Source organism: Gilliamella sp. B2717 (genome assembly GCF_026536675.1).
Taxonomy (GTDB): domain Bacteria; phylum Pseudomonadota; class Gammaproteobacteria; order Enterobacterales; family Orbaceae; genus Gilliamella; species Gilliamella apicola_I.
Genome location: NZ_JAFNNQ010000016.1, coordinates 37,735 through 95,405, shown reverse-complemented (window position 1 = coordinate 95,405; position 57,671 = coordinate 37,735). Strand labels below are relative to the sequence as shown.

The window sequence follows — 57,671 nt, the reverse complement described above, 5'->3', positions numbered from 1 at the left end:
CTGGATTACGAATAGCTTCAATATCTAACTTAGCTTGGTCAGTAGGGCCCGAAAAAGTGATAATACCTTTACGGATAACTAAATCTTGACCATAAGCGTGAAATCTTCCTGTTGGAATCAAAACTTGCCCATGCAGATCTAAGCCTTTGTTGGTTTGTGCCGCAAGGAGATTGCCTTTCAGTGATGCGTTTAACCCAAAAGCATCGACAGTCACATGTTCACCAATATCAATTTCAATATGGCTACTGATTTTTATGCCAAGTTTTTGTTTTTCGATTACTTGATAATTTTTATCTAACATAACTTCGTCAGGCGATACATCAACACTAGATGCCGGTAAAGATTCGACGGTAATCTTACCTTTAGGGATACTGACTTTTCCGGAAAGAATTATCTCATCTTGGGTCGCATCAATTCTAATATTCGGGATAATACTTAACACAACCATTGGCGGTACGGTAACTTCCATTGCTGCACCCGTGACAGAAAGATCCGCTTGCCATTTATCAAATGTATCCCAATTGGCGTGACCGTTAATATCAATATTACCAGACTTGGTGGTTAAAACTCCTTTTAAGGTGGAGGATTTACCATTGAAATTAAGATCTACCTTTGCTGATTTCAAATCAATTGGTAATTGACTGGATTTTATTTCACTGTGTTTTAAATCAATATTACCTGTTAAATAAGGATCCATTAACGACCCGGAAAAATTAACGTTGCCATTTATCGAGCCTTTAGCAAAATCATCTTTATCTAATAAAGGATTAATTATCGCTAAGGCAAGATGATCAATGTTTAATTTTCCATTTAATTTCTTTTGTTGAGTGGGATCGATAATAGTTAAATCACCGCTCATTTTACCTAATTGTTTTAAGCTAAATAACCAATCAAACTTTGCTTGTTGTTGATTAAATTCAGCATTAATAGTAAATATTTCAAATGGAATAGATAATGATTGGGATGTGATCATCTGTTGAATATAAACTTCATTCCCTTTGATATTGGCCTTGATATTCGGCATTTCACTATTTGCATTGAATTTTATATAAGCTTTACCATTAATCAAGCCAGCTAGTTTTGTTTCACCGTCGTTTGGAATAGGGAGTTTTGCCAGCTCAATATCTTTTAACGTGATACTTGTATTACTGTTAGCTGTTGGAGATAGTGCTTGATCTAAACAAATACTTGACCCTTGGTTTGACCAACAATGCGAGCCTATAGTGGGAACTTGATGAGTAACATCATAAGATAAAGGTAATGTTTTAACCAATTGCCAATGATTTTTATCACCTAAATTTAACACAGCGTGGGATAAATCCCCCGTCCATTTTGTTCGATCAGGATCTAATTTTCCATTGAGTGATGTTGTAAATGAGGCTGGTGTTCCTGTAAGATTGATATCTAAAACATGATGACTTTCATTACCTTTAAGCTCAATATTGGCATTTTTTATGCTTTGATTAGGAAGTTCTATATCGTGTCCTATGAGTTTTAAATGTCCACTAATTTGTTTTTTATATTCTACTTTTCCGGAAAGTTGGGCTGATGATATTGACATATTCATCAAACTTAATTGGTGAATATTGATATCGGTATCCACGTTTGGTTCATTAAAGCTGCCATTCATTTTCAAGGTGCCGACAATTGAACCTTGTAAGTCATCAGCCAATAATGATAAAGAGGATAACTCTAACTTAGCACTTAAATTTTCTTTATCTGAAGCGCCATTGATATTGATATGATTTTTGCCCCAATCCATAACAAAATTATTCGCACTGATTGATTGATGAGAATTAATTTGAATACTGCCATTAGTTGAAAAATCAGCGTGATTAATATTACCTTTTAATTGGATTTCGGAAAGATTCAATTGCCATTTATCACCTTCTAACTGACCATTGGTTTTAAGTTGACCATTTAATCGTATAGGATAGTTTGGTAAATCTTTGCTGGTATCAACATCAGTAAATTTAACTTTTGCATCCCAGTGTAAGGCTTTTTGCCAGTCGAAATTACCTGAAACATTGATTTCCCCTTGTGGTAGTTTCACTATTCCATGATCGAATATGGCTGATTGATTCGTTCCCTGGCCTATAACATCAAACGACGTATCGGGCAGATCGTCACCTTTAAATTTACCTTTAGCTGATAAGTCATACTGTTGGACGTTACCCCCTATTGAAAGATTAAAATTATTAACTTGATACTGCGCTTGTCCTTCAATTGGCCATTGAATGTGTTTACCCTTTAAGTCGGTCATCACCGGTAAATATTTTTCGATAAAATTGATTTTTGCATTAATTTTTGCTGAATTAAGTCCTTCAAGTACCGTATTAGTCGTCAATTCACCTAACAATTTACCTGAAAATTGGCTATGTAGTTGATTACTGGCTGTTTTTAATTGAATAAATGCCAAAACAGGCCAATCATTGCCTAATGTAATATCTCCTGAAACAAAAGCATGCCCATTAGCATAAGGAGTTGTCGCATCCGTATTCAACTGTTGAACGATAATATGATTATCGATGATATTAGTTTGAATAGTCACATTGTTAAATCGATAATCTTCTCCGCCAATATGTAAAAGCCAATTGTTACCCGTTAAGCGTCCGACATTGATATCGAGAGGAATAGTAACTTGGGGTAATGATTCGATTAACGGCTGATTGAATAATTGATTTATCTTTTCATTAAGAGGCAAATCATTCTGAACTGAATCTGTTGTTGATTTTACTTGTGGGTGATCAGCAAAAATAGCACTTAAATCCTGAGCCTCAGCAGGAAATACATAAATTTTTTCGTTTACCCAAGTCGCCTTACCCATAAAATCAGACAGACCAAATTGCATATCATCAATATCAACTTTCACATCTGATACATGTGCCGTTTTCAGTTCGATTGGTAATGGGGTTTTCAAAACAACCCGTTTATCAGGTATTGGCTTATTGGGGTCGGTAATAATCTGATCGGTGTTCAGTTTTACTTTAATACCCTTTGATTCAAACTGTTCGATACAGATTTTAGTTTCAAGCAAACATAACCCAGATAATTTTAACGATGCATTATCAACCTGAACATCAATACCCGGTAGTTGCAATGAAAGACCATTTACCTGTAAATCGCTTAATGTCCCTTCCACTTGTTCAATTTTCAATTCGGGTAGGGCTTTACCTAAGACATAAGTGGTCAACTTAACGCCTAAACTGGTATAAAGCAGTAAGATAATAAACACGACCAAAAACACGAAAATAGATAATACTACAATACTACGCTTTTTCCATTTTCGTATTCTTTTAATTTTTTTTAATTTTTTTTCTCTAATGGGATTTTTAGCCATATTATAATTCGGATCCTAAACCAATATATAGGTGAACTGAACCAGAGTCTCTTCGCGTTAACGGAGTTGCTAAATCGAATTTTATTGGTCCAACCGGAGAAGCCCAACGCACACCAATACCACTTCCTGTATAAAATTTAGTTTTATCGACTTTATCAATTGCTTCACCTGAATCAATAAAAACAGCACCCCACCAAGCACCTGTTAAATTAAATTGGTATTCAACTGAACCTGTGATGAGCTTTGACGCACCTTTTAATTTACCATTTTTATCTTTAGGCGAAATAGATTGGTAACTATAACCTCGTATACTACGGTCACCCCCTGCAAAGAATCGAAATGAAGGCGGAACACGATCAAAATTATTTGCCTGAATTATGCCGAAATTGCCCCGAAAAATAAATCGATGACTATCAAACAAGGATCGAATCCAAGTTTGTTGCGTTTGAAAACGAATAAGATTGAGATCGGATCCTAAAGAATTTGTAGCTGCCTCAACAGAATAGCGTTGTGAATCTCCCCACATTGGCATAAGATTGCCATCGCTACGAATTCGTGAAAGACTAATAGAAGGGTAGTACAAAAGGGTATTAAAACTTGAGTCACCTTGCGTAAAGTCATCATGTAAAAGATTTAAACCTAGCGCGCTTTGCCACCCTTCAAAATTGTCCCAATTTCGAACCACACCAAAGGTATAGGAACGTGATTTAGTATCGTTATTGTCGATTTTTTTATAGCCACCTTGAATAGTATAGTATTGTTCAAGGGGAGATTTTTTGAGTGGGATCTTATAGCTCATTGTAATGGATTGTTCGGGTGAAGAAAGTGATAAATTACTTTGTAAACTTTGTCCACGACTGTTAATCCACGGTTTATTCCAAGTTATTTTGCCATATACGCCATTGTCGGTTGAGTATCCAAGCCCTAAATCCATGCTATTTTTTTTTCGGGGAGAGGTGACAACATTGATTGGTAGTGATTTGTCTGCTGTAACATTTGGAAAATCAGGAACAACAACAATTGAACTAAACCAATTTGTAGAAGTTAATCGACGATTAAGAATGGAAAGTTTTTCGGCACTATAAGGTTCACCTTCTTTAAACGGTATAATATTTTTAAGATAATCATCTCTAATTTTGGTATTAGAAAATTTAACTTGACTGAATTTATAGCGCTGCCCGGTATTAAAATCGATATTCCAAAAAGCTTGATGATGATCCATGGACACCGCTAATTGGTGTTGCGTCATATTGGCATCAAAATAGCCTTTTTCTAACGCGAGATTTTTCAAACTTTTCTTGAAAGACTCATAAATGCCATGATTTAAAATATCACCCGTTTTAGGTAGGTTTTTTTCGAGTAAATGTTGGTAATCATTATCATGCTGGCCTTCACCTTCAATAATCACATTTAATTGTTCAATTTTAATCGGTTCACCAGCTGAAATCGTTACCGCTAATACTCTTGGATTTTGAGTGTTATATTGAAACACAGGAGCGTAATAACCCAAAGCTCGGAGCGCTTTTTTAACCTCGCTTTCAAAATACCGTTTAAAATTAGGCGTGTTATCGACTTTATCTGGAGTGATTAATGAAACACGAGCATCGACATTGTCAGCAAGTTCACCCGATAAACCTTTAATCGATAACTTCATATCAGCATAGCTTGATGTTGAAATGATTGTAAACATTAAAAGTAAACAAAACCTATAGGAAAATTGTGACACAAAGACCTCGAAGAAGTTTAAGTTAAAAAACGATCAATTGTTAATTTCTGGGCTAATCATGAACGTAAATTTAACATATTTAATATTTCATCGTCTATGATAAGCTAACTAAATCAGTTTTGATATCATCTTTTGTAAGGATCAATGTCTAATTTATTAATATTGAGTTTTAACATTTTAAGTTTAAGATTGTAAAGGTAACCCCTTGATCTTTGGGAAAAACCTTTTATAAGCAAATAAAATATTATAAATTACTATAAGCATTTAGTTTATTCTGAAGTGGGACTAAGATTTCTACTATTTCATTAATGTATAATATCAATGAAGCAAAGTAGGGACTAATTAATGGTATATTTACTTAATTTATGCAGATACCTTAAGTTAACATTATTAAAATGTAAAAAATATACTTAGCTGTTTTGATATAGGATCGATTGATAGACATCGATCCTTTTTTGTTTCAGAAATTTTAAAAAGGTTATTGATTGCGCTATAACGCAGTACTATAACTTTAAATGATTATGCAAACTACGATTTATTAACATTTGTTCAGTTTAATACTAAGGGCTTTTAATTAAGTCGTATCACAGATTTATTCTATTAATGACTAAATTTTCGACCAACATTTATTTAGGCTTCTAGCAGTGTAACCTGACCGATATAAGGTAAATGGCGATAATGTTGAGCATAATCAATTCCATAACCAACGACAAATTCATCAGGAATTGAAAAACCAATGTATTTTACTGGTACAGCCACTTCCCGACGTGATGGCTTATCTAAAAGCGTACAAATTTCGATACTACGAGGATGACGTAATTTTAAAATTGCCATGACTTTACTTAACGTATTACCAGTATCAATAATATCTTCAACAATTAGCACATCTTTATCACGAATATCTTCATCCAAATCTTTCAATATTTTGACATCTCGATTACTGACAACGGCATTACCATAACTTGATGCGGTCATAAAATCAACTTCATGCCCGACAGTAATAGCACGGCTTAAATCCGCCATAAAAATAAATGAACCACGTAGCAGACCGACTAAAATAAGTTCATTTTGGCTGTGTTTATAATCTTGACTAATTTGTTGCCCTAGTTCTTTGATACGTTTTTGAATATCATCCGTTGATATCATCATTTCTAAAGTGTGTTTCTTCATTACTAATACTCAAAAAATAAAATTTAAATTAGATTCTAACAATTTTCATAGATAAAAAGAATAACAAAGCTTATTTTAATCTGCTTAGCATAACATTTGATAACCCTATACTATTCATAGTATGTTCTTATCTATCATCTTGTTAGCATCGATCTTGGCTGCTCTTTTTTCTAAGCGACGTTTTTTGAAAAATTGACTGAGTAGCAAGCTGCACTCATCAGCTAATACGCCACCTTGCACTTGTGCAATGTGATTAATGCCTTGATAAGCTAGAATATTAATAAACGAGCCGGCAGCCCCTGTTTTATAATCGCTTGCTCCAAATACTACTCGTTTTATTCGACTATGTATAATGGCACCAGCACACATCATACACGGTTCAAGTGTGACAAAAAGGGTCGTATTAATTAAACGGTAATTATTGATACACTTACCCGCTTGCTCGATAGCAAGCATTTCAGCGTGAGCAGTTGGATTATGGGTAAGTATTGATTGGTTAAAACCTTCGCCAATGACTTGACTGTTTTCATCGATAATTACCGCTCCTACCGGAATTTCACCTAAGGATTCAGCACGTTTGGCAAGCGTTAATGCATATTGCATCCAATATTCATCTGACATTGCAATTATTTATAGATTATTCAAATTTAATACGTCTCGCATGTCATAAAGTCCGACAGGCTGTTTTGCAAGCCATAATGCAGCACGGACGGCGCCATTTGCAAATGTCATCCGACTAGACGCCTTATGACTAATTTCCACACGTTCGCCAATATCGGCAAAAATTGCCGTATGTTCGCCAACAATATCACCCGCTCGGATAGTTGAAAAACCAATTGCTCCTTTTGGTCTTTCACCGGTATGACCTTCACGACAATAAATCGCACGATCGTTCAAATTGAATTTTAAAGCTTCAGCTATCGATTCACCCATCGCAAGTGCAGTACCCGATGGGGCATCGACTTTATAACGATGATGAGCCTCAATAATTTCAATATCTGTATAATCTCCCATGATTTTTGCCGCTTTTTCAAGTAATTTAAGTACCAAATTTACACCTACACTAAAATTGGCAGCAAAAACAATAGCGATATTTTTTGCCGCATCCGTTATGGCTTGCTTACCTGTAGAATCAAAACCAGTGGTTCCTATAATCATCATTTTTTTATGTTCAACACAAAAATTCAAATGGGCAAGCGTACCTTCAGGTCGGGTAAAATCAATTAACAAATCAAATTGATCTTTGGCGAGTTCTAAATTATCCGTAATAGTGACACCACAAATGCCTATTCCAGCAAGTTCACCTGCATCGCTTCCAATGAGGGAAGAACCTTGTCTTTCAAATGCCGCACCTAAAGTTACTCCTTCGATTTGTGCAACAGATTGAATTAATTGACGTCCCATTTTTCCACCTGCGCCAGCAATAGCGATACGGATGAGGTTAGTTGACATAAAATTTTCCTTACCTATTTTCAAAATATTATCGAATATTATATCGGAAAACAAAAGACTTATACACCGTGCAAAATTAAAATGCTGTAATATAAGTGATGTATCGTAATTCTTTAAATGAACAATTTTATCTGTTGTTCTTGGTACATCGGAAAGGATGGTATTATCGGTGCTGATTTCGATTTTAATTGTCGTTAACTTTTAAACATCATTGTTATAGGCAGGTTATTTAGAGCTTATAGTTAGATTATAAAAAAAGGACGCTTAAATGCGTCCATTAGATTTATAAAACTTTCAATAATTCGACATCAAAAATTAATGTACTGTAGGGTGGAATTGAGCCTCCTGCACCTTGCGCTCCATAAGCAAGTTCTTGAGGAATATACAATCTCCATTTTGAACCTTCAGGCATTAGCTGTAAAGCTTCAACCCAACCTTGAATAACGCCATTAACAGGAAACTCAGCTGGTTGTCCACGTTGTACAGAACTGTCAAAAATCGTACCATCAATTAATTGTCCCGTATAATGAACTTGAACACGGTCTGTTGATTTAGGTAAGGAACCTGTACCTTCGGTAATGACTTCATATTGCAAGCCGGATTCAGTTGATTTAATCCCATCTTTTTTAATATTTTCTGCTAAAAAATCTTTACCTGCTTGAGCAATTTTTTCAGCTTGTTTTGCTTTCTCTTGAGTGGCTTTTTCATGCATATGACGAAGCGCATCATGCAGTTCTTGTAATGGTAGAACAGGTTGATTATTTGCTAGAACGTCTTGCATAGCTAATTTTAATGCATCAAGATCTAGACCATTCAAACCTGACTCCTTTAATTGTTGTCCAATTTGTAATCCAATAGCATAACTCGCTTTTTGATCTATGGTTTCTAATTTCATTTTTTACCTTTTGTTTGTCGTTTATAAACAGTATTTGAGATCCATTAAGTTTGTGATCAACAGAATAAATATTAATTAATAAAATAGAATAACGCTTTTTTTATAAAATGCATAAAGAATTTATTAATTTGGCTAGCACTTAGTGCAAATATCAGCGATAATACACTTTATTATAATTTCAATATGGATTAAGTTAAATGCAGTTTCGTAAATTTACCTCGCTTGCAATTGTGGCTAGTATATTATTAACTGGTTGTTCAGTGGTAGACCGTTGGGTATATAGACCTGATATCAATCAAGGTAATTATGTAACACAAGATGCAATTGATTTATTGAAAGTTGGTCAAACAAAAGATCAGGTTATTTTTATAATGGGTTCACCTATGTTAACCTCGGTATTTGGTGATAACGTTTGGTATTATGTTTTTCGTCAACAACCACAACATAATGGTATAAGCCAAATTACTTATTCTATTTATTTTAACGAAATGGGCATAGTGACTGACATTAAAAACTCAACGCTTGATGGTTCCAAAACACTACAAGAAATGAATAAACAAATCATTTCTGATCCTATCGATGTAATTTCTGACAACAACGAAGATATAGAATAAAACTCATTCCAAAGTTGTTTTTCCCAAAAAATAAAAACCTCATTAATTAACGAGGTTTTTATTGTTATCTTTTATATTTAAAGCCTAAATTTAGGAACGATAACTCATTATTAATGATATTGATTATTCATTACACTAAAAATGTATAAAAAGATAAATATAATGTAAATAACCATCATTACAATAGAACAGATAAAAACAATAAGGTTGAATTTCCAATAACCATGTAAATTTTGAATAGCATAAATAATATCTTCTTCTCGTCCAAGAGTCGCTGTTTGATTAAATCCTTTTCCCGATTGAAACAGTTTGACCCCAGCTATAATTAACGGAACACCTACTATTGCTGTAATAATACCTAAACAAGTTAAAGAGCCACTAATGATTCCTAAAACCCCAAAAATTTGCTGCATCGTTCCCACAAATCTTAATTGTTTAAATAACAATTGGTTCATACTAAATGATATTATCTTATTTTCAGTTGTATTCATTTCTTTCCACTTTCTTTATTTATAGTTTGTATTTAAAAAGGAGCATAGAATATCAGTTTTATCATAGATGTCTAGGTGTTTTTCATCATAAATTACAAGGTTTAATTACTATTCATAATCGCGATAATATTTAAGATTTTTACATTTTAATCTTTATGTTTTGAGAGGCAAAATTAGGGAAAATACTTTTACATATAAAGAGTATTTAAATAATCACAATAAATAGTGTTTAAAGTTACTATATAAAATCTATGCGTTAAAGTGAGTGATTAGTATTGACCTTTTGTAGGTTATCGTTATAATATAAATCGTCATTTCTTTAGTTTTGAAATGATACGAACATAGCGTTACTATGCAATTAAAAAATGTTATTATCATGAAAAATGAACTTAAAAATTTTAAGTTAAAAGACCTAGGATGTGTCGCAGGATCATGTCTGTCAGGTCTCGAAATCAAAGTACTAGGCTATCGAGATCCTGAGACTAATTGTGAGTGTTATGGATTATTAGCTGAGTATTATTGTTTACCAATTCCTGGAACGCAAGTCTCAATTAGCGAAGAGACTTATAATGAAATTACCGGTCAATTTGAAAAGCCTGGATATGCTTTTACTAAAGCTGCCCAAATTTGTAAATTGAGTAAGCACGCAAAATTTGATATTCGTCCTTATAATCGATGATTTCATCCAATGAACCCCAGTTATTAATAACTGGGGTTTTTTATTGCATAATCAGAATGATAGACCTTATGAGGTTATGCTTAAATATTATAGGCTTTCTTAATTGTTTTTTTATAAATAATATTGACTTAAATCGATTATCTATATAATATAATCAGCAGTTAATTTTTAAAATTAACTAACTACAAAGTATAATTTACCTATGCCTTAATGAATTCAAATGTTTTATTAACTTTAAATTTTTAGTATTATGCAAACGTTAAGAACGCACATTCCAGAATTCAGAATCGGGGAAGTTCCTGGTTCAATTTTGAAAGACTTTCAAATTTTTGTTAGTCGAAGTCAAACAGCCGAAAAAGAAGTATGCTACAAATTGTGTGCTTATATCAACGGAATGCGCATTAAAGAAACAGAAACGATTATAACTGAACAAGTTTATCGGCAGAATTTTCAAAGTTATTTTGATTCTTCTATCCTGTTTTATAATGCGTTGGAGTTGATTGGATTCGACAAATTTGTTCTTGGAGGTTTGACAACGAATTAAATTTTAATTTAATTCACCCCCCAGTTATTTATTTAACTGGGGTTTTATTGCTTGATATAGGTGAAAATTATCAAAAAATTATTTAAATTGTCAGTTATATTTTATTCACTTAATCTAAAACTAATTTGATATAAAAATTATCTACAAGTTTTACGCAATTTACACCATTGCTCTTTCAATAAAAAAGCTATTTAATTACTGAAAATCTCTGATAACTTAATATCAAATCAAGCTAATAAACTAGCTATATAACCAGCACTAATGTTAATGACGTTTTGGCAGAAAGATAAATTAACCAAATAAAGGTATGATTAAGTATCGATCAATAAACTATGGAAGTTATATAAATAGTCATTACAAGATAAACAAAACAAAAAATGGCAAATTCTATCAAATCTTCTATTTTAATTTATTAAACAAAATTAGCATTCCCATAATTTTTATAACTGACAGTGGCGTTAGCGTTGCCTACTGTCTACATAAAACAGTTTTTGAGAAATAAATAATTTGAATTATATGAATTATCGGTATAATATAGATTCTGAGTTTTGTCAACTCCCATGTGAGGTGCACATATTAAACAAAAATAAAAATTTAAGAAATGAATGATTTACTATTTAAAGGCTTCTTATATGAAAGTCGTACAGGTGAAATCTCAGTAGCAGTTTATACAGATATAAATTCTACTTGTTATCGTATAGCCATAATAGGCTCGAAATCAGAACAAAGAGGTGAAAGCATTTTTGCCGACTATACTAAAGAAGAGTATGAGCAATTTATTTTATCTGTTTGTCGGAATAAATATCGATTATTAAAAGCTTATGAAGCTTCTGGTTATACATTAGATGTCGATGATATTAATAAGCTTATCCGAAAAATGGAAAAAAGGGCTGAAATAAAAAGATTGATAGTCAGATTCTCGATTATTGCTTTTAATGTTATTTGGATTTTATTGATAATTTTGTTATTGGGACTATTTTTTTCTTATATCTTTTAATTGTTCTAAACAGACCCCGGTAATTCAACTGGGGTTTTTTATTATAGTAAGCATGAATGATTTCAAGTGAGAAACATTTAACAAAATGTCACTTATATCAATCCAAACTAGTTAAGCGTAATCGAAAAAAATACTTTTCAAAAAAAGTGATTGATTATTCAACCGATTGAAAATAATGTTCAATCAAGACATATTTATTTAGTAGAAAGCAGGAATATTGTGATTTTCGTTATCAACTTTATGGGCTTTCTTAATAGATAATTTTTATGGATGTTATTGACTTAAGTCGATTATCAATATAATATAAAAAAGTTAATTATTAAAATTAACTGACTACAAAAGTATAATTTAACTATGCCTTAATGATTTTAAAATTTTTAAATAATAAAAAAATTAAATCATGCAAAAAAGAAGAAGTACAAAAAGAAGAGTTCGCGAAATCGAAATGCTTTCGAGTTCAATGTTCCTAGCGGTGACAATCTCAGTTAATCGAATTGAAGAAGACAATCAATACTCATTGATCCTTTGTAAGAATAGACAAATCATTGAAAGAACAGAGGTTATTATAAGTGAACAAGTTTTTAAAGAGAATGTCGATACTTATGATGATCAATATATAAGGTTTGTTAAAACCTTTAGGTTGTTTCCTTCTAATTCTGTTAAGATTGCCATCTTTATAGAAATATCTTCTAGACTCAGAAAATTAAATTAGTTTAATTTTATCTAACCTCAATTTATTAATTTAAATTGGGGTTTTATTGTTTGATATAAGTTGACATTGACATCAAATTATCAAAATTGCCAATCATATTGTATCTAATTAATCTAAAATAAAATTGATTTAAAACAGAGATTTATATATAAATTTTACGCAATTCACACCATTGCTCTTTTCAATAAAAAGTTATTTTTTTACTGAAAACCTCTGATAACTTAATATCAAATCGAGGTGATAACCCGCTAACATCAAACGTAATAACATTGATGACGTTTTGGCTGAAAGATAAATTAATCAAGTTAAAATGTGATTAAGTATTCAATAAACTAACCGATGAACAAATAATTTGGATAGTAGAATTGATTAAAATACATTAGGGATAAAAAAATATTGAAATTTATAATTATCGGTATAGTATAAAAACAGGTTGCTTTAATTCACAGTATTGAATTAAATACTACCTACTGGTGAGGTAATTCACAAAATTTAATTAATTAAAATCTTATTATGATGTTTAAAATTAACGGATTTCTATCCGAAAACAGTGAAAATGGAATATCGATAGCAATATTGATGAATCCAGATCGTTCGATGGTCAAATTAGTGGCAATGCGAAATGACGAAAAAATTGAAGGTACAACTGAAGTTGAATTAACTTCAGCGCGTTTTGATGAACTGATAGCTGATTATCCTGACATATCAAAACGTTTGTATCATGTCTTTGACATGTGTAAAGTGGACAAGGATTTTTTATCACCAAGTGTAATTGTTCGAACAATAGCTAGGACTGATTCAAAATCTAAGAAATATTTACTAAGTAAGGAAGATCGTTTACATTTCGAATTTATGCTGATAATTGCTTTATTTATGGCTTTGTTTTATTTGTTAGGTAAATGGCTTCATATTTTTTAGATAGAATTTCCTTTATCTGTCAAAAGTTTTTTAAGATCATCTTGAATTTAATTAATTGATCTAAATAAACCTCAGTTATTTAACTGGGGTTTTTTTATTACATGATTAAAACAAAAGTCTTGTTGAGGTCATACTTAGAATAAATTAAAGAGTTAATATGTGATCTAAAGCAATATTAAGGTAACTTAAGAATATTTCAAATCTAGTTTGTTTTAATGCTAATAGATGTTAATTAAAGGTTATGATTAATTGTTATTATTTGCAAATGAAAATGTATTTAGAATTTGTGTGTTATTATCAAAAAATCTTATTATAAGTTAAGAAAAATTGAAACATTTTTGTTATCGGTGTAATATAACTATTGAGTTTCTGTTAACTCCCAGGTGTGGTACACACAATTTTAATCATTAAAAAAATTAAAAAATGAAACATTATGATTTTAAAGGCTATTTATTCCTAGATAGTCAAAGTGAAATGTCATTAGGAATTTTTGCAAATGCAGATCTTACTATTTATCGCATAGTTTTGATGCGTGGAAATGAAATTGTTGAAGATTCACTTATTTTAGAAATGCCTAAAACGCTTTATGATGAGGCTGTTAGTAAGGATCCTCATATTGTAAGTCGTATTTTTCAACAGTTCTATTTGTGTAGATTTATGGAACATGTCAAATCTTTACACTTAGCAAAAAAGGGGATAAAGCCGTTTTTATCGTCTTTATTTAATGGGTTGAAAAGAGGTATGTTATTGATTATAGATTCTTTTAAAAGAAAAAATAAGAATCTATAGAAGAATCTACAAAAAGAGATTTAAATTTCAAACACGAATTTGAACAATTTGGCGAACAAAAAATGACTTCAGAGCAATCACGTTTAACGTTATTACTAGTGATGATTCTGATTATCATGATGGCTACCTTAGTTTATTTGGTTTCTAAATCGTGTTAATTTATTTTTAATACTTTTTATTGATCCAAAAGAACCCCAGTTATCTAACTGGGGTTTTTATTATATAAAGCATGGTGAGTTTGAGAAAGGAACATTAAACAAAATATTCCATATACCCATCGAAAGTAGTTAGTAACGATCCCTAAAAATACCTTTCAAAAAAGTAAATAATGATATAAACAAATAAAATGATATTTAATAAAGATATATCTATATTTATAGAAAGTAATAATATTATGAATTGGAATAACAATATTATAGACTTATTCAATTCATAATTTTTAATCTTTTTATTGATTTAAGTCGATTATCTATATAATATTAAATAGAATTAATTTTAAAAAAATTAATTTACTACAAAAGTATAATTTACCTATACCTTAATGAATTTAAATTAATAATTAATTTTAATTACAAATTTATGAATCAAAAAACAAACAACGACAAGAAATTAATCGAATTCGGATATATTCCTTGTCTAAATTTGCCAGAAAGAATTGACATCTTCATTTATGAAATCGAAGAAACTGAGATGTACTTATTGGTACTTCGTATTAATGGAAATCCCATTAAAACAACAGTAACGATAATAAGTCAACAAGTCCTTAATGACCATTTATCTGGTATTTCAGGTCTTGAATTGTTTGATGAAACAGTGAAGTTGTGTAATGTCTTTACACGCATAATAGTCTTTCTTAAAAAGTTATATTATGTTTAAAAATTAAATTTTAATTTAATTCACCCCCCAGTTGTCGATCTAACTGGGGTTTTTATTGCTTGACTTAAGTAAAAGTCGTCATGGAATAATTTAAATAGTCTATTATAAAATATCTCATCAATCCAAAGCTATCTTGATTTAAAACTGAAGAATTATTTAAAAGTTTATGAAACTCACAACTTACTTTTTAATAGAGAGCAAAAATATTATGAATTCAAATCTCAATATTATAGGCTTTATTAACTAATAACTTTTATAAGTGTTATTGACCTAATTTGATAATCTATATAGTATAGAATGGAATTAATTTTTAAAATTAATTTGCTACAAAAGTATAATTTATCTATACCTTAATGAATTTAAATTATTGTTAAATTTTAATATTAAACTCATGAAAAAAAGAAGTGACGACAAGAAATTAACCGAATTAGGTTATATTTCCTGTCCAAATTTGAAAGAAAGAATTGACATCTTTGTTTATCGAATTGAAGAAATTAAGAAGTTCTTATTGGTACTTCGTATTGATGGAAAAACAGTTAAATCAACAGAAACTACGATAAGTGAACAAGTCTTTATTGACAATCTAGCGGGTGATTTTACTCTTGAAACCTTGTTTGTTAACGCTGTGGGATTGTGTAATATCAATGCACGCATGATACTCTTTCTTATAAAATTTTCTTCTGTTCTCAAAAATTAAATTTTTAATTTATTTTACCCCTCAGTTATTGGTATAACTGGGGTTTTTATTGCATGATATAAACGAAAATCGTCATGAAATAGCTTGAATAATCAATTATAAAGCATTTAATCAATCCAGAGTCATCTTGATTTAAAACTAAAGAATTATTTAAAAGTTTATGAAACTCACAACTTCCTTATTAATAGAGAGCAAAAATATTATGAATTCAGATATCAATATTATAGACTTTCACAATTAATCACTTTTAGGAATGTAATTGACTTAATCCGATTATCTATATAATCTAATCTAGAATTAATTTTTAAAATTAATTTACTACAAAAGTATAATTTACCTATGCTTTAATGAATTTAAAAATTTTATTAACTAAAAAATATTTAAATCATGAAAAAAAGATTTAGACGTATGCCTAGAGGAAAATTTAATTATGGTTGTTTTTCTAGTGAAGAGGTAAAAGGATGTGAAATCTTAGTTTATACTTATTTCCCTTACTTAGAATACTCATTGGTTCTTCGCTTTGATGAAGATATCATTGTTAGTGAAACTGAAACTTTTATAAGTAAAAGTGATTATTTTGATAATTTCAAAGATTATTTTGATTCTTATACGAAGTTTCATATTGCATTGAAGTTGATGAAATTAGATTTAAATAAGATTCGCGATTTACATCAAACATGGTCTCAATCCAAAAAATAAATTAAATTTTTAATTTATTTTACCCCCCAGTTATTGATTTAACTGGGGTTTTTATTGAATGATATAAGGGTTCATTGCCTTGAAATTATCAATCATATTGCATCTAATTAACCCAAAGTTACCTTGATATAAAACTAAAATTATCTACAAATTTTACACAATTCTTTTCACTCCTCTTTCAATAAAAAAGCTATTTTATTAGCTGAAAACCTATGACTAATTAAAATCAATTGGGATGATAACTGGCTAATTCAGTTAATATTAACGCTGATTGCGTTTTGATTGAAAGCTAAATTGATTCAATATAGTTTAATAAACTAACTGAAGAAATAAAAAAATGATTACTGTAGAATTGAGTAAAAACCTTAGGTATTAAAAAATATTGAAATTTCAGAATTATTGGTTTAGTATAAAAGTAGGTTAGTCTAATTCACAATGTTGAGTTATATAACTACCTACTGGTGAAGTATTCACAAATTTAATTAATTTATTCCATTATGTCAAATTTTGTAATAATCGGATTTTTATCCGAACAAGAAGAAGAGGGAGTATCAATAGCAATATTGATGGAACCTGATCGTTCGATTGTTAAATTAGTAGCAATGCGAAACGGCAAGAAAATTGAAGGTACTATTGAAGTTAAATTAACCTCAAAGGATTTTGATAGACTGTTATATGATTATCCAGATCCAACAGAGCGTAAGTATTATGTCTATGGCTTGTGTAAAGTAAATAAAAATGTATTATATCCTAATACGTTTCGTACTGTACCGAGAAATCATAGAACGCTAGAACATGTATTTATACATATACTCTTCTTTATTTGTATATCTGGAATTCTGGCTTGTTTACTCTTTGGTTTAGGTAAATTTGTTCTATATATAGTAGAATTTTTTTCTTGGCCATAGTTTTGGAATTTTATTAATTCAACAAAATAAACCTCAGTTATTTAACTGAGGTTTATTATTAAAGTTTGGTCTTTCATGAATAGTTATCATTATTGCGCAACAAATTAAAATTCTATAGCAAATAAAGACTACGATGAATAAATAGGTTACTCGTATAAATATGATACTTTTAATAACTTTAAGACTTTTAACAGGTAATCTTTTAAAGATTTAACAAAACTATTGAATTAATTAAATAATATATCTTTATAAATTAAAATCCAATATAACAAGATAAAAAACAAGTTAAATTATGTACTTTTTATTGATACACTTCTAAATTAAACACAAAACCCTAACATCATTGTATTCTATGTTTCATGATAGAATATATGTTTAGTTATTTGCTTCATAATTTAATTACCGCTTTAAATCTGGTACATAAATGAAATCAACAAACAATAAATTTTCTGTAGCGCCCATGCTCGATTGGACCGATAAACATTGTCGGTATTTTCATCGGATATTGACCAAACAAACTTTACTGTATACCGAAATGGTAACAACAGGAGCAATCTTATTTGGTAAAGGGAATTACCTTGATTTTAACGTCGATGAACATCCTATTGCTTTACAACTTGGCGGAAGTGATCCCAATGCATTAGCACAGTGCGCTAAATTAGCTCAAAATCATGGTTATGATGAAGTAAATCTTAATGTTGGCTGCCCTTCAGATCGCGTTCAAAATGGGATGTTTGGTGCGTGCTTAATGGGAAATGCTGATTTAGTGGCTAAATGTATTGAGTCCATGCAAGAACAAATTGATATCCCCGTAACGGTTAAAACACGAATCGGGATCGATGATCTAGATAGCTACGCTTTTTTATGCCAATTTATTGAAACAGTTCTACCTTATACTAACACGTTTATTGTACATGCACGTAAAGCATGGTTATCCGGACTTAGCCCTAAAGAAAATCGTGAAGTTCCACCACTTGACTATGAACGAGTTTATCAACTCAAACGAGATTACCCTAACTTAACTATAGCCATCAATGGTGGTGTTAAAACGATCGACGAAATAAAACACCATTTAAATTATGTTGATGGCGTCATGGTGGGACGAGAAGCCTATCAGAATCCCATGTTATTAGCACAAATTGACTCCCAAATCTTTGGCTTAGATACGCAACCCATAGATCCAATAGCGGCAATACGATGTCTTTATCCTTATATCGAACAACAACTTTTACAAGGTGCTCAACTTAATCACATTATGCGTCATACATTGGGTATTTTTAATGGACAAAAAGGTGCAAAACAATGGCGACGCTATCTTAGCGAAAATGCACATAAAAAAGGGGCAGGGATTGAAGTTGTCGAACATGCTTTAAATTTTATTCAGTAACATTGCCAGCGTCATCCTGTTGTTATGGTTGTTTAAAAATTAAGCGTAATTGCAGGTGACAAGCAAATCGTTATATACTATTAAGCCATTTTCATAAAGGTCTAAATTCTGTGCGGTTAAATACAAGTCAGCAACAAGCTGTTGAATATGTTTCTGGCCCTTGCCTGGTCTTAGCCGGTGCAGGTTCGGGAAAAACACGGGTTATAATAAACAAAATTGCTTACTTAATTCGTGTTAAGGAATATTTGCCACGCCATATTGTTGCTGTGACTTTTACTAATAAAGCCGCGCGTGAAATGAAAGAGCGTATTGCTCAATCACTCAGCAAACAAGAGGCAAGAGGGCTTAAAATCTCGACTTTTCATACACTGGGTTTGGATATCGTTCGTCGAGAATATAAACATCTTGGCATCAAAGCTAACTTTTCTTTATTTGATGATCATGATCAAACTGCATTACTCAAAGAACTGACTCAACAATGGTTAGATGGCGATAAAGATCTCATTAATCAATTGCGTTCAACTATTTCGAATTGGAAAAATGATATTGTCGACTCAACAATAGCCATGGCTAGGGCACAAACCAATAAAGAAAAGTTATTTGCTCATTGTTATCAGCTTTATGAAAAACAATTAAAAGCTTGCAGTATATTGGATTTTGATGATCTTATCTTATTGCCTACCTTATTATTAAAAAATAATGAAGAAGTTCGAGAAAAATGGCAAAATCGAGTTCGTTATCTTCTCATTGATGAATATCAAGATACTAATACCAGTCAATATGAATTCATTAAATTATTAGTCGGTAATCGAGCCAAATTTACTGTTGTAGGCGATGATGATCAATCGATCTACTCATGGCGAGGAGCCCGCCCTAAAAATTTAGTTTTACTCCAACAAGATTTTCCTAATCTAGAAGTTATAAAACTCGAACAAAATTATCGATCTTCCGGGCGAATTTTAAAAGTTGCAAACATTTTAATTGAAAATAATCCCCATATATTTGAAAAAAAATTATTTTCAGAACTAGGTTATGGTGAACAGCTTAAAGTTATCTCTGCCGATAGTGAAGAGTCCGAAGCCGAAAAGGTGATCAATGATTTAATTGGTCATCGATTTGCGAATAATAGCCAATATGGTCAATATGCAATTTTATATCGTGGAAATCATCAAGCCAGATTGATCGAAAAAATGTTAATGCAATACCGGATCCCTTATCGAATTTCGGGGGGGACTTCCTTTTTTGCTCGAACTGAAATTAAAGATCTCATGGCCTACTTGCGATTATTGACCAATCCCGATGATGATAATGCGTTCATACGCATTATCAACACGCCAAAACGTGAAATAGGGCCAGTCACGATCCAAAAACTAGGGGAATGGGCAAATCATCGAGCTGTCAGTTTATATCAAGCAAGTCATGATATGGGACTTACGGAAGTATTATCTGGCAAACGAATGGAAACGCTACAACTCTTTATTCATTGGTTTGATTCACTAATTCAAAAATCCCATAATGAACCCATGGAAGCCATTCACGAGTTACTGCATGGAATCCATTATGAAAGTTGGATTTATGAAACATCGCCTTCACCAACCGCAGGACAAATGCGAATGCGCAATGTAGAGCAATTAATCAGTTGGTTAAATGATATGTTACAAGGTGATGACATTGACGAAGGCATGACACTTGAACAAGCCGTAGCAAGGTTTACCTTACGGGATATGCTAGAACGCAACGAATCCGAAGAAGAGCTCGATCAAGTTCAGCTTATGACGCTTCATGCATCTAAAGGATTAGAATTCCCTTATGTTTATTTGGTCGGCATGTCTGAAGGCGTTTTACCGCATCAAAACAGTATTGATGAGGACAATATAGAAGAGGAGCGTCGTCTTGCTTATGTTGGCATTACCCGTGCACAGCAAGAACTCACTTTTTCCTTTAGTCGTCAACGCAAACAATTTGGCGAAACAGTTTACGTAGAGCCAAGCCGTTTTTTGCTGGAACTTCCTCAAGATGATCTCAATTGGACAGATGAACGAACAAAATTATCCCCTGAAAAGAATATGCAACAAGGACAAAGCAGACTTGCTATGTTAAAAGCGCAGATAGCCAATGCTAAATAAATATCAATTACAATTAAACTTGATTCGAAAAAATTTAAAAACAGGCGGAAAAAAGCAGATAGAAATTTAAAATTAAAATTTCCAAATAGAAAATGTTTAAGTGATCGATAGAAGTTAAATAAAACCGATAAACAGGTAACCTAAAAATACCGTTATAACGATTAGCAAATATAGACAAATAAAACGATAAATTGATGATATTTTGATAATCTAAGCAGACAAACGACTAAAAATCATTGACGGATCGAAATAGCTTTATATAATACACAGCGTTAAATCAACAAATCAATGACAACATGTCTCCTTAGCTCAGCTGGATAGAGCAACGGCCTTCTAAGCCGTAGGTCACAGGTTCGAATCCTGTAGGGGACGCCATTTCATCAATGACTCACAATACCCGACCACGATTAAATCCCATTTAAACTTGATTTTTAGAATTTTTAACACGATCTAATATGATTCTATAGGATTGACAACGCCAATTTATTAACGGTGTCGTTACGGTATATTCTAATTCAGCAACAAAAAAATACTGTAAATAGGCTAATTGTAAAAGCCATTGAATCTGCAAAGCCAAGACAAACATCCAGTAGAACAAGCCAAATAATCTACCTAAATTCACCACGTATGTGCAAAGTAAGGTGAAAATTAATTTCGCAGTTTATTAACTCATAAACTTTCTAAAACCTATCTTTGATTTTCATATTAACAAAATTTTTTTAGTCATAATCATCTCTAAAAAAGCCCTCAAAAGAAGGCAAAGTATATAAGATGCTCGCCTTTTCGAGCTATCAGTATTCATAAATTCACCCGTAAATAATTTTGTGAATAATGTATTTGGCTGTATAGTGTGCTTTATTTATACACGAGAAACAGATATGAATATATTTAAGAGATTAGTGAAAGGTGATCTAGGCCTAGCTGTAACTTTTTGGGTGTTCGGTGTTTTATTTAGTGTGATTCTAATTGTAATTTATTTTGCAATGACTTTTATTTTCAACGCATATCACGTTCCAACATCGTTTAGAATTAGCGTAATTTTATTTATTTATTCAATTAATTTTTTAAATTCGATTCTGGTTCTTGTCGGTTTATTTAATCTATTAAAAAATGGTGGCATTACTTATTGGAGAGTGATAGCTTTGGTTGTCTGGTTATGCGCGACAGCATATTCAGTCTATGATGATAGCTGCGACATACTACATTTAGTTACGCAGTAGCCTTGCAACCGTTTACACCTGTATTTTTAACCTGTAAACACACTGAAGTGTTATAAATCGATACATACAATTACAAAAGTTCCCTAATTATTAGGTCATCCGTTAAGGTGGGGTGACCAACATCAATTCTGTTCAAATTAGATATTTTCACAGAAAAGCATTTAGATTGATTATATACCGCCTGTATGGAGTTATTGCCACAGTAGCGACGCATGGTTTAAATTTGCACCATTCGACTATCTAATCAAAACTGCTATACTTTCTTATGCCTAAGCTAGATACTTGAATCTTGTTAACTGATAAATAACTCGTAAAATTGTTCAGCTGTATTGTTGAGTTGGTATGTTTTGATAAAAATAACAAAACAGTTAAAATCATTTTTTATGAACCAATCAAATTTGATTTTGAAAATAATTGATTCAATGGAGTATTCTTTAATCAATCACGTTTTGTTGTGGCAAAATAATTGTATAAATTTTTGGCGTAAAAAAAGCCGCACAGAGCAGCTTAAATTATATAATGATTAAACTATATCTTTTGGTAATTCAGGTCTTGTCATGGATGTAAGTATTAATTCAGAACTTGATGGTGGTAACATACCATCTTTTTCTTTTCCTGACAGATATTTAGGAAAATATTTTGTTACGTAAGTGTCATAAAGCCAATGTCTAAATTCTCCAAGTGCTTCTATGGGGTATATCCATGCATCAATGCTTTTTGCACCCTGAGGATAAGATTCAGGATATTTGTGATAATATTTTAATCTTGGTTTGTATTTACTATCAAAGTTGTTAGAAAGCCAATACCTACCCCAAATTTGTCCAACACTAATATCAGGAACCGAAGAAGGATTGAATTCAAATTTGTTTTGTATTAAATGTACTACTATATCAACCATTTCTCTAAATATTGAAAAAAAACCCATTGGTATTTGATCATTGAGTATTATTCTATCTCTGAAATTTTTCCATGATTTAGGTATTAAATTAGATGGGTCATAGCCAGATCTATTATAGATAAATAATCTTAACGATGATCTTGCTAGTGTCCTGTAGTTTCTTAAAGCAGTTTCAATATTAGGGTTAGCCTCAAACGCATAATATTCTAATATTGCCATGCAGACACTGTCAGGATAAGCATTCTCTCCAGAAGATCTATTTTTTGTTGTTTTTACATACAGCCGATTTTGTTTATAACCTTGCTCTAAAAGAATTTGATTTATTTTTTTTCCTCTTGGCTTTGTTTTTTCTTCTTGCCAATTATAAGTTAGTGCATGTATGACTGATGGTGCTACCCCACAAATTGAAGCTAATCCTCTCATGGTAAGGTATGGTATGCCATCACTGAGAACTCCCATTTGAATGCCATCTACTTCAACTTCAACAACGGATGGTAAAGTTAATTCATATTGTTCATTAAAATTATTGTTTTTTTGTTCATCCATATAATTTTCCGTAATTTATGTTATTTTCCAAAATAGGTTAGAATTTAATCTAACTCTATTTGTATTATCTGTTCAGTTTAATAAAAAACCACCTAAGTGGATTTTATTTTCTTAAGCGGATTTAGCTAAACTTAATGCAAATTTATACCCATCTTCATACGCAGTGAATGCATCTTTATGTCGGACACTACCTGCTTGACTGTATGGGATTTTATCTAAAACAGAATCATCCACTGCTTTTGGTATTCCATTTATTGCATGAAAATAACCTAATTCAAATGCACAACCTGCACATTTATGTCGGCTAAAAGTTCCCTGATATTTTGGTAGATAATCAAAATGAATAAAATAGCGGTGTGCCTTTTGACATATAGGTGAATAACCCATAAATAATACCTCTATAGAATGATAAGCATTAAATAGGGCTTTACTTAAAAAGAAAACGAATATAGAATAGCCTTCGAGATCTCATAATAATAAAGCCCAAAACGCTTTGTTTTTTAAATTTGCCCGATATTGGCGTATCGGGCAATCCCATATTCAGTAGTAAATTTACATTTCCACTAAACATTGATCGAATTATACCCGATTGAAAAAATTTTTCAATAAAATGATCCGTTTATAACGCATATTATCAAAAATAAGACCTTTATTCTCATTTTGAATGATCTTCTATTAATTAAAAAAGATACTCTTAAAATTTGTTTGACGAAGGATTAGGAGTATGTAAAAAAACACAGTTATTATTTATAGAAGGTTTTTAGGTATACAAAAACCGCCGAAGCGGTTGCTAATTAACCGTGCTTCCTTAATAACATTGATTGACTCAACATTACTTTCCTGTGTATATTGAGCTGGTCAACTTCATCTTCACTTATATCCCATTCTTTGTATTTTTTATTATCGGATATTACAATAAGTTTGTTCTTGATTTTTTGAAGACGTTTTACGTATAGACACTGTCCAAAAGTAAAAACATAAATGCCATCACCGATGAATTCCTTCTTTGAGACATCGACATAAATAGCATCACCACTATCGAATGTTCCCTGCATCGAATCACTGGCTATATTAATAATTTTCAAATCACTAGCATTAATACGCTTAAATATTATTTTTGCTTGATCTAAATCATATTTCACCAATTTAATAACTTGCATAACATCAGAATCAATATAACCTTTACCTGAATAAGAAGTAATATCTAAAACTTCGATGTAAAAATTATCGTTATTGAATTCGTTCGGGGTGATGTTTTCTGAAGCAGAACCATCGGAATTTATAATGATTTTATTAATTTCCAATGTTTTCATTATTGAGCTGATTATATCGGTATCTGGTTTTCGTCCCCCCGACAACCAGTGAGCAATACTACCTTGGGTAACATTTAATTTTTCAGCCAAACTCTCCTGAGTTTCACCTAACATTCTCATTTTATTTTTTACTATATTTTGCCATGTGTTAAGCATAAAACTTCTCCTTAACTTAAATTATTACAGTTTGTTTTTAATAGACAACTAACAAAATGTAATATTTTTGATCAAATTAAATTACATTATGTAATATTATCAATGAGTTGTTATTAATCAACAGAATTTGAAAATTAAAGCAAATAGTAATCTTGACATATGCTTAAGCGATAAAATTTGTTTTTTGAAAGTTCATATTTTGTATTTTGAAAAAGAGATAGGTATTTAATCAATATTTTTAAATTTTGATTCGAACTTAACGACGTTTAAATTAATGATTTGGTTTTTACTAATCCAACTCATTGCGTGTTTTGAAGAGCAATATATTGCTTCAACGGAAGATGGAACTTACCCTGAATTATGATCAATTCGTTCAATATATTGGACATTTGATAATCACTTAAAAATTGCGAGAAATTTATTATTCTGTGACAACATTAATTAATTAAGGATTCATGCATGATGCGAAAAATTTTACTCGTTTATATCAATATATGATGATAGAACAGTTAGTTTTAAAATTAATATTATATTCTTTGGTGAATTATTAATTAAAGAATAAAGATCCTTATTCACCTGAATTAAAAATGAATATTTATGTGTCTTCTGAATTAATGAATTTGATGTTATTAAGTTAAACATCTTGATTATTGTCTGGTTTAATTGTTTATCAATTTTGTTTTAACCTAACTGAATCATGGTCATCATTTTCTAAGAAAAAGCGGAAAATTCATTTCCGCTTTTTTAATAAAATAACCACTTTATAACTTTAATGCTTGAACACTTTGTACTAAGTTAGCTAGTTGGGTAACAATTTGGTTACCGGTATTCGCTTCGTCACCACCTAGTGTTTTATTGCGCATAAAGTCAGCTTTGATTTGTTGCCAACGTTTAGTTTGTTCTTTTGTTAAGACCCCTCGAATTTCAGCAAGTTTAAGCAGATTTTCTTCTGCGCCGTTGGTCAGCAGTTGTGCCTCGCCCAAGTAGTGATCTTCAATAATTTGGTTGAGTTCTTCATCATTCATTACAGAAGAAACTTTTTCGGCTAATTTGTTCATGTTTCGATAACTACCTTGTAACTTGAACGGCGGTTCTGTTCGGTATTTATCGGATTGCGCTGCGCTAATAATGTATTGCTGGTTGACTTTAAAGACCACTTCTCGAATTTTCAGTAAATGACGCAGTACAGCGATGATTTCGCTAATTTCTGCTTGGCTATAGGCATAACTAAGTTCGTTGGTGTTAAGCGGTTTTCCTTGCGCATGGTCGATAAACTGATATAGGTCATTAAGATCACGTAGTGCCAATGGCGATAATATTGGATTTGATGTTAAGCAGTTTTCAATGTAACTTGATGCAAACACTTCATCCATGCCACCTAAAACTTCACCTAAGTTATAAATATCTGCACGGTTGGCTAACATGTCAGGGATTTTGAAAACCTCACCCGATTCGGTATAAGGGTTGCCAGCCATAATGACACAGAATTTTTTACCCCGTAGGTCATAGGTTTTGGTTTTTTCTTTCCATACCCCTTCAATACGACGAGAACCATCACATAACGAAATAAATTTTTGTAAAAATTCTGGGTTAGTGTGTTGAATATCGTCAATATAAAGCATGACGTTATTACCCATTTCGAGCGCTAAATTGAGTTTTTCAAGTTCTTGTCGCGCGGTGGCATTTGGCGCTTGCTGTGGATCGAATGATAATACGCTGTGTCCTAGTGCCGGGCCGTTAATTTTCATAAATATTAAGCCAAGTCGATTAGCCACATATTCCATTAAGGTTGTTTTACCGTAACCTGGTGGCGAGATGAGTAGTAATAACCCCATTAAGTCAGTACGGCGACTTTCACCGACAGTGCCCATTTGTTTTGCTAAATTGTCCCCAATGATTGGTAAATACACTTGGTTGATCAGTTTATTACGCACAAATGAACTGAGTGGTTTAGCTTTGAATTCTTCAATATGTAATTGCTCACGTTGTTCATCCAGCACTTCTTGACGCAGGCTTTGGTAATGTTGGAATTGCGGTATGACGACACGTGATTGTTTACGCATGCGACTAAAAAAGTCATCAAGATTGATTTGTAACCCCCCTTGTGTAATTGAAGGGTGTTCACCTAATAAATCATTGACGGTGATATCCAGTTCAATTTCGCTGATTGCTAAAGTGATGTTACTTTCTTTATCCAGCATGCATAGTAAAGTGGCTTCGGCGATGTATTCACTCAATTTTTGATATTGGGGTAGGGTACAAAGCCCTTTAAACCAACTTTCAATAAGATTCCAACGGTCAGCCAGTCGTTTTTTAAGATTTAATTGCGATTGGTTAAAATCACTCCACATGTGCGATTCTTCTAATCGAGTATTTAATCCTTCATATAAATAATGGCTATATTTGCTTAACGTAAATTGTTGTGGAATTTCAGCTAAGACATAGCTTAAGTATTCGCTTGCCTGTTTAATATGGTAAGGTTCATGTTCGATTGGCTGTTTTTGTAAGAATAGAGTGAGTTCAACCGATATTTCGTGCTGTAGATTTTTTAATCCTTCTTCATGTCCGAATAATGCTTGTATATCCTTACACGTTTTGGCACGTTCTGGCCATAATCTGACGATATCATTTTTTTGATTGTGATACCAAAATAGTATCGCTAAGCTACGTGCTAGAGGATTGTATCTGAGTAGTTTGGCGGCTTCACCAAGTGGAACAATTTTCGATAATATTTTTACCGCATCGTGATCATGTATCCCTTTTTCATAACCTTCTCGATAGCGTAAGGCAGCGTAGTCACGTACCGTTTTATTTAGAATTTCGGGTTGATTAAGTTGGCTGATTAAATCTTCATAACTTAAATTATGTTCTTTTTTTAATGCCGAGTTGATGATCGAATAGGCAAGATACTCTGCTCGATAGACAGTAGGGGATTCAGATTCAAGCGAAATAGTCCAAAAAGGTTGATAACTTTCTAATTTTGGATGGACTATTTTTTCTTGGTAATCGGTACCCGTTAATTGTAAGTAAAGATGATGTTCTTTGGGTACAATGGTAAGGTCAAGTTCTTGTGTATTGACGCTAAATTTATGTCTTGGCCCTAATTTAATGACATTTCCACCCGATTCAAAGATTTCGGATTTGTCACGTAAAGAACGTATTGCTTGATCTCTGGCACTTTTGAAGCGTGATTCAATATCATCAGCTTTGACATTATCAAAAAGTGCACGTAATTTTTCGACTATTTCACGAATTTTCAGCGCTAAAGGATCGGCAACAAAAAAGGCATTGAGTTCGTTTTGATCTGAAAATTTTGCGGTTCGTCTTGGAATACTGTCTAAAATTCTATCAGCAGCAGTCAGTAGCGATTCCGTTCGTCTTGTTCGATCTTCAAGTAGTGCTTGTTTGTGCGTTTCGAATGATTCTAAGATTTCTTCACGTTTTGCCAGTATGTCATTTAAAAACTCTTCACTTTCGCTAAACTGATTTTCCAGTTCTTCAAGTTGAACTAATAGCCTTGATAGTTCATCGTCACATTTTTCTGGCGTGGTGGCTAAGCTTAATGCACTGGCAATACTTTGACTAAATAGTTTGAATTGCGCACCAAATTGCGCCACCATTTCAACGCTGGATAGATTTTTCCGTTTTTGGTTAATGCGTGCTTTGGTTTGATTGAGTTTGGCATAAACTTCGGCGATCGATTCAATAATTTTGGTTTGTAGTGTTACGTCATCAAATTTTAATGATGCCATTAATTGTGAAAGCATATCTAAGTTTTCAGACATTTGGTCAGCGGTTTTTATCGGTTCGATAAGTTTGGCGACTGTGTCTGCTTTAGTAAGATATTTTTCAATTTCATCTATTTGGGTGATAAACGGTTCAAGGGCTTTGTCACTGCCTAAAAATTCGGCTGTCGCTAATGATACGATAGATTGGCGTTCTTTTAAGGCTTTTTCCATTATGTCGATCTGATTCAAATCAATATAACGGTAGGTTCTTAATGTCACTAAACTACCTAGCTGCATTTTAATTGCATTTAGTGCATCTACGTATTGTTGTGTTTCTTGCCAGCTATCGGGATAGAGTTTAGTCAATAAGTCTTGTTGGTTTGAAATTGCTTCACGCATGGCGCTTTCAGATTGTCGGCGTATGCTTTCCACTTTTTCATATTCATCTATCACTAATTCACTCGTTTGTATAATGTTACGTAGTACAGGCGTAAAAGATAGATTTTTCTCGTCGTTGAGCCAAAAATAGCTGTCAAATAACCGTTTTGTGTCTTCACTTAGTTTGCTGTATAGTTGGGATGAAACCGATTGGTTATCAATTTCACGTGCAATAAAGTAAAGATCTGAAATCCCTCTGACCAGTTCCGCATTACCAATCTTGCCTAAAAAACTGTTGTTAGTTGGTTGTGTTGCTGCAAATTCGTCACTATAAAAGGGGGTTTGCCAAATTTGCATTGGATGAACGCGAGTCGGGTCATTATTTTCACCTTCAAATACCACCATTCGACCGTCTTCAAACACTGCATAACCATGACCTAAAATTGGATTATCAAGTTTTCGTTCGATCATATTGTAGTTAAATAGTGCTAAACGACCAGAACTTGGATCATAAAATATGTAAAGGACATCTTCGCCATTGGGTGAACGTCTGATACGTCTAAATCGCATACCCGACATGGATTGATCGAAAGTTTTATATTCCCCATTTTGTAGATAATATCCACCAGGAAAGATTACACCATGATCTTCCGGTAGCTGAATACAGGCTTGTCCAATAAAATCGATGCGTTGGGCTTTTTGAGTGAGGGTGTTATAGATTAAATAGCGCCAGTTTTCTTCACGATACGGTAAGACTTTTAGCAAAATTAAGGATCCGACTTTTGCGTATTCAATTTTGGCATCATTAATGGATTGATTTTTGTCGAGTACTTCTTCACTGTAGATTCCCAGCCCGTCATTGGTGTTGTTTTCACATTTTATGGTTAAGTCACCGCCAATGGTTTCAACAAAAACAGTATCTAAAATATTTACATGCGGGAATCGTCCATTGACGATATTGTCACGTGTGGTTTCAATCCATTCAAAATCGTAGGCAGGTGGTAGCGCAATATCACGTTCACCACGATTATCGATGTAATTAATGGTTTTTTTGTCACTTGATATTGACCAACGAAAAACACGAATGTCACTAACGCGTTCACCAATTTGGAAACTGGCAAGTAGCTTTCCATCTCGTTCAACTAATTGAAGTAATTGTGCATTTTTATAATAGGTGTAGAGTTCATTAAAATCTTGAACAAAGCGATCAATATTTAAAAAGGTATTGGATAGATCAACTGAATCGGCTTCGTAATTGCCATCTCGTTCTACAAGTTGATAAAGCGAAAATACGTCTTCGATTTTGGTTTCTTTTTTTAATCCTAGAAAGACGTTGTAACCAAAAAGTAACCAATCACCAAATCGAACGATATCTCTGGCGATACAGTTATTTTCAGTTCTGATGCGAATACGTCCGATAATTGACATGTCACTTTTGCCAAATTCAGTCAGTCGTTGTTGGTTTAAGGCTTCGGTTTTTTGGTTTAGTTCTTGTCCTAGCGAAGTCAAACGTTTACGAAGGATTTCATAAGCACCGCCTTCGGCGACCGCTTTATCGAGTGTTGTTTGTTGTTCGTTTTCTTGTTCTATTTCTGCCATTTTTAACTCTTGATCATTATCCAGAAAGGCGACAGTTTTCGGTAGGCTATGATTGCCTTACCGAAAACAGTTGATAGTGATAATGTTGTTTTAACCATTATCAGTAAAGTGCAGTTGGGTTAGCTGTCACTTTCTTTATTACTATCAGATGGTAAAAATTGTTTAGCTAAAGCTTTTAAGTCAGTATTTTTTAATGTGTCTTTGATATCAATATCTTTGTTTCCCGATAGACGTGATAAGACTGATTGTAGTGCAGATTGCAGAACAGGGCTTTGGTTGACTGTTCCTTCAATCGCTTTACCTACGCTAATGGCTTTCGAGAAGCTGTTAAAGAAGTTGTCATTACCACCAACAATTTCAATATTTGCTTTACTAAATGCAGCTGCAAGTACGTCTGCTTGTTCTTTAGCGATTTCTTTATTCGCTGCAATTGCTGCCATTGCTTGTTCAAAGCCTTTTTCGAGTGCCAAGCGGAACTCTTCATGATTTTTAGATTGTTCACTCATAGTGCCCATTGCTTGGAATTTCTCAACTAAACCATTTGCTTCAGCGGTTAGGCGTTCACGTATAATCAGTGCTTCAGCCAGACCTTGTTCTTTCATTGCAGCGGCTTTAGCAAATCCAATGCGTTCATCACCACGTGCTTGAGCAGATAGTTTTTCTTCCAATATTTTCGCTTCGGTCAGACCTTGTTTTTCAATTGCTGTCGCTTTCGCTTCAATGACTTTTGCTTCAGATAATCCTTTTTCTTGATTTCCTCTTGCTTCTGCTAATAAGGTTTCAGCGGTAATGTTGGCTTTGACTAATCCTTCTTTTTCTTCCGCTTCGGCACGTGCTTTACGAACTTTTGCTTCAGCAAGTCCAATTGCCGCTTCTTCTGCTTCAATACCTTGAGCAAGTTGTTTTTTCGCTTCGGCTTGTTTTGCAGCAGCTTCAAGTTCGGCTTGTGCCATGGTGCTAAGTTCGACCGCACGATGTTTCGATGCTTGTTCATCCGCTTCGGCTTGTTTAACTTGTTTGACTAATTCTTGCTCTGCTCGTGCTTCGGCTTCGATAATTGTAGTTTGTTTTTCTCGATCTGCTTTTGATACTTCGCGCACTTCTTTGATGTTTTCTTCTTCAATCGCAACGGTTTTTTCAACCGCTACACGTTCACGAATCACATTGGCAATATGTTTCTTTTCTTCTTCAAGAACTTTATCTTTTTCGATTCGTTGTAATTCAACTTCACGTTCACGAGCGACGATTTCAAGTGATCGAGCACGTTCAACCCGTTCTTCTTCAATGGCAATTGCACGTAAGCGGTTTTGTTGTGCAACTTCTACTTCACGTAGACGATTTTCTTCACGAACTTCAATTTCTTGTTGCGATTGAATTCTTGCTTGTTCGGCTTTTAATCGCTCTTCTTCTTGAACTTTTAATGTTTCAGCTTGTTCACGAGCTCGAATAGTTTCAATTTCACGTTTTTGACGGGCTTCGGCATCGGCTTGTTGACGCTCAAGTTCTAATTTAGCTTCAATCGTTTCTGTGTCTTTTTTCTTTAAAGCTAATTCAAGATCTCTTTCCCGTTTGTTGGTTTCATCTTTATGAATAGCGGTGATAGCCGTGATTTTATTAATCCCTTCCGCATCGAATATATTATCGGGATCGAGTGATTTAATTGGTGTTTGTTCTAAGTAATCGATAGCGACATCTTCTAAAGCATAACCGTTAAGATCTTTTCCAATCACATCAATGATTCGTTCACGGAAATTCATCCGATCTTCAAAGAGTTTGGCTAGTTCGAATTGTTTACCAACCGTTTTTAACGCTTCCGAGAATTTAGCACTAAATAGGGTGCTGACGGCTTTTTGATCTGATGCACGATCAACGCCGATCGATTTTGCCACTTTTAACACATCTTCTGTGGTTTCGTTAACACGTAAATAAAAGGCAACACAAATATCTGCACGTAGATTATCTTTACAGATTAATCCGTCTTTGCCTCGACGTTCTACATCAAAAGTAATCAATGATATTTTCATAAATTCTTTTTTGTAGATTACAGGATAGACTAACGCGCCAGTAAAGTGTACCTTCGGTCTTGACGTCATATCGTTAACAATAAGTGCAGTACCTTGCGGCACTTTTATATAAAATGCTTTGAATAATAAGAAAAATCCAACAATAACAAGGAATATAATTCCGATTGTTAACAAGAAAAATATGACTGTATCTTGATTGATTGACATGATTTGTTTTTCTCCAAAAAAATAATTTTGTTATCCATTAAACTCGTCGAGGTTAATAATTTCATAGCTATTATTTGTTTTATCATAGCTTAGCAAAATGGCTTTATCGCCACGTTTGAATTGATATGATTCGTTACATCTAACTTGTAAGATTAGACCTGCTCCACCGTCTTCATACGTTGCTTCACCTTTGGTTTCGCTGACAGTACTGGAACGGATTTCAACAGTTTGACCTAATAATGATTGATGACTATTGGCTGTATTGAGTTTGCTAAAAATAGGGCGTAGAGGTTTTATTGTAAATGCGGTTAAGTACACCGCCGCGATGAAGGCAGTTATGAAAATTATTAATCCTAATAAGTAGTAAATTAGCGCATAATGACTAATTGGTATCATGAAAAAACGAAAAGAAAAATAGCAGATTGACCATCCAAACAAAGCGATTAGGGTAATGACTAATGTCATGGGGACTTCGTTGAATCCTAACTTCATGAGTAGGCCGCTAAATCCTGAAGCTGGATTATCAGTTGATAGTTGTTTGACATCTATATCAAAATCAATGTCTAAGCAATCAACCGTTAAAACGCCAATTGATGCAACCAACCAATACAGTACGCAAATCGTGACTAATCCACTAAAGATGACGACTGGAAAAGAAAAAAAGATTCCCCAGAATAGATCCATTATATTTCCTTAAATTTCATTCTTCCAAATAGCTATATTTATAATTTTTAAGTTTAAAAAATAAATAACTATTTTAGTTTGTTTGTTTGTTTTTCTTTTAATCTGGCTAAAATTGCCATCGCGCTTTGATTGCCTGTTTTAATTCCTGCTGCTTCGAGTTTGTTATCAAGTGAACTTTCATTTTCTGCTGTTGCCAGTTCATTTTTTGCTTCAATAATGGCAGCATTTTTTTCCTGACGTTTTTTGATACGTTCTAAAGAATCTAACGCCGTTTGTAATTTAGCGGTCGAACTTCCATAACGTTGAGCAATCGCAGTTTGAGCTTTTTGCACGCTTTCGGTCGCTTTGACAATATCAACTTGTTGTTTTAAATTGCGAATGTTAATTTCAGTTTGTGAAATGGTTTGACGCAAGTTTTTTACACTGTCAGAAAAATAGGTCACTTGTTTTTGGTAGTTATCATGTTCGTTTTCAAGTGTCACTAATTTTTCAGCAATTTCTAATGCAAGTTCTTCATTATTTGAATCTAATGCTTTTACTGCGTAGCCTTCGTATTCAGTAATTTGAGTTTTAACTCTTTTTGCTTCTTTTTCCGCTATTTTTTGTTGAGCAAGAACGTTAGCTAGCGACTCTTTCGCTTGTTTGAGTTCTGCATCGGCGTCTCGGATTTCTTGATCCAATATGCGCAAAGCTTGGGTATCGATAATGGATTCACCGGCTTCGTTGATACCGCCTCGTAGTGCCGTAATCAGTTTTTTGAAAATGGTCATTGTTTAATCTCCTTATTGTTGATATTTATTCTGTAGTTAAATATTAAAGTAATGTTCGTAAGCTTCGGTCGCTTTGATCACATTATCGGATAAGGTTTCTAATTCATAAATGACATTACTTAGTATCGATGTCGCACTAAGCGCACCATACATAATATAGTTAACTGAGCCATCTCCCGTTTTTTCAATCGCAATGGTTGATAATGGGAAAAGTTTACGAGTACATAAAATTTCTTCGTTAAATTGGGATTGTTGTTTAATTATATTAACAGGCCAAAGTAGCGCTTCAACAATAATTTGTTGATTTGATACACTTAAAAATAGTGGTAAGTCACCATATTCATGCATGATAATATGCAAACAAGCATCAACACCATCAATGATTTCGATACTTGCAGAACCTTGTTTAACTAATTCAGAATTGTTTAATTCATCATAAAGATCTGTAATTAACCAAACTTTATTATTTTTCATTTCGTTATATTCCTGTTTATCATTAAAACGCTGGTTGTTTATTACCAAAGGTTGTCGAAATTGCTTTTCAATGTCGAGTAACCTTGAAGTATTTTCTGGCAAAATCCAAACTTCTTTTTTGATTAAGCCCTGATCACGCAGACGTTGTCGATACTGCTGCTGATAAAAAGCCGAGCTTTTTGTCTCTTTCATTTTTTTCATAAAAATTAGTTAAGATTTTGTTAGTGTTTAATGTGAACAATATTATCATAAAAATATTACATGTAAATATTACATGTAATATTTTTTATGATGATTATTTATTCATGAAAAATTGAGTTATTTTTAAATAATTATTTGATTAATTGTACTTTATTAATAGTTGTCTGTTGAGTAGCCATTAACGATAGGATAATTAATCTTTATTAAGCGCAGTATTATCAAATATATTTAATAAGTGTTCAATTTAATTTGTTGTTTTTTTAAGTTTAATATAGTTTTAAATTATATTAATCATTTTTTAACAAAAAAACCCGCACAAGCGGGTTAGTTGTCAATGTTATTTAGTAACAAGGCTGTTTTAAAAATCGATATCTAAGCCGAGTTGGAATGTTCGACCTGGTGCAGTAAATAGGTCGAGGTATTTACGATCGGATTTACGATATAACTTGTTATTACTTAAATAATCCCAGTATTTTTGGTCAGTAAGATTATAAATACCACCACTTAACTTGACGTTTTTAGTGATGTTAACATAGCTGGTTAAGTCAATGACTCCATGTCCTGCGATTCTAAAATATTCTTCTTTTGAATCAGGAATGGGTTTACCATCATTGTTATAGGATTCCCGTGAAGTTGGGGTGGTTTTTTTGCCTTTTTGGAAAGTTGCATTAATTGCAATACCATAAAATTTATTTGGATCATCCCATGCTAAACCAATGGTACTTTTGAGTGGGGCAATAGAGTCCATTTCAATGTATTTATCACCTAAATAGCTCGATTTTGATTTACCTTGGTTGTAACCAATTGCAAATTTAGCTGTTAAGCCATTAGCTTGGTTGAACCATGAGCCAAAATTAAATTCGCTGCTTAATTCGGCACCATAGATGTACGCTTTATCACGGTTTTCGGCTTGATAAACCAGTCGATTACCCGTTCCGACAAAATCTTTTTTATAGCGTGTGTAAGCGATAAAATTTTTGTATTTATTATAGAAAGCTGCGGTGGATAAGGTTATTCCTGTCATGGGATGACCTTTAACACCTAATTCAAAATTGTCGCTTGTTTCGGTTTTGAGATTAGAGTCACCAACCAGTACATACATGGTGCTATGCGCTAAATAAGAACCATAAAGTTGATTTTGGTTTGGCATTTGTGCGCTGCGTTTATATTGTAGGTAAGCTGTAAAATTAGGATTGATGTCGTACATCAAAGCGAGTGAAGGTAATAGCTGGAAATCACTGTTACTTTTATATTGTTGACTTAGTTTAGATGCATCTGCAATGGTGACAGCCATATTTTCTAAATGACGTGGCTTTGTTTTTTGATAAATTGCTCGAATGCCGGGTACTAAGTAATAGTTTTGATGATCATTAATATTGAAGGCGATTCGATCTTCAATAAATCCACCAAGTTGATAAGTACGGCTGTCAGCTTGGGGTTTAGTGTAATCTCCGTCAGGGAAAATCTTTCCATATCTTGGTTTGGCTGAAGTATAAAATGGCGATTCGTCTTCACTCCATTTTCCATTTAAACCTGCACTTATTTTTTGATTATTATATTGTTTAAGCAAAGTGGTAATAAAATTATAGGCTTTAGTATTATAATTGGTTTGAATATTGTATTTACCGTTAGTAGTGTGATTTAGATTGGTGCTATCATAAACGTTAGTACGTTGATAATTTAATTGTGTGGTAAGGCTATCTATCCAATTAATATTGGTTGGTGTCCAGTGATCTTTAATCGCCAAATTGAAGCGGTTGTTTTTACTTCGTTGCTTATCATGCGATTCAATTTTTTTACCATTTTTGTCCCATGTATCATAATGCGAATTTTTGGTTTTGTTATTGTAATCAATGGTCGTATTAAGCTGATGCTCATCGGTCATTTGCCAACTGAAACCAGCAAGGATTGAATTTGAATGGTTGTTTTCTGGATAGTTATTAATTGAGTCTCCGTAATTTCTTCCTTGCTGCCCATCACGACGACTTAATACGATAATTCCGTTTAGTTCATCATCACCGCCTGCTAATGTGATACCTTGATGATAGCTTCTGTCGGTGCTGTCATAATTATTTTGGAATCCAAAATAGCTGGTTTTTCCGGGGTAGAGGTAATAGCTAGCAGTTTTAGTTTGAAACGACACTGATCCACCAAGTGCATTATTGGCATTACTTACCGAAGTTGCGCCAGATTGAATATCGACTTTGTTATACATATAGGTATCGATGTAATCGCGTCCTATTCCATACGAGCCAAAACCCGCTCGCCCGACAGAATTGACGCGTCCTTGTGCAATAGGCAGTGGCATTCCGTCAATATCGATAGAAACGCGATTAGCATCTAATCCTCGAATGTTGTAACCTGTAAAGCCTCCTCTGTCCCAACTACTTTTACCACTGCCAGAACCCGATATGTTGCCCGATGCTGAAATCAATGGTTGGTAGCGCATAAGCGTGCCAAAATTAGTCCCGCCGTCTCGTCGAATATCCTGTTCGGAAATTTCAGTATTGATACCCGGTTGTTTGATTGATTCGTGTGCCGTTACTGTCATGATGTCGTTGATTTTTTCATCATCATGTTTGTCAGTTGCTATGGCAGGCATAACGAATGTTAAGCCTAAAGCTAGTGTGCCCGTTTTTTTTAAATTCTTAATATATAACATGTTTAACCTTCAATCTTACTAATCTAAATTAAATGATTTTTATCATTCGTTAAAAACAGTTTTCGTGATGCTTGATTGTTTTATCGTTACTGTTAAATGCCTTTAATGCTGAATAATCTAAAGTACTTTCAATTGATTATTCTGGGTAAAAAATTTGATAAAGCTGGGTAGCAACTTCATCCACTCGTGGCCCAATGCCAAAAAGATAACTGTCATCAATGGTTTTAATTCGATTATTTTTGTAAGCCGATGTTTCGGTTATGCCAGATATCGTTTGTAATTTATCCATACCCCCTAATTGTTGTATGGAATGGCTGTTTAATAAAATAACATCAGGATTCATCGCAATTAGCGATTCGGCGCTGTAATTTTTATAGCTGTTATGCGTCGCTAGATTTTCACCACCTGCAATGGTGATTAAGGCGTCAGCGGTGGTATTTTTACCGGCAATGGCATTACTTCCTCCCATTGTCATCATGAATAATACTTTGGTTTTTTGGGGATGCGTTTTAATCTTGTCTTGTAGCTTGGAAAGATGGGTTTTTATTTTTGTAATTAATTGATTACCTTCATGTTGCTTGTTAAGTTTTTGAGCAATTTTGTCAATGTTTTGATAAAGTAATTCAACCGTGCCGGGGACACGTGGTAATGCCAATACGTCAACTTTGGCTTGATGCATTTGTGTTAAAACGTTGTCGGGTTCAATATCATTAAAGGCAATAAATAGCGTTGGTTTAAGCGATAATATACCTTCTATGTTGAGCAGTTTCCAATATCCAATTTGGGGTAGATGTTGAGTTGTTGCCGGATACGTACTGGTTTTATCAACACCGACCACTTGTTGACCTTCTCCCAAAGCATAAACAATCTCTGTTAACGATCCCCCAGCAATGACAATTCTTTGGTTAGCTGAACTGATATTTATTAAACCTGATAATGTAAGCATAAGTAAAATAACACTCAGGCTTGTATATATTTTTTTAATCATTACATAATTCCTATAGCTAAAATACAGTTGCATTACACTATATTGAAAATGAGAACTATTATCAATAGTGATATGGTGATATTTTTACGTTTTAGTTGGATATTCGCTTTAAAACTAAGGGGAAATAAAGTAAGAACAATGAATGTTATAAGTGATTATTTTGTTAAAAATGGCAAAAAATTGAAAAAAGGAGATTCAAATTGGTAGTAAAAGAATCTCATCAGTCATTGAAAAAATAAAAATATCTATCAAAGTATCAAATGGTTAATAAAAAATTAAATAAAATATATTGATAAATGATAATAATTATTATTTAATCTTTACAGAATATTTAATCAGAATGGCAGTTATGAAATCTTTAGATGTTAGTCCTTTTTATGCGTTAAATTCAGCACTTCCTTTTAAGGATCGCTGGGCGGTTATGCCCTTACAGGCAAGTTTACCCGTTGCCCCACACGAAATTGAACAAAAATGGCAAGAAATTCAAAATGCTGATTTGCGTGGTCGAAAGCGTCTTATTTATATTCATATTCCTTTTTGTGACATTCATTGTCAATTTTGTGGCTTTTATCAAAATCCCTTGCGTAAATTTGATACAAGTACTTATATCGATTATTTATTGAAAGAAATTTCATTGGAAATTAATAATCAAGCCATGCAATCCGCCCCCATTCATGCCATTTATTTTGGCGGTGGTACGCCTTCAGCTTTAGCTGCCGGGCAATTAGCACGCGTTATCCGTTATCTTAAGCAATATGCGCCTTTAGCACCCGATTGCGAAATTACGGTAGAAGGGCGTATTTCGGATTTTGATGATGAAAAAGTGGATAGCTATATTGAGGCGGGTGCTAATCGATTTTCAATTGGCATACAAACCTTCAATACGACAATCAGACAGAAGTTAGGTCGTCAATCAACAGAACAAGAAATTATCAAAAATTTTGAGCGTATTGCTTCACGTGATAGTGTGGCATTAGTCTGCGATTTGATGTTTGGTTTACCTAATCAAACTATTGAAACTTGGCAACGTGATCTTGAAATCGTCAATGATCTTCCGTTAGATGGTGTTGATCTTTATTCACTAAATTTACTACCTACCACACCGTTAGCAAAAGGGGTAGAAAATAACCGTATAGCGTTGCCGTCAGTAAGTGACAAATGTCATTTTTATCATCAAGGTGCTGAGTTTTTAGCTAAACAGGGGTGGGTTCATTTGACCAATGCGCATTGGGCTAAAACAAGTCGTGAACGTAACTTGTACAACTTTTTGATTAAGCAAGGTTCGCATTTTTTTGGTTTTGGATCGTGTGCTGGTGGTAAATTAGATACGCATTCGTATATGCTTCATCGTAACTTAAACCAGTATTATATGCAACTTGATCAGGGCAAAAAACCCCTAATGATGTTAACAGATAAATCCTTATTAGGGGATTGGTTACATCAATTACAAGCAGGCATTGAGAAAGGTCGAGTGGATTTGACTAAATTGACCGAGCATAGTCATTTATTTGATCCTTTAATTAAACAGTGGCATCAAGTTGGTTTACTTCAAGATGAGGATCATTGTTTACGACTGACATTATCTGGTCGTTTTTGGTCAAGCAATATTTTACAAGCTTTGCAGCAGTTGTTATTACAACTGAACAACCCCGAACATATTGAATTACAGCATAAAATGGCAAAGGCTAAGCAAGCAATGAAAGGTCATCCTGCTATGCCTGGTGCACATTCTGAAAAGAAAAATAATCAACCTATTTCACATCATTAAAGGATATTAACATGGTAGATAAGCAAACTCATCTCAGTAATCTTTCAACTTATATGCAAACCAATCCCGAGGAGTTATTAGAAAAAATTGCTCAAGATCATCAAGTGACTTTGACGCAAGTTATTCAAGCCTTACCAGATGCGAAAATTGTTGATGGTTCTTATTTTGATATGATTTGGGATGAAGTGACAACTTGGGGCGATGTGTTATTTTTGATCCATACCGGTGATGTCATTGCTGAAATTTCAGGTGAATTACCGCCAGGTTCGCATAGTCAAAAATATTTCAATCTACGTCATCAAAAAGGATTAAGTGGTCATATTAAAGCTGAACATTGTCAATATATTGCTTTTATTGAACGTAAATTTATGAAAATGTCGACAGCTTCGATGATCTTTCTTAATCATATGGGACAATCAATGTTTAAAATTTTTGTGGGTCGTGATGAAAAACATCAGTTAAAACAGGATCAATTAGAAAAATTTAGAGCATTAGCAAATAAAATTAACTAATGTTGAGATGATAATAGCATGAAAACAATATTAGTTTTTGGTGTCAGTCCAAAATTGGGTACGGGTTATCAGATTTGTCAGTTAGTTAAACAGTGCCAACCAAGTTGGCGTTGTATTGCATTGGTACGAGACGAAACTTTTGCCAAGCAGTTAAGTGAGCAAGGTATTGAGTGTCATGTCGGTGATGCGACCGACTCATCTATGGTTAGCCAGCTTTGTGCATTAGCCGGACCTGACGCCACAATTATTTCAACACTGGGTGGGGAAACCGGAAATTATCTGGCACAACGTATTATTATTGATTGTGCTGAACAAGCCAATATAAGGCAGATGGTGTTAGTCACATCCTTAGGTTGTGGTGATACATGGTCAACATTATCTTTACGAGCTAAACAAGCGTTTGGACATGTGGTACGTGAAAAATCGTTAGCGGAAGTTTGGTTACAAACTAGCACGCTAAAATACCTTATATTAAGACCGGGTGGATTACAAAATGGGGAACTAACAGGTAATGCAAAATGCTATTTTCAGCAAGAGGTACATGGACTGATTCATCGTATCGATTTAGCGAAAGTCATTATTGATAAAATAGCGCATCAGCAACTTGATAATAAAGCTTATACTGTTATTGATCCGAATCTTAAATTTGAACATTAAAATAGCATGAATGTAATTAAATCCATATTTTTAGTGAGGATAGTGAGTGCAACGTTATAGTCATCGTTCATTGTTATGGGGACTGTTTATCGTGCTGTTGGTTTTGATGGTTTTATCAGCTAATACGGGTGCTTTAACATTTCCGGTTTCTCAGTTATTGTCATTATCATTTGATGATCCATTGATGAATATTTGGTTGAATATACGTTTACCTCGTATTTTATTAGCAGTGATTGTTGGTATGGCATTAGCAACTTCAGGCGCTGTCATGCAAGGATTATTTCGTAATCCTTTAGCGGATTCAGGTTTGTTGGGTATCAGCAGTGGCGCTGGTTTGTTGGTTGGTTTGTCAGTTTTATTTCCGACTATCTTTCCACCAATTATGATGCTGTATGGAAAAATGTTGGCTGCTTTTTTGGGTAGTTTATTCATCTGTTTTCTGATCTATCTTTATAGTCTTCATGCCGAGTGTAATTTGGCCAAAATGGTGTTGTTGGGTGTAGCAATCAATGCCATTATCGGAGCAGTAATGGGATGCCTAAGTTATATTAGTGATGAAGCACAATTAAGACAAATATCACTTTGGTCAATGGGGCATTTGGGTAAAGGATCGTGGGAATTAGTGTTAGTTGCTACTTCGTTAATTATCCCTGCTTTGTTAGCCATTTTGGTTCTTTCTCATCAGCTCAATATATTGCAATTGGGGGATGAAGATGCGCACTATTTAGGTATTAATGTTATTCGTTTGAAGCAATATTTGTTGGTGTTTAGTGCCATTTTAATCGGTACATCGGTTGCAGTAAGTGGCATTATTGCTTTTGTTGGTTTGGTGGTTCCTCATATGATTCGATTACGTATTGGGGCTAATCATAGCGTGTTATTACCTGCATCGGCATTGGCAGGTGGCTGTTTATTACTCTCTGCCGATACGCTGGCAAGAACGGTTGTTGCACCGACTGAAATACCGGTAGGGTTATTGACAAGTTTAATTGGTGGACCTTATTTTCTTTGGCTCATTTTAAGGCACAAATAACGGGTATAATTTGACGATGTTGACAGCAAAAAACTTAACTTTTTATTGTGGTACTCGGTGTTTAATCGATGATGTGTCTTTAGATATTCAAGCTGGCGAGATTGCCATTATTATTGGTCCCAATGGTGCAGGTAAATCAACTTTATTACGGCTTTTAACGGGTTATCAGACACCATCATCTGGCGATATTTATCTTTTTGATAAAGCGATGACACAGTGGTCTGCTAAGCAATTAGCTAAAGTGAGAACGGTGATGTTACAGCATAGCCAGATGACGTTTCCTTTTACGGTAAAAGAAGTGGTGGCAATGGGGCGAGCACCTTACGGTAAACTTCATTGCGAGCAAGCCATTCACGAAACTATGCAACAAACTGATTGCTTGAAGTTGGCCAACCGAGATTACCGTAGCTTGTCAGGCGGAGAACAGCAACGTGTACAATTGGCTCGCGTTTTAGCCCAATTGTGGCAAGAGGAGCCAACTGAAAAGCTACTTTTTTTAGATGAACCCACTTCAGCATTAGATCTGTATCATCAGCAACATACATTGCGATTATTAAAACAACTCGCTAAAGAACAGCAACTGGCAGTATGTTGTGTGTTACATGATCTTAATTTGGCTGCCTTGTATGCGGATAAAGTGTTGCTTCTTAGTCAGGGAAAAATCGTTAAGCAAGGTGTACCTGCTGAAGTATTAACTGTTGAAAATATTAATCATTGGTATGGGGTTGAATTAGGTATTATTCCGCACCCTAGTAATGCTTTGGTTCCGCAACTCTATTTAATGCCTTAATTTTGATAAATTAAGTTAATCAATCGCTCCATTTTTAAGCAATTTCAGTATATAATTAAGAAAACTTAACAAATGGGGCTTATAATGACGAATGAAAATAGTGAAAATTCCGTTCCTGTTTCAGATCTTATATCAGCAAAACCTGTTTTTAGTTGTCAATTTGATGGTAAAGGTAAAGCCAATCCTTTAAGTAATGATTGCCAAGCGACGGTGCAAAAGCCATGTTGGATCCATCTGGATTTTGCTAAATCAGAAACGATTAAGTGGATTAATCAGACAAAATTGATTCCGGATTTAGTGAAAAATGAGTTAATTAAACCCAACCAAATATCGAAAGAAATTCGTTTTGATACGGGTATTTTAGTCGTATTAAAAGGTGTCAATTATACGCCAAATGAATTACCCGATCCGATTGTAACCTTCCGTTTTTATATTACCGATAATCTAATTGTTTCGACCCGACATCAACAAATTGATGCGATTTTCCAATTAAAAGATAATTTAGAAAAAGGAATAGGGCCTGTTGATGTTGCTGATTGGTTAATTCAAGTATCCGAACTCATTAGTGATCAAGTCAATTTATCGTTTGATAGTGTACATAACAAAATTGTTAAACTTGAAGACTTAGTATTAAATCAGCGAATTCTTTCACATAAAGAAATTGGTCGAGTACGTAAACAGTTGATCATTCTTCGTCGATTATTATCTCCGCAACGGGATATTTTTGTTAAAATTTCAACCGAAAGGATTTCTTGGATTGATGATAACGATCGCCAACGTCTACATGATATTTCTAATCAACAAAGCCACTATGTGTCAGATATCGATAGTTGCTTATTGCGTCTTGCCTCGATTATGGAGCAAATTAATAGCTTTTTGGCAGAATCGACCAATAAACGAATCTATTTAATGTCACTATTTACCATTATATTTACACCAATCACGTTTATAACCAGTTTACTTGGTGTCAATCTTGCCGGTATTCCGTTTAGTGAGCATCCTTGGTCTTTTGTTGGGTTAATCTTGATTCTTATTGTTATTTCTATTGTTTCTGCCATTTGGCTTAAGTTCAAAAAGTGGTGGTAAAAACCCGTTTTAAAATCACGACAACTAAAACATGATAAAGCTGAATTTTGTAACATAATTAATCAATTAAATGATATTTTAAAAGCTTTAACATGCATTGTTGACGAGGTATTGGCAAAGTGATAAGTGTTGTGCTTTCAATCTTAGTTGATTTTAGTCTTGTGATAAGATTATAAATAATAACTGCCCTCTTTAGGGTATTAGGATTACTTAAGCTGACTAAGCTTAATCCCGTTCTTTTAATGCATTGTAAAAATTAGGTTATTTTTGTGTTTATTGTTGAGAATGATTATCTGCAAATTATTGCGCTTGAATGGCGTTAAGACTTATGTAACAATTTTCAACCTTAATGAGCATTAATAACAGACTCAGCAGGATTGGAAATTTTAAAGGATAATATGATAATTTATGGAGCCTTACCGTATTTGGCCTATCACACTGGTTTTAAGATTGAATGGTACACGACAAAGCAAAAAAGTCGAAAAGAACAAGGTTTGATGTGTTTAGACAAACTTATTTTAATTTGTTTTTATTGTCGCATTCTGACTTGCAGGGATGCTGACAAGGCATTGTCTTTGAAGATGTTAAATCATTTAAATTTTAGCGTTAAATCATCCTATCAAACTTATTTTGTTTCAAATTTATGATTAAGACTAATAATTATGCAATCTAATCAAACTTATCGTCTGTTTATTGCTGAAAAGCCCAGTCTAGCAAGGGCTATTGCCGATGTTTTGCCTAAACCACATCAAAAAGGAACGGGTTTTATCAAAGCCGCTAATGGCGATATTGTGAGTTGGTGTATCGGACATCTTTTAGAACAAGCCACCCCAGAAGTGTATGATGATCGCTTTAAAAAATGGGTGATTGATGATCTACCTATTGTTCCGGAAAAATGGATTTTGATGCCAAAAGGGAGTACAAAAAGCCAATTTGATATTTTAGTCGAATTGATTAAATCTGCCGATCAGATTGTGCATGCAGGCGATCCAGATCGAGAAGGGCAATTATTAGTCGATGAAGTTTTGAATTATTGTCAACTCACGCCCGATAAACGCAAAACAATTAAGCGTTGCTTGATTAGTGATTTAAATGCCAGTGCAGTTGAAAAATCGCTTGAACAATTACGCAGTAATCAAGATTTTATTCCGCTCTCTACGTCAGCGCTTGCAAGAGCCCGTGCTGATTGGTTGTATGGTATTAATATGAGTCGTCTTTGTACGCTGGTGGGGCAACGAGGCGGGTATCGAGGAGTGTTATCCATTGGACGGGTACAAACGCCTATTCTTGGTTTAGTGGTAAGGCGTGATTTAGATATTGAAAAGTTTGTTCCCAAACCGTTTTATGAAGTTTTTGCTGTACTAGAAACCCAGCATAATGAAATATTTAAGGCCAAGTGGCAACCTAGTGAAGCTTGTGCTCCTTATCAAGATGAAGAAGGGCGAGTTTTAGTCAAAGCATTAGCCGAAAATGTTTGTCAAAGAATTAAAGATCAAACCGGTATTATTGAAAAGGTCAGTAACAAAAAGAAAGAAGTTGCACCGCCTATGCCATTTAATTTATCCGCTCTTCAAATTGAGATGGCTAAAAAAAATGGATTAAGTGCACAAGATGTGCTTGATATTTGCCAGTCACTATATGAAAAGCATAAACTGATCACCTACCCGAGATCCGATTGTCGTTTTTTACCCGAAGAGCATCTTAACCAAATAATCAGTGTAAAATTAGCAATGGAAAATAATTGCCCGGATTTACAGCCTGCTATTGAAAACGCTGATTTTAGTTTGCGGACAAAAGCTTGGAACGATAAAAAAGTTGAAGCGCACCATGCCATCATTCCAACACAGCGCAAGGCTAAAATGGACAATTTAACGGATAATGAAAAATTAGTTTATCAGGTGATTGCAACCCAATATTTAGCACAATTTTATCCTGTATATAAATACGCTGAATTACAAATTGATGTTGATATTCAAGGTGGAAAATTTATTGCTAGAGCAACGCAAATGCTTGAAGCAGGCTGGAAAGCGTTGTTTGGAACGAAAACTTTACAAGCTGATCAATCCGAAGCGGATGCAGAGAGTAATGGATTGTTAACTAAATTAGTGAAAAAAGGGGAGGCAGTGCAGTGTATTGATGCTGAACTTATCAGTAAAGAAACACAACCCCCTAAACCTTTTAATGATGCAACTTTACTTTCCGCAATGACAGGTATTGCAAGATTTGTTAAAGATCCAGAGATTAAAAAAATATTACGGGAAACCGATGGTTTAGGCACAGAAGCAACCCGAGCAGGAATAATAGAACTGTTATTTAAACGTCAATTTTTAACTCGACAAGGCAAAACAATTCGTGCTACTCCAGTTGGACGTAAGTTAATTTTATCGTTACCGGATATTATGTCTATCCCCGATATGACTGCGCATTGGGAACGACAATTAGATGAAATCAGTAAAAAGGCATTTTCTTACCAACAATTCATGAATCAGTTAAATCAATCATTGCTTGAACTTGTAGAGCAGCTTAAAAATGCCCGTTTAAATATACGTGCTTAGTTCCCATATAACTATTAAGGCGACGTAAAGCCCAGATTTGTCGCCTTATTTATTACCACAGCAGATAAAGCCTTCGAAATTGGGTTATGATTGATGCGATTCTTCTTTACTCATTATGGATTTTTCAAAACTAGGATTACTATTATTACTTTCTTGAATAATGCGAACTAGTTGGTCATTAGCACGCTTTAAAAAAGTGTCGTCTTTCAAAATCAATCGATAGGTATTAAGCCTTTTTAAAGGCGCTATGGCGAACTGAGTTGCAATCAGTAAGATAATAAAAATGGTTATCGCGGCAATGATTATATTAATCATTGAATTTGATCTAAAAACGGTATCAAGATTCGATATCACCATAATAAAAGCGAGAATGAACCCAACACATAATAGAATGACTTCTTTAACTAAAAAAGGATTGACTGCTGTTATTTTATTTTGTCTGATACAAAAGTATTGGGTTAGTGAATTTAATTGTAATAAATTGATGATGTTTTTAATGTCAGCATTAATTAACGAAATTGCGATTCTTTCTTTATTCATGTCACCGGTTTGATAAAAACAGACCTTGTCCCAAAAAAGTTTACTTTTAATATTATTCAAGTAATCCTTTTGGTATTTTGGCTTAGGTGTCTTTTCTAAAATATCAGCATATATAATGATATTATCGAGGTATTGATTGGGTGATCTTTTTCGATTGAAAAACCATAAAAATGAAAGTGCGAAAATGATCACGAAATTTAACCAATTAGTGTCGAGTAATGTTATGAGTTCCACTTTCGTTTTCCTTGCGTTGAACAGTATTAGTTATTGTAAATGATATTAAGTTTTGTGTGTATTATTTATATACAAAAAAGCATTTGTTGGGGCGATAAGTGCTGTTTTTAAGCTGTTATGACCTTTTTAAAGGATTATTGGTTGACTTATTTTGGCTAAAGGCGTATAAATTGCCCGCCTTTGAGCTTTTCTTACTTTTTTAACTATTAGGTGGTTAAAAATGAGGGTTAAGAAAAGTTGAAATACAAAGTGTTGAGTTCAATTTTATAGGAGAACTATGGACGCTCAATCGGGTCACCCCATATATGGGGAGATGTATTCAAACACAAATCATTATCGGTTAATGAACCTGTCTAAATAATCATTTTTTCAGTTCACGCGCCGAAATTGATCGAACGGTAACGGTGAACGATATGCAATTTTTTACACGCTATCACACAAATTCAAAACATCATGGTGCGCACATCTTAATGTTGTGTTCATTACTTTTTTCAGAAAAACATTTAGAACCACCGAGTTGTATCTAATTCTTAATTAAATTATCTCGCTAAATTATTTTTTGCTCAGCCATCGCTTTGAGTGCGGTCATGCTGTTGCATTAAAGTCTTAGCTATTCAATTAGTTACTTTGCTTATTGTTATTTTTTAACAGTGAGTAGGCATATTTTTGTCTAAAAAATTATGAATATAGGTACATAAGATGACCAAAAACACTACAAAAATTCATTCACAAACAAGCTCAGATATTAAAGCAATTCATGAAGCTCAACATAGCTTAGATAGCATTTTATCTAAATTTCAATCGAGCTTGTCCGGTTTAACGCAAGAAAATGCAAAATCAAGATTAGAAGAGTATGGCAAAAACGAAGTAGCCCGAGAAAAAGTCCCTTCAGTATTTATGCAACTATTAATGGCGTTTAATAATCCATTTATTTTTGTGTTACTTATTTTAGCGGTGGTTAGTTTTGTCACGGATTTCTGGTTACCTTTACAAAAGGGGGAAGAAACCGATCTAACTAGTATTATTATCATTTTAACCATGGTTTCATTAAGTGGTTTATTGCGTTTTTGGCAAGAGTTTCGATCTAATAAAGCCGCTGAAGCGCTCAAATCGATGATTCGAACAACGGCAACGGTATTAAGACGTCCGCATAAGGATATGAATCCTGAACATTTTGAAATTCCGTTAAGCGAGATTGTGCCTGGTGATATTGTCTTTTTATCGGCAGGGGATATGATTCCTGCGGATATCCGCTTAATTGAATCACGGGATCTTTTTGTTAGCCAAGCGGTACTGACAGGTGAGTCTATACCTGTTGAAAAATATGACACTTTAGGCGCCGTTTCACAAAAGACAACCGATGAAATTAATGCATCGGATATTGATAAAGATAATGTTCTTGATGTGAATAACGTCTGTTTTATGGGGACGAATGTGGTAAGTGGAACAGCTAAGGCAATTGTGGTTGCCACAGGTGCAGACACGCATTTTGGATCATTAGCTAAATCCATTGTTGGTTCCCGTGCTGAAACGTCATTCGATCGAGGTGTGAATAGTGTTAGTTGGTTACTGATCCGTTTTATGCTTATTATGGTGCCAATTGTTTTTGTGATAAATGGTATTTCAAAAGGAGATTGGGGCGATGCGGCTTTGTTTGCTTTGGCAGTAGCGGTTGGATTAACGCCTGAAATGTTGCCGATGATTGTCAGTGCTAACCTGGCTAAAGGTGCGGTTGGAATGGCAAAGCGTAAGGTTGTTGTGAAACGTCTTAATGCGATTCAAAATTTTGGTGCAATGGATATTTTATGTACCGACAAAACCGGTACATTGACACAAGATAAAATTATCCTTGAACATCATCTTGATAGTTATGGTCAAGTTGACCCAGCTGTATTAGAACTCGCTTGGTTAAACAGCTATTATCAAAGTGGTATGAAAAACCTAATGGATAAAGCCATTATCCGTTTCACTGAAGAGAAAACCAGTGTTAAAAAAGTCGGGGTTGGACTTTATAAAAAGATTGATGAATTGCCATTTGATTTTGTTCGTCGTCGTTTATCGGTTGTGGTGCAAAATGGTAATGATGATCATTTGATGATTTGCAAAGGTGCCGTTGAAGAGATGCTGTCTATTTCTCGTTATGTTTATCAAGACGGTGAATATTTGCCATTAGATGAAAAACGCAAACAAGAGTTAATCGAACTTGCTCATAACTACAATAAAGAAGGTTTCCGAGTTTTAGCGGTGGGATTAAAAAATATTTCTGCTTCACAAACAAAAACGCAATACAGTGTCCAAGATGAGACTGACCTTGCAATTCGAGGGTTCTTAACGTTTTTAGATCCGCCAAAAGAGAGCGCATACGAAGCCATTTCTGCATTAAATGAACATGGTGTAGGGGTAAAAGTTTTAACTGGTGATAATGAAATTATTACCATAAAAGTGTGTCGTGAAGTGGGTCTAGAGCCAGGAACTCCCTTACTGGGTACCGAAATTGAAAAAATGGATGATGATGAACTCAAAGAACAAATTGAGCAACGTACTATTTTTGCTAAATTAACACCTTTACAAAAATCACGAATCATCCGTTTATTACAAGAAAATGGTCATACAGTGGGCTTTTTAGGCGATGGTATCAATGATGCACCTGCATTACGTGACGCCGATGTTGGTATATCGGTGGATACGGCAACCGACATTGCGAAAGAATCAGCGGATATCATTTTGCTTGAAAAGAGTTTAATGGTGTTGGAAGAAGGGGTAATTTGCGGTCGAGAAACATTCGGTAATATTATGAAGTATTTGAATATGACTGCCAGTTCAAACTTTGGTAATATTTTTTCGGTGTTAGTTGCCAGTGCATTTTTACCTTTTTTACCTATGCTAGCAATTCATTTGTTGATCCAAAATTTATTGTATGATATTTCACAATTATCATTACCTTGGGATAAAATGGATGATGAGTTTTTACAAAAGCCTCGTAAATGGGATGCGCAAAATATCAAACGATTTATGATTTGGATTGGACCAACATCTTCTATTTTTGATATTACTACCTATGCGTTAATGTGGTTTGTGTTCAGTGCAAATAGTGTCGAAGTACAATCATTATTCCATTCTGGTTGGTTTATTGAAGGGTTACTTTCACAAACTTTAGTTGTGCATATGTTAAGAACACAAAAAATTCCATTTGTTCAAAGTACAGCAGCGTTTCCGGTCATTGTGATGACATTATTGATAATGATCGTAGGTATTTATATTCCATTTTCACCAATAGGAAGTTTGATTGGTCTTGCACCTTTACCTTGGTCATATTTCCCATGGTTAATTGCCACACTACTATCTTATTGTTTTGTTGCGCAGTTAATGAAACGAATTTATATAAAACGTTTTGGGCAATGGTTCTAAATTTATTGTTAGCGCAAGTAGGCGATATGGAAGTCGCTTACTAAATAACCAAAATAATTGGTAATACCGTTAATTTATGCTAAAGTAACTACCATTATTGGAGATGGCGAGTATTTTATACAAAATACCTGATAAGGATATTGCTAGTCACTCTTTAAAAATTCCATACATTTTCGTGGTGTGATAACTATAACAAAAAGAGGAAATTAAAATATGAAAACTCCACATAAAAATATTATTGTATTGATTAAAAATCGTAAAAAAAGAACGACAAAAGAACAATTAAACAAGTAAAAATTCGTTTTATTATTAAATTTTTTTAGTTTTTGTTTTATCTGTTATCATCATAAACCCCTTGTTTGGGGTTTATTTATATTTATTGCTTTTGATAAAAGCACCTACATCAACATTGTTTTCACAACACTAATTTTTTGAATAAAGATTGACTAATACGCTATTGATGTTTTTTATCCCGTATTTATGCCTGATTTTTTAAGATTGTGTGTATTTCATCTTTAAGTTTAAGTTTCTGTTTTTTTAAGTTTTCGATAGTTTCGGATGTGTCGATTTCGATACCTGACTCAATATTTTTAATTTTTTGATCCAAAGCATTATGTTGATCAAATAATTTTTGAAATCGTAAATCTGTATTTTTTAATTTTGAAATTAATTCTCGATATTCTGGAAACATAGTGGCTCCTTATGTTGGCTAATGAATGGTTAAATCGTCGATATTGCATTCTTAGCTTACAATATTACTGATTGTTTTAATAGCAATTTAATGAGGATTTAATGTATGAGTGAATCTATCGTTATAGCCAAAAGCAATGGCAAGGATTTATCTATTATCAGCGCATTAGCCAATCGTCATGGTCTCATTTCTGGTGCAACAGGTACCGGTAAAACAGTGACGCTTCAAAAAATGGCAGAGAGTTTTTCTCATATTGGTGTACCGGTATTTTTGGCTGATGTTAAAGGGGATTTGACCGGTTTGGGTGAGAAAGGGATTTTAACAGATAAACTTAAAGCACGCCTAACAAGCATTGGGGTAACTGATTGGCAACCTGAAGCCTCACCCATTGAATTGTGGGATGTGTTTGCAGAAAAAGGGATTCCGGTGCGAAGTACCGTTTCGGATATTGGTCCAATTTTATTAGCACGATTATTAAATCTTAATGATATTCAATCAGATGTATTACAACTGGTATTTAAAATTGCCGATGACAATAATCTTTTATTACTGGATTTTAAAGATTTACGAGCCTTAGTGCAGTTAATTGGTGATAATGCAAAAAAATTTACGTCTGAATACGGCAATATTTCTTTATCATCGATTGGTGCCATACAACGCAGTTTATTATCGCTTGATCAAGAAGGGGCAGAATATTTTTTAGGTGAACCTATGCTTGATATTCAAGATTTAATGAAAACCGATGCCAACGGTCACGGTATGATTAATATTTTAGCTGCAGATAAATTATATAACTCACCTAAATTGTATTCTGTTTTTTTGTTGTGGTTGCTGTCAGAACTGTTTGAACATATGCCTGAAATTGGTGATCCTGATAAACCTAAATTAGTCTTCTTTTTTGATGAAGCGCATTTACTATTTAATGATATTACCCCCGCTTTATTACAGAAAATTGAGCAGGTAGTCAGACTGATTCGCTCTAAAGGCGTTGGTATCTATTTTGTTACTCAAAATCCTACCGATATTCCCGATACCGTTCTTGGTCAGCTTGGCAATCGTGTCCAACATGCGCTTAGGGCATTTACGCCTAAAGATCAAAAAGCAGTAAAAGCCGCGGCTCAAACTATGCGAGCTAATCCCAATTTAGATACCGAAAAAGTGATTATGGAATTAGCTGTCGGCGAAGCCTTAATTTCTTTTTTAGATGAGAAAGGGCGTCCTAATATGGTCGAGCGTGGTTTTGTTATTGCACCAAATTCTAAAATTGGCCCAATTACACCTGAAAAAATTCCTGAGATTATTAAACAATCGCTATTTTATGATAAATATGCTAAAACTGTCGATCGGCAATCCGCTTATGAGAAAATAAAAGCAGGTTTTTCATTGGATAATTCAGCTAACGTTCAATCAGCTGATGATGATAATTCAACAGAACCAGCTGAAAAATCCAGTAGTGGTGGTTGGTTAGATATGCTAAGTTCGCTGTTTTTTGGTCATAAAGGCCCAAGATGTGGTCAACAAGATGGCTTTGCGCAAAAAGTTGCTCGAAGCGCAACGCGACAAGTAGCCAATGAAATCGGTCGACGCATTACTCGTGGTATTTTAGGTGGATTTAAACGATAAATGCATTGGGCTTATAATTTATCGTATTGAAACTTAATCTAATATAAACAGCAAAATAGGAGTGTTTGCAATGTTTAAATTGTTTGTGGAATGGTATAAAAGACGATTCAGTGATCCGCATGTGGTATCGTTGATAGTGGTTTTAGTCTTCCTGTTTTTAATTATTTATTTTTTTAATAAAATTCTTTTACCTGTTTTCATTGCAATCGTGCTTTCCTATTTGCTTGATACCCCAGTCAATTTTTTGTATCGAAAGGGCATTCCACGCACTTTTGCGGTTATCATTGTATTACTCATTTTTCTTCTTGTTGTTTTAGCATGTTTTATGATTCTGGTACCTTTAGTTTGGCAACAAAGTATTAGTTTGATAACCAATATTCCAAACATGCTCAATTTTGCTAATAAGTTTTTGACATCACTGCCGGAACACTACCCCGAACTGATTGATGTTGGATTATTTGATTCTATTATTCAAGGCATTACTAGCAGAGTCGTGCAAACCGGAAATTCGTTATTACAATTCTCTATTGTTTCCCTGTTTGGTCTTGTTTCAGTTGCAATTAATGCCGTGCTAGTCCCTATTATGATGTTTTTCTTTTTGAAAGATAAAGCAAAAATATGGGGATATTGTTCTCGTATTCTGCCTAAAAATCGAGGAGTGTTAAATAAAGTCGCCGCTGAAATGGATACGCAAATTGCTAACTATATTGTAGGCAATGTTTTGCATATTCTTATTCTTGGTATTAGCGTGTATATTCCATTTTGGTTTTTTGGTTTAGATTATGGATTATTATTGGCGGTAATTGTAGGGCTTTCGGTGTTGATTCCTTATATTGGGATTATTATTTCAAGTATTCCGGTTATTCTTATTGCTCTATTCCAATGGGGCATCAGTCCAGAATTTGGGTATTTGATTTTCTTTTATGTGCTTATTCAGGCTTTAGACGGTAATTTGTTAGTTCCTTGTCTTTTTTCCGAGAAATTGAATCTTCATCCATTAGTAATTATTTTAGCGGTGATTGTATTTGGTGGATTATGGGGATTTTGGGGAATATTTTTTGCTATCCCACTTGCCACTTTAGTCAAAGCAATTATTAATGCTTGGCCAAATCCGGATGAGATTAATAGTTTTGATAAAGTAAAAGCAGATTAGGTTAATCTGCTTTTAAGATGTCTATTTTGAGTGGTTTTTGAGGTAATCTAAAACCACTTCATGGTGATTACTGGTTTTGAAATCGTCAAAGACTTTTTCGATTTTTCCATCAGTCCCAATTAAGAAACTAATACGGTGAATGCCGTCATAGGTTTTTCCCATAAACTCTTTTTCACCCCATGTGCCAAAAGCTTCACATAATTCATGCTTTTCATCAGAAAGCAACGTAAAGTTTAATAATTCTTTTTCTGAAAATCTTGATAGCTTTTCTGGCTTATCTGTACTAATGCCAATGATTACCACATTGTATTTTTTGAGGTCATCAGCACAATCCCGTAAATTACAAGCTTGAACTGTACAGCCAGGTGTCATGGCTTTGGGATAGAAATAGATCAACATACGTTGACCTTTAAAGTCTTTAGAGCTTATTAGCTCTCCATCTTGGTCAGGCAACGAAAATTGAGGTGCTTTTTCACCTTCTTTAAGTGGATTAACCATAAATTAATTACCTATGTTAATAGTTTAATATTTTAATCGCTAATGGTATCAAAAACTTTGTGTCATCAATTTAACTTATCTTACTAAAAAAACGACTTGCTGCATCAATAGTATGATTGATTTCTTTATCTGTGTGCATAAGTGACATGAAACCTGCTTCAAAAGCTGACGGTGCAAAGTAAACACCTTCAGTGAGCATATGATGATAGAATTTTTTGAATAATTCAATATCACAATTCATTACATCTTGATAACTGCTTACTTCGGAAGCATTTGTAAAGAAAAATCCGAACATCGCACCCGCTTGATTGACCGCAAAAGGAACTTTATGCTGTCTGGCAGCGGATAAAAGTCCGTTTGTTAGCGTTTTAGTTTTCTCCTCTAATTCTTGATAAATACCTAAGTCCATCAATTTGGTTAAGGTTGCATATCCGGCTGCCATGGCAACAGGATTACCCGAAAGCGTACCAGCTTGATAAATTGGTCCGGTTGGCGCTAATTGTTGCATGATATCTGCACGACCACCAAATGCGCCCACAGGCATTCCCCCTCCAATGATTTTACCTAAACAAGTCAAATCGGGGACAATGTCATAATAATCTTGCGCTCCACCTATTGCTACCCTAAATCCTGTCATCACTTCATCAATAATTAACAGTGCCCCATAGTCATCACAAAGCGCTCTTAATCCTTGTAAAAACGATTTTTTAGCTGGGATACAATTCATGTTGCCGGCAACGGGCTCAATAATAATCGCGGCAATTTCATTTGGATATTGTTCAAACTGTTTTTTAACTGATTCAAGGTTGTTATAATCACATACTAAAGTATGCTTAACAAAATCATTAGGTACGCCGGGTGACGTCGGATGTCCAAAAGTAAGAGCACCTGATCCAGCTTTTACCAATAGATAATCAGCATGACCATGATAGCATCCTTCAAATTTAATGATTTTATCACGCCCGGTAAAACCTCGTGCCACGCGTATTGCACTCATGGTTGCTTCAGTACCTGAGTTGACCATGCGTAGCATCTCTATCGATGGCATAAGTTCAGTGACTAAATTGGCGACTTTAGTTTCAATTTCGGTCGGAGCACCAAAACTGAGTCCATTACGCACAGCGTGAATGACTGCGTCAGCTACGTCTGGATCATTGTGTCCAAGGATCATTGGACCCCATGAGCCTACATAATCGATATAGGCTTTTTCATCAACGTCATAAATATAAGCACCATTGGCACGCTCAATAAATAAGGGTATTCCACCCACGCCATTAAAAGCCCGTACAGGTGAATTTACGCCACCAGGTAAAACGGATAAAGCTTGATGAAAGAATATTTCGGATTTTAATGATTTTGTAAACATATGTTGTATTCTCATTGAAGAAATATGGTGGTATTTATTCATAGTTTCAAAATTATTTCAAGCAACTAAACAAAAATTTAAATAATAGAGTTTTTCATTTTGTAATTTCTTTTTTACACAGTATATAATAAGCAGATCAAGACAGTAGGAGAATAAAATGGGCAATGCTTTACCAATTAATTTTACTGATGCTGCAGCGAATAAAGTAAAAGCGTTAGTCACCGAAGAAGAAAACCCAAATCTTAAATTAAGGGTTTATATTACAGGTGGAGGATGTAGTGGATTTCAGTATGGGTTTACTTTTGACGAGAAAGTAAACGAAGATGATTTAGCCATAGAGAAAAATGGGGTATCGTTGGTTATCGATCCTATGAGTTTACAATACTTAGTTGGCGGTACCATTGATTATGTAGAAGGATTACAAGGCTCACGTTTTGTGGTTGATAATCCTAATGCAACAACGACTTGTGGTTGTGGTTCGTCATTTAGTGTTTAATCTTCAGACCCAAAAATTTTGGGTCTGCGTTCTAAGCAATAATTCATTTTAGAGTTGTTAATATCATAGATAAAAGTTACTCCAATAACATTTCCTTACCAAACTAATCTTGTCACTAAAAAGTTTAATTATAGCGCTATTTTTTGAGCATACTCAGCCGTTAGCTATTGATCCATTAAACATTATGGATGATTACATTATTTTTGTTCAAGCAGTGGATCTGACTTATCTAAAAAATTGAATTTTATTAAACAACTAAAACATCTTTAATTAAATGATTGATAAAGTTTTTTAGTAAAATGTTGATATAAGTTAGTAATAATATGCTTACAAAGGTGTCGTTAAGACAGTGATAAAATAAGTCGATGAAAGAAGGATAAAGAGAGATAGATG

Annotated in this window: 43 protein-coding genes, 1 tRNA gene and 1 pseudogene (1 of these 45 running past the window's edge); 24 read left to right on the top strand and 21 right to left on the bottom strand. The window is 33.8% G+C overall.

Going from position 1 to position 57,671, the window contains the following annotated elements:
- The 6 genes from J3U35_RS03630 to J3U35_RS03605 form a co-directional block, all read right to left on the bottom strand.
- Window positions 1–3,340 carry the 5' portion of a translocation/assembly module TamB domain-containing protein gene (locus tag J3U35_RS03630; protein WP_267359639.1) on the bottom strand. The gene continues 461 nt to the left of window position 1, outside the view, so only the first 3,340 of its 3,801 coding nucleotides appear in the window; the start codon lies at window positions 3,338–3,340; its stop codon lies off the left edge, out of view.
- Window position 3,341: 1 nt separating this feature from the next.
- On the bottom strand, window positions 3,342–4,994 hold the full coding sequence (locus J3U35_RS03625) for an autotransporter assembly complex family protein (RefSeq protein ID WP_324123829.1): 1,653 nt from the start codon (window positions 4,992–4,994) through the stop codon (window positions 3,342–3,344).
- 702 nt (window positions 4,995–5,696) lie between these two features.
- The gene (gene hpt / locus J3U35_RS03620) at window positions 5,697–6,236 is read right to left on the bottom strand and encodes a hypoxanthine phosphoribosyltransferase (RefSeq protein WP_267350709.1); all 540 of its coding nucleotides are present in this window, start codon (window positions 6,234–6,236) and stop codon (window positions 5,697–5,699) included.
- 114 nt (window positions 6,237–6,350) lie between these two features.
- Window positions 6,351–6,857 (bottom strand): tRNA adenosine(34) deaminase TadA, encoded by a 507-nt coding sequence (gene tadA, locus J3U35_RS03615; RefSeq protein ID WP_267359635.1) that lies wholly within the window; start codon window positions 6,855–6,857, stop codon window positions 6,351–6,353.
- A 9-nt stretch (window positions 6,858–6,866) separates the two neighbouring features.
- Complete coding sequence (gene dapB / locus J3U35_RS03610) at window positions 6,867–7,688, bottom strand: 4-hydroxy-tetrahydrodipicolinate reductase (RefSeq protein WP_267350711.1); 822 nt, start codon at window positions 7,686–7,688, stop codon at window positions 6,867–6,869.
- A gap of 283 nt (window positions 7,689–7,971) precedes the next feature.
- Complete coding sequence (locus J3U35_RS03605) at window positions 7,972–8,583, bottom strand: FKBP-type peptidyl-prolyl cis-trans isomerase (protein WP_267350713.1); 612 nt, start codon at window positions 8,581–8,583, stop codon at window positions 7,972–7,974.
- A gap of 197 nt (window positions 8,584–8,780) precedes the next feature.
- Between J3U35_RS03605 and bamE the strand changes: the two genes are divergently transcribed.
- On the top strand, window positions 8,781–9,197 hold the full coding sequence (bamE, locus tag J3U35_RS03600; RefSeq protein WP_065559463.1) for an outer membrane protein assembly factor BamE: 417 nt from the start codon (window positions 8,781–8,783) through the stop codon (window positions 9,195–9,197).
- A gap of 110 nt (window positions 9,198–9,307) precedes the next feature.
- Here bamE and J3U35_RS03595 read toward each other — a convergent pair whose 3' ends face one another.
- Entirely contained in the window at window positions 9,308–9,688 is a 381-nt protein-coding gene (locus tag J3U35_RS03595; protein WP_267359634.1) for a DUF5362 family protein, read from the bottom strand.
- Between the two features lie 376 nt (window positions 9,689–10,064).
- Between J3U35_RS03595 and J3U35_RS03590 the strand changes: the two genes are divergently transcribed.
- From J3U35_RS03590 to J3U35_RS03540, 11 genes are all read left to right on the top strand, one after another.
- Window positions 10,065–10,367 carry a hypothetical protein gene (locus J3U35_RS03590; RefSeq protein ID WP_267359633.1) on the top strand — a complete coding sequence of 101 codons (303 nt, stop codon included), beginning with the start codon at window positions 10,065–10,067 and terminating at the stop codon, window positions 10,365–10,367.
- Between the two features lie 250 nt (window positions 10,368–10,617).
- Window positions 10,618–10,911 carry a hypothetical protein gene (locus J3U35_RS03585; RefSeq protein ID WP_267359631.1) on the top strand — a complete coding sequence of 98 codons (294 nt, stop codon included), beginning with the start codon at window positions 10,618–10,620 and terminating at the stop codon, window positions 10,909–10,911.
- 601 nt (window positions 10,912–11,512) lie between these two features.
- A complete protein-coding gene (locus tag J3U35_RS03580; RefSeq protein WP_065559467.1) occupies window positions 11,513–11,908 on the top strand; it encodes a hypothetical protein in 396 nt (131 codons plus the stop codon).
- Window positions 11,909–13,133: 1,225 nt separating this feature from the next.
- Complete coding sequence (locus J3U35_RS03575) at window positions 13,134–13,538, top strand: hypothetical protein (RefSeq protein ID WP_065559469.1); 405 nt, start codon at window positions 13,134–13,136, stop codon at window positions 13,536–13,538.
- 423 nt (window positions 13,539–13,961) lie between these two features.
- Complete coding sequence (locus J3U35_RS03570) at window positions 13,962–14,327, top strand: hypothetical protein (protein ID WP_065559470.1); 366 nt, start codon at window positions 13,962–13,964, stop codon at window positions 14,325–14,327.
- Between the two features lie 1,267 nt (window positions 14,328–15,594).
- The gene (locus tag J3U35_RS03565) at window positions 15,595–15,900 is read left to right on the top strand and encodes a hypothetical protein (protein WP_267359628.1); all 306 of its coding nucleotides are present in this window, start codon (window positions 15,595–15,597) and stop codon (window positions 15,898–15,900) included.
- Window positions 15,901–16,287: 387 nt separating this feature from the next.
- Window positions 16,288–16,599 carry a hypothetical protein gene (locus J3U35_RS03560; RefSeq protein WP_267359626.1) on the top strand — a complete coding sequence of 104 codons (312 nt, stop codon included), beginning with the start codon at window positions 16,288–16,290 and terminating at the stop codon, window positions 16,597–16,599.
- Window positions 16,600–17,096: 497 nt separating this feature from the next.
- Window positions 17,097–17,507 (top strand): hypothetical protein, encoded by a 411-nt coding sequence (locus J3U35_RS03555; RefSeq protein WP_267359624.1) that lies wholly within the window; start codon window positions 17,097–17,099, stop codon window positions 17,505–17,507.
- Between the two features lie 424 nt (window positions 17,508–17,931).
- Entirely contained in the window at window positions 17,932–18,894 is a 963-nt protein-coding gene (gene dusA, locus J3U35_RS03550) for a tRNA dihydrouridine(20/20a) synthase DusA (protein WP_267359622.1), read from the top strand.
- A gap of 110 nt (window positions 18,895–19,004) precedes the next feature.
- Window positions 19,005–21,020, top strand: coding sequence for a DNA helicase Rep (gene rep / locus J3U35_RS03545; protein WP_267359620.1), 2,016 nt, complete (start codon window positions 19,005–19,007; stop codon window positions 21,018–21,020).
- A 298-nt stretch (window positions 21,021–21,318) separates the two neighbouring features.
- A tRNA-Arg gene (locus tag J3U35_RS03540) sits at window positions 21,319–21,395 on the top strand.
- 1,368 nt (window positions 21,396–22,763) lie between these two features.
- Here the strand turns inward: J3U35_RS03540 and J3U35_RS03535 are convergent.
- The 10 genes from J3U35_RS03535 to J3U35_RS03490 form a co-directional block, all read right to left on the bottom strand.
- Entirely contained in the window at window positions 22,764–23,684 is a 921-nt protein-coding gene (locus J3U35_RS03535) for a hypothetical protein (RefSeq protein ID WP_267359618.1), read from the bottom strand.
- A gap of 111 nt (window positions 23,685–23,795) precedes the next feature.
- Window positions 23,796–24,071, bottom strand: a complete 276-nt coding sequence (locus J3U35_RS03530) for a hypothetical protein (RefSeq protein ID WP_267359616.1) — start codon at window positions 24,069–24,071, stop codon at window positions 23,796–23,798.
- Between the two features lie 407 nt (window positions 24,072–24,478).
- Entirely contained in the window at window positions 24,479–25,153 is a 675-nt protein-coding gene (locus J3U35_RS03525; protein WP_267359614.1) for a LexA family transcriptional regulator, read from the bottom strand.
- A 761-nt stretch (window positions 25,154–25,914) separates the two neighbouring features.
- Window positions 25,915–30,858, bottom strand: a complete 4,944-nt coding sequence (locus tag J3U35_RS03520; protein ID WP_267359612.1) for a DNA repair ATPase — start codon at window positions 30,856–30,858, stop codon at window positions 25,915–25,917.
- A 119-nt stretch (window positions 30,859–30,977) separates the two neighbouring features.
- Window positions 30,978–33,089, bottom strand: coding sequence for a hypothetical protein (locus J3U35_RS03515; RefSeq protein WP_267359610.1), 2,112 nt, complete (start codon window positions 33,087–33,089; stop codon window positions 30,978–30,980).
- A 30-nt stretch (window positions 33,090–33,119) separates the two neighbouring features.
- Window positions 33,120–33,773 carry an OB-fold-containig protein gene (locus tag J3U35_RS03510; RefSeq protein ID WP_267359608.1) on the bottom strand — a complete coding sequence of 218 codons (654 nt, stop codon included), beginning with the start codon at window positions 33,771–33,773 and terminating at the stop codon, window positions 33,120–33,122.
- A gap of 68 nt (window positions 33,774–33,841) precedes the next feature.
- Window positions 33,842–34,543 (bottom strand): PspA/IM30 family protein, encoded by a 702-nt coding sequence (locus J3U35_RS03505; protein ID WP_267359606.1) that lies wholly within the window; start codon window positions 34,541–34,543, stop codon window positions 33,842–33,844.
- Window positions 34,544–34,579: 36 nt separating this feature from the next.
- The gene (locus tag J3U35_RS03500) at window positions 34,580–35,209 is read right to left on the bottom strand and encodes a YjfI family protein (protein WP_267359604.1); all 630 of its coding nucleotides are present in this window, start codon (window positions 35,207–35,209) and stop codon (window positions 34,580–34,582) included.
- 367 nt (window positions 35,210–35,576) lie between these two features.
- Entirely contained in the window at window positions 35,577–37,880 is a 2,304-nt protein-coding gene (locus J3U35_RS03495; RefSeq protein ID WP_267359602.1) for a TonB-dependent receptor domain-containing protein, read from the bottom strand.
- Between the two features lie 136 nt (window positions 37,881–38,016).
- Window positions 38,017–38,868 carry a heme/hemin ABC transporter substrate-binding protein gene (locus J3U35_RS03490; protein WP_267359600.1) on the bottom strand — a complete coding sequence of 284 codons (852 nt, stop codon included), beginning with the start codon at window positions 38,866–38,868 and terminating at the stop codon, window positions 38,017–38,019.
- Window positions 38,869–39,208: 340 nt separating this feature from the next.
- Here J3U35_RS03490 and hutW point away from each other — a divergent pair.
- From hutW to J3U35_RS03455, 8 genes and pseudogenes are all read left to right on the top strand, one after another.
- Window positions 39,209–40,522 (top strand): annotated as a pseudogene (hutW, locus tag J3U35_RS03485) (heme anaerobic degradation radical SAM methyltransferase ChuW/HutW); the annotation flags it as partial.
- Between the two features lie 125 nt (window positions 40,523–40,647).
- Complete coding sequence (gene hutX, locus J3U35_RS03480) at window positions 40,648–41,148, top strand: heme utilization cystosolic carrier protein HutX (protein ID WP_065558198.1); 501 nt, start codon at window positions 40,648–40,650, stop codon at window positions 41,146–41,148.
- 18 nt (window positions 41,149–41,166) lie between these two features.
- The gene (locus J3U35_RS03475) at window positions 41,167–41,805 is read left to right on the top strand and encodes an NAD(P)H-binding protein (protein ID WP_267359596.1); all 639 of its coding nucleotides are present in this window, start codon (window positions 41,167–41,169) and stop codon (window positions 41,803–41,805) included.
- Window positions 41,806–41,911: 106 nt separating this feature from the next.
- Window positions 41,912–42,838, top strand: coding sequence for a FecCD family ABC transporter permease (locus J3U35_RS03470; protein ID WP_411589888.1), 927 nt, complete (start codon window positions 41,912–41,914; stop codon window positions 42,836–42,838).
- Between the two features lie 16 nt (window positions 42,839–42,854).
- Entirely contained in the window at window positions 42,855–43,628 is a 774-nt protein-coding gene (locus J3U35_RS03465) for a heme ABC transporter ATP-binding protein (protein ID WP_267359594.1), read from the top strand.
- Window positions 43,629–43,712: 84 nt separating this feature from the next.
- Window positions 43,713–44,714 carry a zinc transporter ZntB gene (zntB, locus tag J3U35_RS03460; RefSeq protein WP_065558201.1) on the top strand — a complete coding sequence of 334 codons (1,002 nt, stop codon included), beginning with the start codon at window positions 43,713–43,715 and terminating at the stop codon, window positions 44,712–44,714.
- 377 nt (window positions 44,715–45,091) lie between these two features.
- Window positions 45,092–45,361 carry a GNAT family N-acetyltransferase gene (locus J3U35_RS11545; RefSeq protein WP_411596574.1) on the top strand — a complete coding sequence of 90 codons (270 nt, stop codon included), beginning with the start codon at window positions 45,092–45,094 and terminating at the stop codon, window positions 45,359–45,361.
- A 15-nt stretch (window positions 45,362–45,376) separates the two neighbouring features.
- Window positions 45,377–47,269, top strand: a complete 1,893-nt coding sequence (locus J3U35_RS03455) for a DNA topoisomerase III (RefSeq protein ID WP_267359592.1) — start codon at window positions 45,377–45,379, stop codon at window positions 47,267–47,269.
- Window positions 47,270–47,353: 84 nt separating this feature from the next.
- Here the strand turns inward: J3U35_RS03455 and J3U35_RS03450 are convergent, their stop codons facing one another.
- Window positions 47,354–48,043, bottom strand: coding sequence for a hypothetical protein (locus tag J3U35_RS03450; protein WP_267359590.1), 690 nt, complete (start codon window positions 48,041–48,043; stop codon window positions 47,354–47,356).
- Between the two features lie 699 nt (window positions 48,044–48,742).
- Here J3U35_RS03450 and mgtA point away from each other — a divergent pair.
- The gene (gene mgtA, locus J3U35_RS03445) at window positions 48,743–51,451 is read left to right on the top strand and encodes a magnesium-translocating P-type ATPase (RefSeq protein WP_267350767.1); all 2,709 of its coding nucleotides are present in this window, start codon (window positions 48,743–48,745) and stop codon (window positions 51,449–51,451) included.
- 478 nt (window positions 51,452–51,929) lie between these two features.
- Here mgtA and J3U35_RS03440 read toward each other — a convergent pair whose 3' ends face one another.
- Window positions 51,930–52,142 carry a YdcH family protein gene (locus tag J3U35_RS03440; protein WP_065558206.1) on the bottom strand — a complete coding sequence of 71 codons (213 nt, stop codon included), beginning with the start codon at window positions 52,140–52,142 and terminating at the stop codon, window positions 51,930–51,932.
- 105 nt (window positions 52,143–52,247) lie between these two features.
- On the opposite strand from J3U35_RS03440, the gene J3U35_RS03435 reads away from it, so the two are divergent.
- Window positions 52,248–53,765, top strand: a complete 1,518-nt coding sequence (locus tag J3U35_RS03435; RefSeq protein WP_267359588.1) for a helicase HerA-like C-terminal domain-containing protein — start codon at window positions 52,248–52,250, stop codon at window positions 53,763–53,765.
- 70 nt (window positions 53,766–53,835) lie between these two features.
- A complete protein-coding gene (locus J3U35_RS03430; protein WP_267350769.1) occupies window positions 53,836–54,918 on the top strand; it encodes an AI-2E family transporter in 1,083 nt (360 codons plus the stop codon).
- Between the two features lie 21 nt (window positions 54,919–54,939).
- Here J3U35_RS03430 and bcp read toward each other — a convergent pair whose 3' ends face one another.
- Together bcp and hemL are read right to left on the bottom strand one after the other, a co-directional pair.
- Window positions 54,940–55,416: a thioredoxin-dependent thiol peroxidase gene (gene bcp, locus J3U35_RS03425; RefSeq protein WP_267359586.1), complete on the bottom strand. Its 477-nt coding sequence runs from the start codon at window positions 55,414–55,416 to the stop codon at window positions 54,940–54,942.
- Between the two features lie 70 nt (window positions 55,417–55,486).
- A complete protein-coding gene (hemL, locus tag J3U35_RS03420) occupies window positions 55,487–56,782 on the bottom strand; it encodes a glutamate-1-semialdehyde 2,1-aminomutase (protein WP_267359584.1) in 1,296 nt (431 codons plus the stop codon).
- Window positions 56,783–56,939: 157 nt separating this feature from the next.
- Here hemL and erpA point away from each other — a divergent pair, with 157 nt between their 5' ends.
- Window positions 56,940–57,278, top strand: coding sequence for an iron-sulfur cluster insertion protein ErpA (gene erpA, locus J3U35_RS03415; protein ID WP_065558211.1), 339 nt, complete (start codon window positions 56,940–56,942; stop codon window positions 57,276–57,278).
- Window positions 57,279–57,671: the final 393 nt, after the last annotated feature.

What these genes read in the sequence shown, in the direction of transcription:
- hemL (WP_267359584.1), bottom strand. Translation starts at nt 56,782, where the DNA reads ATGTTTACAAAATCATTAAAATCCGAAATATTCTTTCATCAAGCTTTA.
- J3U35_RS03495 (WP_267359602.1), bottom strand. Translation starts at nt 37,880, where the DNA reads ATGTTATATATTAAGAATTTAAAAAAAACGGGCACACTAGCTTTAGGC.
- bcp (WP_267359586.1), bottom strand. Translation starts at nt 55,416, where the DNA reads ATGGTTAATCCACTTAAAGAAGGTGAAAAAGCACCTCAATTTTCGTTG.
- J3U35_RS03590 (WP_267359633.1), top strand. Translation starts at nt 10,065, where the DNA reads ATGAAAAATGAACTTAAAAATTTTAAGTTAAAAGACCTAGGATGTGTC.
- J3U35_RS03505 (WP_267359606.1), bottom strand. Translation starts at nt 34,543, where the DNA reads ATGACCATTTTCAAAAAACTGATTACGGCACTACGAGGCGGTATCAAC.
- J3U35_RS03525 (WP_267359614.1), bottom strand. Translation starts at nt 25,153, where the DNA reads ATGCTTAACACATGGCAAAATATAGTAAAAAATAAAATGAGAATGTTA.
- J3U35_RS03530 (WP_267359616.1), bottom strand. Translation starts at nt 24,071, where the DNA reads ATGGGTTATTCACCTATATGTCAAAAGGCACACCGCTATTTTATTCAT.
- J3U35_RS03585 (WP_267359631.1), top strand. Translation starts at nt 10,618, where the DNA reads ATGCAAACGTTAAGAACGCACATTCCAGAATTCAGAATCGGGGAAGTT.
- J3U35_RS03440 (WP_065558206.1), bottom strand. Translation starts at nt 52,142, where the DNA reads ATGTTTCCAGAATATCGAGAATTAATTTCAAAATTAAAAAATACAGAT.
- J3U35_RS03435 (WP_267359588.1), top strand. Translation starts at nt 52,248, where the DNA reads ATGAGTGAATCTATCGTTATAGCCAAAAGCAATGGCAAGGATTTATCT.
- hutX (WP_065558198.1), top strand. Translation starts at nt 40,648, where the DNA reads ATGGTAGATAAGCAAACTCATCTCAGTAATCTTTCAACTTATATGCAA.
- J3U35_RS03470 (WP_411589888.1), top strand. Translation starts at nt 41,912, where the DNA reads ATGGTTTTATCAGCTAATACGGGTGCTTTAACATTTCCGGTTTCTCAG.
- J3U35_RS03475 (WP_267359596.1), top strand. Translation starts at nt 41,167, where the DNA reads ATGAAAACAATATTAGTTTTTGGTGTCAGTCCAAAATTGGGTACGGGT.
- J3U35_RS03535 (WP_267359618.1), bottom strand. Translation starts at nt 23,684, where the DNA reads ATGGATGAACAAAAAAACAATAATTTTAATGAACAATATGAATTAACT.
- J3U35_RS03595 (WP_267359634.1), bottom strand. Translation starts at nt 9,688, where the DNA reads ATGAATACAACTGAAAATAAGATAATATCATTTAGTATGAACCAATTG.
- bamE (WP_065559463.1), top strand. Translation starts at nt 8,781, where the DNA reads ATGCAGTTTCGTAAATTTACCTCGCTTGCAATTGTGGCTAGTATATTA.
- J3U35_RS03570 (WP_065559470.1), top strand. Translation starts at nt 13,962, where the DNA reads ATGAAACATTATGATTTTAAAGGCTATTTATTCCTAGATAGTCAAAGT.
- J3U35_RS03510 (WP_267359608.1), bottom strand. Translation starts at nt 33,773, where the DNA reads ATGGATCTATTCTGGGGAATCTTTTTTTCTTTTCCAGTCGTCATCTTT.
- mgtA (WP_267350767.1), top strand. Translation starts at nt 48,743, where the DNA reads ATGACCAAAAACACTACAAAAATTCATTCACAAACAAGCTCAGATATT.
- J3U35_RS03560 (WP_267359626.1), top strand. Translation starts at nt 16,288, where the DNA reads ATGAAAAAAAGATTTAGACGTATGCCTAGAGGAAAATTTAATTATGGT.
- J3U35_RS03565 (WP_267359628.1), top strand. Translation starts at nt 15,595, where the DNA reads ATGAAAAAAAGAAGTGACGACAAGAAATTAACCGAATTAGGTTATATT.
- J3U35_RS03465 (WP_267359594.1), top strand. Translation starts at nt 42,855, where the DNA reads ATGTTGACAGCAAAAAACTTAACTTTTTATTGTGGTACTCGGTGTTTA.
- erpA (WP_065558211.1), top strand. Translation starts at nt 56,940, where the DNA reads ATGGGCAATGCTTTACCAATTAATTTTACTGATGCTGCAGCGAATAAA.
- J3U35_RS03580 (WP_065559467.1), top strand. Translation starts at nt 11,513, where the DNA reads ATGAATGATTTACTATTTAAAGGCTTCTTATATGAAAGTCGTACAGGT.
- J3U35_RS03575 (WP_065559469.1), top strand. Translation starts at nt 13,134, where the DNA reads ATGATGTTTAAAATTAACGGATTTCTATCCGAAAACAGTGAAAATGGA.
- zntB (WP_065558201.1), top strand. Translation starts at nt 43,713, where the DNA reads ATGACGAATGAAAATAGTGAAAATTCCGTTCCTGTTTCAGATCTTATA.
- hpt (WP_267350709.1), bottom strand. Translation starts at nt 6,236, where the DNA reads ATGAAGAAACACACTTTAGAAATGATGATATCAACGGATGATATTCAA.
- J3U35_RS03500 (WP_267359604.1), bottom strand. Translation starts at nt 35,209, where the DNA reads ATGAAAGAGACAAAAAGCTCGGCTTTTTATCAGCAGCAGTATCGACAA.
- dapB (WP_267350711.1), bottom strand. Translation starts at nt 7,688, where the DNA reads ATGTCAACTAACCTCATCCGTATCGCTATTGCTGGCGCAGGTGGAAAA.
- tadA (WP_267359635.1), bottom strand. Translation starts at nt 6,857, where the DNA reads ATGTCAGATGAATATTGGATGCAATATGCATTAACGCTTGCCAAACGT.
- J3U35_RS03520 (WP_267359612.1), bottom strand. Translation starts at nt 30,858, where the DNA reads ATGGCAGAAATAGAACAAGAAAACGAACAACAAACAACACTCGATAAA.
- J3U35_RS03455 (WP_267359592.1), top strand. Translation starts at nt 45,377, where the DNA reads ATGCAATCTAATCAAACTTATCGTCTGTTTATTGCTGAAAAGCCCAGT.
- J3U35_RS03490 (WP_267359600.1), bottom strand. Translation starts at nt 38,868, where the DNA reads ATGATTAAAAAAATATATACAAGCCTGAGTGTTATTTTACTTATGCTT.
- J3U35_RS03515 (WP_267359610.1), bottom strand. Translation starts at nt 33,089, where the DNA reads ATGTCAATCAATCAAGATACAGTCATATTTTTCTTGTTAACAATCGGA.
- J3U35_RS03555 (WP_267359624.1), top strand. Translation starts at nt 17,097, where the DNA reads ATGTCAAATTTTGTAATAATCGGATTTTTATCCGAACAAGAAGAAGAG.
- J3U35_RS03430 (WP_267350769.1), top strand. Translation starts at nt 53,836, where the DNA reads ATGTTTAAATTGTTTGTGGAATGGTATAAAAGACGATTCAGTGATCCG.
- dusA (WP_267359622.1), top strand. Translation starts at nt 17,932, where the DNA reads ATGAAATCAACAAACAATAAATTTTCTGTAGCGCCCATGCTCGATTGG.
- J3U35_RS03625 (WP_324123829.1), bottom strand. Translation starts at nt 4,994, where the DNA reads ATGAAGTTATCGATTAAAGGTTTATCGGGTGAACTTGCTGACAATGTC.
- J3U35_RS03605 (WP_267350713.1), bottom strand. Translation starts at nt 8,583, where the DNA reads ATGAAATTAGAAACCATAGATCAAAAAGCGAGTTATGCTATTGGATTA.